This is a genomic window from Mycolicibacterium chubuense, assembly GCF_001044255.1.
Taxonomy (GTDB): domain Bacteria; phylum Actinomycetota; class Actinomycetes; order Mycobacteriales; family Mycobacteriaceae; genus Mycobacterium; species Mycobacterium chubuense.
This window is the reverse complement of the sequence record NZ_JYNX01000020.1, coordinates 1-56080: the sequence shown is the minus strand read 5'-3', so window position 1 is coordinate 56080 and position 56080 is coordinate 1. Positions and strand designations below refer to the sequence as shown.

General features: G+C 69.1%; 53 protein-coding genes and 1 tRNA gene. 29 read left to right on the top strand and 25 right to left on the bottom strand.

Features of this window, described 5'->3' with window-relative positions; translation table 11 throughout:
* Positions 1-106 precede the first annotated feature (106 nt).
* Positions 107-661 carry a TetR/AcrR family transcriptional regulator gene (locus MCHUDSM44219_RS05215; protein ID WP_048417169.1) on the bottom strand — a complete coding sequence of 185 codons (555 nt, stop codon included), beginning with the start codon at positions 659-661 and terminating at the stop codon, positions 107-109.
* Between the two features lie 113 nt (positions 662-774).
* On the opposite strand from MCHUDSM44219_RS05215, the gene MCHUDSM44219_RS05210 reads away from it, so the two are divergent.
* Positions 775-1191, top strand: a complete 417-nt coding sequence (locus tag MCHUDSM44219_RS05210; RefSeq protein ID WP_048417177.1) for a DUF3291 domain-containing protein — start codon at positions 775-777, stop codon at positions 1189-1191.
* Here the strand turns inward: MCHUDSM44219_RS05210 and MCHUDSM44219_RS05205 are convergent.
* The gene (locus MCHUDSM44219_RS05205; protein WP_048417168.1) at positions 1188-3302 is read right to left on the bottom strand and encodes a S9 family peptidase; all 2115 of its coding nucleotides are present in this window, start codon (positions 3300-3302) and stop codon (positions 1188-1190) included. The two genes, MCHUDSM44219_RS05210 and MCHUDSM44219_RS05205, sit on opposite strands and share 4 nt — an antisense overlap.
* Positions 3299-4192 carry a phosphoribosylaminoimidazolesuccinocarboxamide synthase gene (locus MCHUDSM44219_RS05200; RefSeq protein ID WP_048417167.1) on the bottom strand — a complete coding sequence of 298 codons (894 nt, stop codon included), beginning with the start codon at positions 4190-4192 and terminating at the stop codon, positions 3299-3301. Before MCHUDSM44219_RS05200 ends, MCHUDSM44219_RS05205 begins: the two co-directional genes overlap by 4 nt.
* Positions 4193-4244: 52 nt before the next feature.
* On the opposite strand from MCHUDSM44219_RS05200, the gene MCHUDSM44219_RS05195 reads away from it, so the two are divergent.
* Entirely contained in the window at positions 4245-4874 is a 630-nt protein-coding gene (locus MCHUDSM44219_RS05195; protein WP_048417166.1) for a hypothetical protein, read from the top strand.
* 15 nt (positions 4875-4889) lie between these two features.
* On the opposite strand, the gene MCHUDSM44219_RS05190 is transcribed toward MCHUDSM44219_RS05195, so the two are convergent.
* Genes MCHUDSM44219_RS05190 through purB form a run of 3 tightly spaced genes read right to left on the bottom strand, consistent with a single transcriptional unit; the run spans position 4890 to position 8144 of the window.
* Positions 4890-5471, bottom strand: a complete 582-nt coding sequence (locus tag MCHUDSM44219_RS05190) for a DUF1707 SHOCT-like domain-containing protein (RefSeq protein WP_048417165.1) — start codon at positions 5469-5471, stop codon at positions 4890-4892.
* A 19-nt stretch (positions 5472-5490) separates the two neighbouring features.
* A complete protein-coding gene (locus tag MCHUDSM44219_RS05185; RefSeq protein WP_048417176.1) occupies positions 5491-6702 on the bottom strand; it encodes a cytochrome P450 in 1212 nt (403 codons plus the stop codon).
* A 14-nt stretch (positions 6703-6716) separates the two neighbouring features.
* Complete coding sequence (purB, locus tag MCHUDSM44219_RS05180; RefSeq protein WP_048417164.1) at positions 6717-8144, bottom strand: adenylosuccinate lyase; 1428 nt, start codon at positions 8142-8144, stop codon at positions 6717-6719.
* A 32-nt stretch (positions 8145-8176) separates the two neighbouring features.
* Here purB and relZ point away from each other — a divergent pair, with 32 nt between their 5' ends.
* Positions 8177-9904 carry a bifunctional ribonuclease/(p)ppGpp synthase gene (gene relZ / locus MCHUDSM44219_RS05175; RefSeq protein ID WP_048417163.1) on the top strand — a complete coding sequence of 576 codons (1728 nt, stop codon included), beginning with the start codon at positions 8177-8179 and terminating at the stop codon, positions 9902-9904.
* A 63-nt stretch (positions 9905-9967) separates the two neighbouring features.
* Here relZ and MCHUDSM44219_RS05170 read toward each other — a convergent pair whose 3' ends face one another.
* Genes MCHUDSM44219_RS05170 through MCHUDSM44219_RS05160 form a run of 3 tightly spaced genes read right to left on the bottom strand, consistent with a single transcriptional unit; the run spans position 9968 to position 13085 of the window.
* On the bottom strand, positions 9968-11407 hold the full coding sequence (locus MCHUDSM44219_RS05170) for an APC family permease (protein WP_048417162.1): 1440 nt from the start codon (positions 11405-11407) through the stop codon (positions 9968-9970).
* A gap of 42 nt (positions 11408-11449) precedes the next feature.
* Positions 11450-12436, bottom strand: a complete 987-nt coding sequence (locus MCHUDSM44219_RS05165; protein WP_048417161.1) for an SDR family NAD(P)-dependent oxidoreductase — start codon at positions 12434-12436, stop codon at positions 11450-11452.
* A 40-nt stretch (positions 12437-12476) separates the two neighbouring features.
* Positions 12477-13085, bottom strand: coding sequence for a TetR/AcrR family transcriptional regulator (locus MCHUDSM44219_RS05160; protein ID WP_048417160.1), 609 nt, complete (start codon positions 13083-13085; stop codon positions 12477-12479).
* A 71-nt stretch (positions 13086-13156) separates the two neighbouring features.
* Between MCHUDSM44219_RS05160 and MCHUDSM44219_RS05155 the strand changes: the two genes are divergently transcribed.
* Positions 13157-14005 (top strand): alpha/beta hydrolase, encoded by an 849-nt coding sequence (locus MCHUDSM44219_RS05155; protein WP_172506296.1) that lies wholly within the window; start codon positions 13157-13159, stop codon positions 14003-14005.
* On the opposite strand, the gene purD is transcribed toward MCHUDSM44219_RS05155, so the two are convergent.
* A complete protein-coding gene (gene purD / locus MCHUDSM44219_RS05150) occupies positions 14002-15270 on the bottom strand; it encodes a phosphoribosylamine--glycine ligase (protein WP_048417159.1) in 1269 nt (422 codons plus the stop codon). The genes MCHUDSM44219_RS05155 and purD overlap by 4 nt on opposite strands.
* Positions 15271-15384: 114 nt before the next feature.
* Here purD and MCHUDSM44219_RS05145 point away from each other — a divergent pair, with 114 nt between their 5' ends.
* A complete protein-coding gene (locus tag MCHUDSM44219_RS05145; protein WP_082162058.1) occupies positions 15385-16710 on the top strand; it encodes a cytochrome P450 in 1326 nt (441 codons plus the stop codon).
* A gap of 19 nt (positions 16711-16729) precedes the next feature.
* Complete coding sequence (locus MCHUDSM44219_RS05140) at positions 16730-17320, top strand: TetR/AcrR family transcriptional regulator (RefSeq protein ID WP_048417158.1); 591 nt, start codon at positions 16730-16732, stop codon at positions 17318-17320.
* On the opposite strand, the gene MCHUDSM44219_RS05135 is transcribed toward MCHUDSM44219_RS05140, so the two are convergent.
* Genes MCHUDSM44219_RS05135 through MCHUDSM44219_RS05115 form a run of 5 tightly spaced genes read right to left on the bottom strand, consistent with a single transcriptional unit; the run spans position 17317 to position 22096 of the window.
* On the bottom strand, positions 17317-18543 hold the full coding sequence (locus MCHUDSM44219_RS05135; protein WP_048417157.1) for a hypothetical protein: 1227 nt from the start codon (positions 18541-18543) through the stop codon (positions 17317-17319). The genes MCHUDSM44219_RS05140 and MCHUDSM44219_RS05135 overlap by 4 nt on opposite strands.
* Positions 18533-18973, bottom strand: coding sequence for a carboxymuconolactone decarboxylase family protein (locus tag MCHUDSM44219_RS05130; RefSeq protein WP_048417156.1), 441 nt, complete (start codon positions 18971-18973; stop codon positions 18533-18535). The genes MCHUDSM44219_RS05135 and MCHUDSM44219_RS05130 overlap by 11 nt, the downstream gene beginning before the upstream one ends.
* Positions 18974-18978: 5 nt before the next feature.
* A complete protein-coding gene (locus MCHUDSM44219_RS05125; RefSeq protein WP_048417155.1) occupies positions 18979-19842 on the bottom strand; it encodes an NAD(P)-dependent oxidoreductase in 864 nt (287 codons plus the stop codon).
* On the bottom strand, positions 19839-20603 hold the full coding sequence (locus MCHUDSM44219_RS05120) for an SDR family oxidoreductase (RefSeq protein ID WP_048417154.1): 765 nt from the start codon (positions 20601-20603) through the stop codon (positions 19839-19841). The genes MCHUDSM44219_RS05125 and MCHUDSM44219_RS05120 overlap by 4 nt, the downstream gene beginning before the upstream one ends.
* Positions 20604-20629: 26 nt before the next feature.
* Positions 20630-22096 (bottom strand): aldehyde dehydrogenase, encoded by a 1467-nt coding sequence (locus MCHUDSM44219_RS05115; protein ID WP_048417153.1) that lies wholly within the window; start codon positions 22094-22096, stop codon positions 20630-20632.
* Between the two features lie 174 nt (positions 22097-22270).
* Here MCHUDSM44219_RS05115 and MCHUDSM44219_RS05110 point away from each other — a divergent pair, with 174 nt between their 5' ends.
* From MCHUDSM44219_RS05110 to MCHUDSM44219_RS05070, 9 genes are all read left to right on the top strand, one after another.
* On the top strand, positions 22271-22867 hold the full coding sequence (locus tag MCHUDSM44219_RS05110; protein WP_048417152.1) for a TetR family transcriptional regulator: 597 nt from the start codon (positions 22271-22273) through the stop codon (positions 22865-22867).
* Positions 22864-24072, top strand: a complete 1209-nt coding sequence (locus MCHUDSM44219_RS05105; RefSeq protein ID WP_048417151.1) for a cytochrome P450 — start codon at positions 22864-22866, stop codon at positions 24070-24072. Before MCHUDSM44219_RS05110 ends, MCHUDSM44219_RS05105 begins: the two co-directional genes overlap by 4 nt.
* A gap of 12 nt (positions 24073-24084) precedes the next feature.
* Positions 24085-24909: an SDR family oxidoreductase gene (locus tag MCHUDSM44219_RS05100; protein WP_048417150.1), complete on the top strand. Its 825-nt coding sequence runs from the start codon at positions 24085-24087 to the stop codon at positions 24907-24909.
* Positions 24906-26291, top strand: coding sequence for a lanosterol 14-alpha demethylase (locus tag MCHUDSM44219_RS05095; RefSeq protein ID WP_048417149.1), 1386 nt, complete (start codon positions 24906-24908; stop codon positions 26289-26291). Before MCHUDSM44219_RS05100 ends, MCHUDSM44219_RS05095 begins: the two co-directional genes overlap by 4 nt.
* A 4-nt stretch (positions 26292-26295) precedes the next feature.
* A complete protein-coding gene (locus tag MCHUDSM44219_RS05090) occupies positions 26296-26514 on the top strand; it encodes a ferredoxin Fdx (RefSeq protein ID WP_048417148.1) in 219 nt (72 codons plus the stop codon).
* Positions 26511-27059, top strand: coding sequence for a nuclear transport factor 2-like protein (locus MCHUDSM44219_RS05085; protein WP_048417147.1), 549 nt, complete (start codon positions 26511-26513; stop codon positions 27057-27059). Before MCHUDSM44219_RS05090 ends, MCHUDSM44219_RS05085 begins: the two co-directional genes overlap by 4 nt.
* Before the next feature lie 93 nt (positions 27060-27152).
* A complete protein-coding gene (locus tag MCHUDSM44219_RS05080) occupies positions 27153-28286 on the top strand; it encodes an NDMA-dependent alcohol dehydrogenase (RefSeq protein WP_048417146.1) in 1134 nt (377 codons plus the stop codon).
* A 101-nt stretch (positions 28287-28387) separates the two neighbouring features.
* Positions 28388-28816, top strand: a complete 429-nt coding sequence (locus MCHUDSM44219_RS05075; RefSeq protein WP_048417145.1) for a nuclear transport factor 2 family protein — start codon at positions 28388-28390, stop codon at positions 28814-28816.
* Between the two features lie 28 nt (positions 28817-28844).
* Entirely contained in the window at positions 28845-29681 is an 837-nt protein-coding gene (locus MCHUDSM44219_RS05070) for an SDR family NAD(P)-dependent oxidoreductase (protein ID WP_236695359.1), read from the top strand.
* Here MCHUDSM44219_RS05070 and MCHUDSM44219_RS05065 read toward each other — a convergent pair.
* Positions 29671-31323, bottom strand: coding sequence for a long-chain-fatty-acid--CoA ligase (locus MCHUDSM44219_RS05065; protein WP_048417143.1), 1653 nt, complete (start codon positions 31321-31323; stop codon positions 29671-29673). The two genes, MCHUDSM44219_RS05070 and MCHUDSM44219_RS05065, sit on opposite strands and share 11 nt — an antisense overlap.
* Before the next feature lie 131 nt (positions 31324-31454).
* Between MCHUDSM44219_RS05065 and MCHUDSM44219_RS05060 the strand changes: the two genes are divergently transcribed.
* Together MCHUDSM44219_RS05060 and MCHUDSM44219_RS05055 are read left to right on the top strand one after the other, a co-directional pair.
* Entirely contained in the window at positions 31455-32987 is a 1533-nt protein-coding gene (locus tag MCHUDSM44219_RS05060; protein ID WP_048417142.1) for an adenylate/guanylate cyclase domain-containing protein, read from the top strand.
* Positions 32988-33062: 75 nt separating this feature from the next.
* Positions 33063-33467: an HIT family protein gene (locus tag MCHUDSM44219_RS05055; protein ID WP_048417173.1), complete on the top strand. Its 405-nt coding sequence runs from the start codon at positions 33063-33065 to the stop codon at positions 33465-33467.
* Here the strand turns inward: MCHUDSM44219_RS05055 and MCHUDSM44219_RS05050 are convergent.
* Both MCHUDSM44219_RS05050 and MCHUDSM44219_RS05045 read right to left on the bottom strand, forming a co-directional pair.
* Positions 33460-34911, bottom strand: coding sequence for a sensor histidine kinase (locus MCHUDSM44219_RS05050; protein WP_048417141.1), 1452 nt, complete (start codon positions 34909-34911; stop codon positions 33460-33462). The two genes, MCHUDSM44219_RS05055 and MCHUDSM44219_RS05050, sit on opposite strands and share 8 nt — an antisense overlap.
* A gap of 42 nt (positions 34912-34953) precedes the next feature.
* Positions 34954-35670, bottom strand: coding sequence for a response regulator transcription factor (locus tag MCHUDSM44219_RS05045; protein ID WP_048417140.1), 717 nt, complete (start codon positions 35668-35670; stop codon positions 34954-34956).
* A gap of 95 nt (positions 35671-35765) precedes the next feature.
* On the opposite strand from MCHUDSM44219_RS05045, the gene MCHUDSM44219_RS05040 reads away from it, so the two are divergent.
* From MCHUDSM44219_RS05040 to MCHUDSM44219_RS05025, 4 genes are all read left to right on the top strand, one after another.
* Positions 35766-36500: a hypothetical protein gene (locus MCHUDSM44219_RS05040; protein WP_048417139.1), complete on the top strand. Its 735-nt coding sequence runs from the start codon at positions 35766-35768 to the stop codon at positions 36498-36500.
* Between the two features lie 29 nt (positions 36501-36529).
* Positions 36530-36604: transfer RNA gene (locus MCHUDSM44219_RS05035), tRNA-Thr, on the top strand.
* Positions 36605-36668: 64 nt separating this feature from the next.
* Positions 36669-37373 (top strand): ABC transporter ATP-binding protein, encoded by a 705-nt coding sequence (locus MCHUDSM44219_RS05030; RefSeq protein ID WP_048417172.1) that lies wholly within the window; start codon positions 36669-36671, stop codon positions 37371-37373.
* Entirely contained in the window at positions 37370-39931 is a 2562-nt protein-coding gene (locus tag MCHUDSM44219_RS05025; protein ID WP_048417138.1) for an ABC transporter permease, read from the top strand. Before MCHUDSM44219_RS05030 ends, MCHUDSM44219_RS05025 begins: the two co-directional genes overlap by 4 nt.
* On the opposite strand, the gene MCHUDSM44219_RS05020 is transcribed toward MCHUDSM44219_RS05025, so the two are convergent.
* Positions 39928-41235: an acyltransferase gene (locus tag MCHUDSM44219_RS05020; RefSeq protein WP_048417137.1), complete on the bottom strand. Its 1308-nt coding sequence runs from the start codon at positions 41233-41235 to the stop codon at positions 39928-39930. The two genes, MCHUDSM44219_RS05025 and MCHUDSM44219_RS05020, sit on opposite strands and share 4 nt — an antisense overlap.
* Positions 41220-42551 (bottom strand): cytochrome P450, encoded by a 1332-nt coding sequence (locus tag MCHUDSM44219_RS05015; protein ID WP_048417136.1) that lies wholly within the window; start codon positions 42549-42551, stop codon positions 41220-41222. The genes MCHUDSM44219_RS05020 and MCHUDSM44219_RS05015 overlap by 16 nt, the downstream gene beginning before the upstream one ends.
* Positions 42552-42746: 195 nt before the next feature.
* On the opposite strand from MCHUDSM44219_RS05015, the gene MCHUDSM44219_RS05010 reads away from it, so the two are divergent.
* Positions 42747-44792, top strand: a complete 2046-nt coding sequence (locus MCHUDSM44219_RS05010; protein ID WP_048417135.1) for a glycoside hydrolase family 183 protein — start codon at positions 42747-42749, stop codon at positions 44790-44792.
* Position 44793: 1 nt separating this feature from the next.
* Here MCHUDSM44219_RS05010 and MCHUDSM44219_RS05005 read toward each other — a convergent pair whose 3' ends face one another.
* Positions 44794-45663, bottom strand: a complete 870-nt coding sequence (locus MCHUDSM44219_RS05005; RefSeq protein ID WP_048417134.1) for a DKNYY domain-containing protein — start codon at positions 45661-45663, stop codon at positions 44794-44796.
* Positions 45664-45705: 42 nt separating this feature from the next.
* Here MCHUDSM44219_RS05005 and MCHUDSM44219_RS05000 point away from each other — a divergent pair, with 42 nt between their 5' ends.
* From MCHUDSM44219_RS05000 to MCHUDSM44219_RS04980, 5 genes are all read left to right on the top strand, one after another.
* Positions 45706-46827 carry an XdhC family protein gene (locus tag MCHUDSM44219_RS05000; protein WP_048417171.1) on the top strand — a complete coding sequence of 374 codons (1122 nt, stop codon included), beginning with the start codon at positions 45706-45708 and terminating at the stop codon, positions 46825-46827.
* 73 nt (positions 46828-46900) lie between these two features.
* Positions 46901-49252 (top strand): xanthine dehydrogenase family protein molybdopterin-binding subunit, encoded by a 2352-nt coding sequence (locus tag MCHUDSM44219_RS04995; protein ID WP_048417133.1) that lies wholly within the window; start codon positions 46901-46903, stop codon positions 49250-49252.
* The gene (locus tag MCHUDSM44219_RS04990) at positions 49243-49902 is read left to right on the top strand and encodes an SRPBCC family protein (protein WP_048417132.1); all 660 of its coding nucleotides are present in this window, start codon (positions 49243-49245) and stop codon (positions 49900-49902) included. Before MCHUDSM44219_RS04995 ends, MCHUDSM44219_RS04990 begins: the two co-directional genes overlap by 10 nt.
* The gene (locus MCHUDSM44219_RS04985) at positions 49899-50774 is read left to right on the top strand and encodes an FAD binding domain-containing protein (protein WP_048417131.1); all 876 of its coding nucleotides are present in this window, start codon (positions 49899-49901) and stop codon (positions 50772-50774) included. The genes MCHUDSM44219_RS04990 and MCHUDSM44219_RS04985 overlap by 4 nt, the downstream gene beginning before the upstream one ends.
* Positions 50767-51252 carry a (2Fe-2S)-binding protein gene (locus MCHUDSM44219_RS04980; RefSeq protein WP_048417130.1) on the top strand — a complete coding sequence of 162 codons (486 nt, stop codon included), beginning with the start codon at positions 50767-50769 and terminating at the stop codon, positions 51250-51252. Before MCHUDSM44219_RS04985 ends, MCHUDSM44219_RS04980 begins: the two co-directional genes overlap by 8 nt.
* Here the strand turns inward: MCHUDSM44219_RS04980 and MCHUDSM44219_RS04975 are convergent.
* On the bottom strand, positions 51249-52070 hold the full coding sequence (locus MCHUDSM44219_RS04975; protein ID WP_048417129.1) for an SDR family oxidoreductase: 822 nt from the start codon (positions 52068-52070) through the stop codon (positions 51249-51251). The genes MCHUDSM44219_RS04980 and MCHUDSM44219_RS04975 overlap by 4 nt on opposite strands.
* A gap of 46 nt (positions 52071-52116) precedes the next feature.
* Positions 52117-53013, bottom strand: a complete 897-nt coding sequence (locus MCHUDSM44219_RS04970) for an enoyl-CoA hydratase (protein WP_048417170.1) — start codon at positions 53011-53013, stop codon at positions 52117-52119.
* A 48-nt stretch (positions 53014-53061) separates the two neighbouring features.
* Between MCHUDSM44219_RS04970 and MCHUDSM44219_RS30235 the strand changes: the two genes are divergently transcribed.
* Together MCHUDSM44219_RS30235 and MCHUDSM44219_RS04965 are read left to right on the top strand one after the other, a co-directional pair.
* Positions 53062-53226 (top strand): hypothetical protein, encoded by a 165-nt coding sequence (locus tag MCHUDSM44219_RS30235; protein ID WP_162260429.1) that lies wholly within the window; start codon positions 53062-53064, stop codon positions 53224-53226.
* Positions 53226-54719 carry an alpha,alpha-trehalose-phosphate synthase (UDP-forming) gene (locus MCHUDSM44219_RS04965; protein ID WP_048417128.1) on the top strand — a complete coding sequence of 498 codons (1494 nt, stop codon included), beginning with the start codon at positions 53226-53228 and terminating at the stop codon, positions 54717-54719. Before MCHUDSM44219_RS30235 ends, MCHUDSM44219_RS04965 begins: the two co-directional genes overlap by 1 nt.
* Here MCHUDSM44219_RS04965 and MCHUDSM44219_RS04960 read toward each other — a convergent pair.
* Both MCHUDSM44219_RS04960 and MCHUDSM44219_RS04955 read right to left on the bottom strand, forming a co-directional pair.
* Positions 54716-55210 carry a mammalian cell entry protein gene (locus tag MCHUDSM44219_RS04960; RefSeq protein WP_048417127.1) on the bottom strand — a complete coding sequence of 165 codons (495 nt, stop codon included), beginning with the start codon at positions 55208-55210 and terminating at the stop codon, positions 54716-54718. The two genes, MCHUDSM44219_RS04965 and MCHUDSM44219_RS04960, sit on opposite strands and share 4 nt — an antisense overlap.
* Positions 55210-55872, bottom strand: a complete 663-nt coding sequence (locus tag MCHUDSM44219_RS04955; protein WP_236695358.1) for an Rv1363c family protein — start codon at positions 55870-55872, stop codon at positions 55210-55212. The genes MCHUDSM44219_RS04960 and MCHUDSM44219_RS04955 overlap by 1 nt, the downstream gene beginning before the upstream one ends.
* Positions 55873-56080 lie beyond the last annotated feature (208 nt).

Below are 56080 nucleotides of genomic sequence, written 5' to 3'. Positions count from 1 at the left end.
AACCCGAAGGCGGCACCGATGCTACGAGCCAGACACCAGATGATCAGGATCCCAACCACCGCGAGAAGCGGCGACCTCACCCTGACACTGAGTCAGACGCTACCGCTCACGGGGTGAACAGCATCCGGGCCACCCGCTGCGCGGTCTGGACCGGGTCGCCGTGGGTGTCGATCGCGTCGTTGAGCCACAGCATCGCGAAGCCGTGCACGAGCGACCATGCCGCCAGCCCGGCGGCCTGCGGATCCTGTTCTGCTCGTGGGTCGTCCAGTGTTCCCACGCCCGCGGCGAGTTCTGCCCCCGCAGCCGATCGGGCCGCGTCGAGGTCGGTGTCGTCGGGGTCGACGAGCGACCGGTCGAACATCACCGCGTAGTGGCCGGGGTGCTCGACTGCGAACCGCACATAGGCCAGTGCGGCCTCGCGGAATTCGGGCCGTGCCTCGGACAGCGCGGCGGCCAGCATCCGCCAGCCCTGCGCGGCCAGGGCGGTGAACAGACCGCGGCGGTCGGTGAAGTGGTGCGCGGGCGCGGCGTGCGACACCCCTGCGGTGCGGGCCAGTTCGCGCAGCGAGATGCCGTCGGCTCCGCGCTCGGCCACCAGCACCGCGGCCTGCGCCAGGATCGTCGCCTTGAGATCGCCGTGGTGGTACGTGGCTTTGGCCATGCGGGCATGATAGCCCGACTATCTTGACAGCGACTAGATATCCGCCTAGCGTGCGATCTAGACAATGACTAGATGTCGTCTACCGTCAGCAGACCGAGTTGGAGAGGTTCTTCATGCCGACCCTTCCGTGGACCACACCCACTGGCAACCATGCCCACCACGAACCTGCAGCCCTGGTGATGGCTTCCAGCTTCGAGCTGAGACGATGGCGAGACGTGCCCTGCTTCTTCGTTGCGGCGTTGCGAATACGCCGTCAAATGCTGCGGTCGCCCGGCGTCAGCGGTGTATCCCTGATCGCCCGACCGATGAGGAGAACCTTCTTCACGCTATCGGCCTGGCGCGATCGCTCCGCGCTGGATGCGGCGGTGGCCAGGCAACCGCACGCCGCAACGATGACCAGGTTCAGAAGGAGGATGGCCGACTCCGTTTTCACCTTCTGGGAGCCTGAAGGCCATTTCCCTCCGGACTGGCAGGACGCCTTTCGGCGACTCGACGAGGCCGATGGGGATCACGACGGCCGGACCGATTAGGCGCTGGAATCATTCCCGGCGCCGGCCACGTCCAGTAGCCACGCGTACTGGAACGCGGCTTCCTTCCAGCGCTCGTAGCGTCCGCTGATTCCGCCGTGACCGGCGTTCATCTCGGTCTTCAGCAGGACCCGCGCACCGTCGCTGCCGGGATCGACCTGCACATGGCGCAGTGCGGCAATCCATTTCGCGGGTTCGACGTAGTAGACACGGGTGTCGTTGAGCGACGTCATCGCCAGGATTGCCGGGTACCGCTTGGCCTCGACGTTCTCGTACGGCGAATACGACTTCATGTAGTGGTAGACGTCGGGATCCTCCAGCGGATTGCCCCACTCGTCCCACTCGGTGACCGTCAGCGGCAGCGACGGATCGAGGATCGTGGTGAGCGGGTCGACGAACGGCACCGCGGCCAGGATCCCGGCGAACAGCTCAGGTGCCATGTTGGCCACCGCGCCCATGAGCAGACCACCGGCGCTGCCGCCGTAGGCCACCATCTTCTCCGGCACCGTGACGCCGGTGTCGACGAGATGGCGTCCCGCGGCGATGAAGTCGGTGAAGGTGTTCCGCTTCTCCAGCAGCTTGCCGCGCTCGTACCAGAGCCGGCCGAGTTCCCCGCCGCCGCGCACATGCGCCACGGCGTAGATCATGCCGCGGTCGAGCAGCGAGAGCCGCGCGATCGAGAACCGGGGGTCCTCGCAGGATTCGTAGGCGCCGTAGCCGTAGAGCAGCAGCGGCGCCGGTGTGCCCAGCCCGACGCGGTGCACGATCGAGATGGGCACGCGCGCACCGTCTTCGGCGATCGCCCAGTCCCGCCGCTCGACATAGTCCTCGGGCCGGTAGTCGCCCAGCACCGGCTGCTCACGCAGCAGCGTGCGCACGCCGGTGGCGAGGTCGAGGTCGTAGATGCGCACCGGCGTCACGAACGACGTCGCCCCGATCCGCAGTTTCGGCGCGCTCCAGTTCGGATTGGCCGACAGACCCACCGACATCAGCTCGGAGTCGAACCGGATGTCCTGCGGCTCACCGTATCCGGTGCCGCGCAGCGGCCACAGCTGGATGCGGGGCAGCGCCTCGCTGCGGTAGCTGACCACCAACAGGTTCTCGAAGGCGTCGACCGCGTCCAGCCGCACATCGCTGCGGTGTTCGATCAGCGTGCGGTAGTTCGACGGGTCGGCGACCGGCGCCTCGACCAGGGAGAAGTTCTCCGCACCGTCGTTGTGCAGGATGAGGAACCGGTCCTCGCCGCCCACGACGGCGTGCTCGACGGAGTACTCGACCGACTCCCGACGCGGCCAGATCGTGGTGAACTCGGCCTCGCCGTCGGTCGCGTCGGCGTACCGCAGTTCCGAGGTGACGGCGCTGCCCGCCGCGATGATCACGTACCGGTTGCTGCGGGTCCGCCCCGCCGCGACCCAGAAGCGTTCGTCGGGTTCGTGATACACCTTCTCGGCCGGCAGTCCCCCGCCCAGCCGGTGCCGCCACACGGTGTCGGGCCGCCACGCGTCGTCCACGGTCACGTAGTAGACGGTTTTGTTGTCGGCGGCCCACGTCGCCCCGGCGCCGATGCCGACGATCTCGTCGTCGTAGCGCTCTCCGGTCCGCAAGTCCTTGAAGCGCAACGTGTATCGCTCGTCGCCCTTGACGTCCACGGAGTAGGCCAGGATGTTGCCGTCCACGCTGACGCTGGCGGCGCCGAGGGAGAAGAAGTCGTGTCCCTCGGCCTCGACGTTCTCGTCGAGCAGCACCTGCTCGCCGGGAATGTCGACGTCCTCGGTCAGCTGGGGCGGTGTCCAGTCGTCGGGATCGGTGACGGGGCAACGGCACTGCACTCCGTACTGCTTGCCGGCGAAGCTGCGGCCGTAATACCACCAGTCCCCGCGCCTGGTCGGAACCGAAAGGTCGGTCTCCTTGGTGCGCGCCTTGATCTCGTCGAAGATCTGCTGCCGCAACGGCGCCAGATCGGCCGTCACGTGCTCGGTGTAGGCGTTCTCGGCCTCGAGATGCTCGATCACCTCGGTGCTGGCCTTCTCCCGCAGCCATTCGTAGGGGTCGACGAACACGTCACCGTGGTGTTCCCGGTGATGGTCGACCCGCTTGGCCACCGGTGGCTTCACAGCCGCCCTCCGATCCAGTCGTCGAAACGCAACCCTGAAATGCGTTCGTAAGCTTCGATGTAGCGCGCTCGCGTGGCGTCGACGATGTCGGCGGGCAGCGGCGGTGGGGGCCGGTCGCCGTGGCGGTCCCACCCCGACTCGGGGCCGGTCAACCAGTTGCGCACGAATTGCTTGTCGAAGCTGTTCTGCACGACGCCTTCGGTGTAGTCATCGGCGGGCCAGTAGCGCGACGAGTCGGGGGTGAACACCTCGTCGGCGAGGACCAGTTCACCGGATCCGTCGACACCGAACTCGAACTTGGTGTCGGCGACGATGATGCCCTTGGTCAACGCGTGCTCGGCGCCCCGGCGGTAGGTCTGCAGCGTGCGCTCCTTCAGCTGTTCGGCTCGCTCCGCCCCGATCAAGCCGACGACGTCGTCGAACGTGATGTTGACGTCGTGCTCACCGAGTTCGGCTTTGGTCGCGGGGGTGAACAGCGGCTCGGCGAACCGACTGGCCTCCACCAGCCCCGGCGGCAGCGGGATCCCACAGACGCTGCCGGTCTTCTGGTAGTCGATCAGCCCCGATCCGGTGAGGTAGCCGCGGGCCACCGCCTCGACCGGCAGCATGTCCAGCTGCCGCACCACCAGCGCACGGCCGAGTACCTCCTCGGGGATCCGGGCGTCGTCGGGCGCACCGGCCAGGTGGTGGGGCACCTGCAGATGGTCGAAGAAGAACACGCTCATCGCGGTCAGGATGCGGCCCTTGTCGGGGATCTCGCTGTCGAGGATGTAGTCGTAGGCCGAGATGCGGTCAGTGGCGACGAACAACAGGTGCCGGTCGTCCACGCGGTAGATCTCGCGAACCTTTCCGCTGGCGACGTGCTTATAGTCGGACAGAGCGGGGCGCATCGGGTCAGCCTATCGGTCCACCGGAGACGCTCTGTGTGCTGTGATCGATCGCATGAAATCGCGGTGGGTCCCCTACGCCACAACGCCCGGCCGGCTGCTGTCCCAGCTGTTCAGCGACCTGGTGGTGATCGCCTGGACGGCGGTCTGGGTGTTCGTCGGCATGGCCGTGCACTCGGCGGTCGCGACGATCGCCGAGTTCGGCTATCGGGTGGAGAGCGGCGCCAACGGGGTGGCGGGCAACCTCGACTCCGCGGGCCGCAGCGCCGACAACGTGCCCCTGATCGGCGATTCGCTGGCCAGTCCGCTCAGCGCGGCCGGTGACGCCGCCCGCGAGATCGCCGGTGCCGGGCAGTCCCTGGGGGTGACGGCCGGGTGGCTGGCCTGGCTGCTGGCCCTGGCCGTGGCTGCACCACCGATTCTCGCGCTGATGATGCCGTGGCTGTTTCTGCGCGTGCGCTTCTTCCGGCGTCAGTGGACCGCCATCACACTGGCGTCGACCGCCGCCGGCGAGGAACTGCTGGCGCTGCGGGCGCTGGCGAACCGCCCGCTGGCCAAGCTCGCCGCCGTCAGCCCGGACCCGGTCGGCGCGTGGCGCAGTCAGGACCGCACCGCGATCCGCGGGCTGGCCGCCCTGGAACTGCGGGCGACGGGCATCCGCGCGGCCAATCTGCGCCACACGTGACCCCGGCGAACCGCGTCAGTGCGACATCCAGTGGCGCAGCGTCGTCCCGAACGGATGCCGCGCCGTCAGCGAGCCGAATCGCACCCGGCCCCTGACGACCACGTGCAGCCGGCTCGACGGCGGGCTGGCCGCCACCTTGACCGCGGTGGAGGCGGCGAAATTCGCCACACCGTTGAGGTCGGCGGTCGCCCCGTCGGGCAGGATCAGCTCGGTGGAACCGAGATAGTCGTCGATCTCGATCTCCACCAGCGCCCCGTGCACGACCGCGCCGGTGAAATCGAGAGTGGTGGAACACATCCGGGTCCTCAGCAGCAGCCGCGGCGGCACCGTCCACCGACCTTTGCGGGAGATGCTCGACATCCAGCTGCGCAGCTCATGCGGCTGCCCGTCGATGCCGGCCACCGGTCGGCGATTCACCGGCAGGTCGGCGATCACGGCATCGAGTTCACTTCGGGTGCGGGCGGCCAGCACGGCGTCGACGCGTTCGGTGTACTCGTCGAGTGAGAGCATTCCCTGCCCCACGGCGCTTTCGAGAGCCCGCGTCACCGCGGCCCGGTCGGCATCCGAGACCCTCAGATCGGGTTGTTCAGAGTCCATCGGCTCCAGGGTAGAGGGGTCACGCCCGCAGTTCGACCACCAGGTGGCGAATGCCGGTGTGCCGATTGCTACGGGTCCACTCCACGGGCGCGGCCAGCCGCACCGTCGAGAAACGCCCGAGCAGTTCCTCGAAGATCACCCGCAGCTCGAGCCGGGCGAGGTTGGCGCCCAGGCAGTAGTGCACACCCTGGCCGAAACCCAAGTGCGGATTGGGTTTGCGCGCGATGTCGAAGCGGTCGGGGTCGGTGAACACCGCCGCGTCGCGGTTCGCCGAGCCCTCCCAGACCAGGACCTTCTGCCCGGGCTCGATGCGGTGTCCGCCGAGCGTTGCCGGCCGGGTGGCGGTGCGCCGCTTGGACGGTGACGGCGAGGTCCAGCGCACCATCTCCTCGATCGCTGTCGGCAGGAGGCCGGGGTCCGCGCGCAGCGCCGCGTAGGCCTGCGGGTTCTCGACCAGGGCCAGCAGTCCGCCGGCGATGGCGTTGCGGGTGGTCTCGGCGCCGGCGCTGAACAGCAGGTTGAAGAACAGGTAGCTCTCGATGTCGGTCAGCTCCGGGTCGCCGGAGTTCACCACCACCGAGAGCATGTCGTCGCTCGGCGCGGCCTTCTTCGCGGCGATCAGTTCCTGGCCGTAGGCGAACATCCGCGAGCCGGCCTCCTCGACCGAGAGCCGGGTGATCGCGGCCCGCCGGGATCCGCCGAAGTCGAAGCTGGGTTCGATCGCCTCGAAGAGCCAATGCCGTTCGGATTCCGGCACTCCGAGCAGGATGCAGATCATCTGCATCGGCACTTCGGCGGCGATGTCGGTGACGAAATCGAACGGCTCGGCGGGGTTCACCTGATCGAGCAGACGGCGCGCCCGGGTGCGCAGGTCGTCCTCGACGCGCCGGATCATGCGCGGGGTCAGGCCGGAGCTGACCAGCCGGCGCACCGCGCCGTGGCGCGGGTCGTCCATCATGTTCAGCAGCTGACCGGCGATGGACAGGTCCTGCAGCAGCGTCCCGCCGAACGGCCGGTCGCCTCCGGTCACCGACGAGTACGTCTCCGGATCCCGCAGCACGGCAAGGGTTTCGGCGTGCGTGGCCACCGACCAGAAGCCTTCGCCGTCGGGGGTGTTCTCGGTCGGTTCGTGCCAGTGGACCGGCGCCTGCTCGCGGTGCAGCGCGAACAGCTCGTGCGGGAATCCCGCGGCGAAGTTGTCGAGATCGGTGAAGTCGATCCCGGCCAGCATGCCCGCGGTCACCGTCACAGGATCGCGCCGGAGGTGTACGCGGCGGCGTCGGGATAGCGCGCGACGAGGTCGTCGACGGCGGCGACCACCCGGTCGACCTGATCGCCCGCGGCGCCGGTGAAGACCTGCTTGTCGGCCAGCGCGGCGTCGAGCGCGGCCCGGTCCAGCGGCAGCCGCGGATCGGCGGCCAACCGGTCGAGCAGGTCGGGTTCGGCCCCGCGCTCGCGCATCGCCAGCGCCACCGCGACCGCGTGTTCCTTGATCACCTCGTGCGCGGTCTCCCGCCCGACACCCGCGCGCACCGCCGCGATGAGCATGCGCGTCGTCGCCAGGAACGGGAGGTAGCGGTCCAGTTCGCGTTGGATCACCGCCGGGTAGGCGCCGAACTCGTCGAGGACGGTCAGGAAGGTCTCGGTCTGTCCGTCGAGGGCGAAGAACGCGTCGGGCAGCGCGACCCGGCGCACCACTGAGCAGAACACGTCACCCTCGTTCCACTGCGCACCCGCCAATTCGGCTGCCATGGAGGCATATCCGCGCAGTACGACCTGCAGTCCGTTGACCCGTTCGCAGCTGCGGGTGTTCATCTTGTGCGGCATGGCCGACGATCCGACCTGACCGGGGGCGAACCCTTCGGTCACCAGTTCGTGGCCGGCCATCAGCCGGATGGTGTGGGCCAGCGAGGACGGTCCGGCGCCGAGCTGCACGAGCGCCGACACGACGTCGTGGTCCAGGGAGCGCGGATACACCTGGCCGACGCTGGTCAGGATCTCGGTGAACCCGAGGAACTGCGCCACCCGCGTCTCGAGGTCGGCCAGCCGGCGGGTGTCCCCGTCGAACAGGTCGAGCATGTCCTGGCCGGTGCCCATCGGGCCCTTGATGCCGCGCAGCGGATACCGGTCGATGAGCTCGCTGACCCGCTGCAGCGCCACCAGCGTCTCCTCGGCCGCCGACGCGAACCGCTTGCCCAGGGTGGTGGCCTGCGCGGCGACGTTGTGGCTGCGGCCGGCCATCACCAGGTCGCGGTAGAGCGAAGCCCGCTCGGCCAGCCGGGCGACGACGGCGACGCCGCGGGCGTGCACGAGCTGCAGCGAGCGCCGGATCTGCATCTGCTCGACGTTCTCGGTCAGGTCGCGGCTGGTCATGCCCTTGTGCACGTGCTCGTGGCCGGCGAGTGCGTTGAACTCCTCGATGCGCGCCTTGACGTCGTGGCGCAGCACCCGCTCGCGCGCGGCGATCGAGTCGAGGTCGACGTCGTCGATCACCCGCTCGTAGTCGTCGACCACACCCGCGGGGACGTCTGCGCCCTTTATGCCGAGCTCTATCTGGGCCCGCAGGACGGCGAGCCACAGCCGGCGTTCGGCGACGATCTTGGCCTGCGGCGACCAGATGGCGACCATCTCCTCGCTGGCGTAGCGACTGGCCAGGACGTTAGGGATGCTCACGGCCCAACAGCCTATCGGGCACAGTAGGGGCCATGTATTTCGTCGGTCTGGACCTGGCCTGGGGCCAGCGCAAACCCACCGGGGTCGCCGTCGTCGACGACGGCGGACGGCTGGTGGCGGCCTCTGCGGTCACCGACGACGCCAGCATCCGGTCCGCGGTGGCCCCCTTCGTGGAGGGCGACTGCGTCGTCGGCATCGACGCGCCGATCATCGTCACCAACGCGACCGGCCAGCGGCCCGCCGAGCGCGCGCTCAACGCCGACTTCGCGCGGTTTCAGGCCGGCACGCACCCGTCGAACACCGGGAAACCGGAGTTCGCCGACGGCACCCGCGCGGGCCGCCTCGCCGAGGCACTCGACCTCGACATCGATCCACTCTCGGGGTCGCCCCGGCGCGCGCTGGAGGTGTATCCGCACGCGGCGACGGTGGCGCTGTTCCGGTTGGGCCGCACGCTGAAGTACAAGGCGAAGCCCGGCCGCGGCGTCGCGCAACTGCGCGCGGAACTGCTGCGGCTCATGGAGCTCGTCGAGGGGCTGGCCACCGCGGACCCGTCGTTGCGGGTGGTTGACTGCGAGGACTGGATCGGGCTGCGCGCGATGGCCGAGAAGGCCGAGCGCAAAAGCGAATTGCGCCGGGTCGAGGATCCGGTCGACGCGGTGGTGTGCGCGTACGTGGCGATGTACGCGGCGCGCCGGCCGGACGGCGTGACGTGCTACGGGGACGCCGAGACCGGCTACATCGTCACGCCCACCCTGCCGTCGGATCTGGAGCCCGCGCCGCCCGAGCCGACGCCGGGGGCGGTGCACGACGCCATCGCCACCTATGCCGAGCGGCGTCCACACCTGGTGGCCTCCACCGAGCGGTATCTAGCCGCGGTGACCGCACTGCTGGACGACGCCGGTATCAACTACCTCAGCGTGACGGCGCGGACCAAGTCGGTGGCCTCCTTCGCGGCCAAGGCCGATCGCCATGTCGACGGGCGCCGGTTGTACGCCGATCCGCTCTCGGAGATCACCGACCAGATCGGGTTGCGCGTCATCACCTACCTGCGCGACGACGTGGCCGCGGTGGCCCGGCTGCTCGGTGAGGAGATGCGGCTGCTCGACGACCGCGACATGGGGGTGGAAACGGCCAGCGAGGGCCGCTGGGGCTACGCGAGCAGGCATCTGCTGCTGGGCATCGAGGGCGAGCAGCAGCCGGCGTCGGTGCAGGTGCGCACGATCCTGCAGCACGCGTGGGCCGAGTTCGAGCACGACGTGCGTTACAAGGGGTCGATCCCGGAGGAGGACGCCCCCGACCTGGATCGCCGGTTCACCCTCGCCGCCGGGCTGCTCGAGCTGGCGGACCTGGAGTTCTCGGCGATCCGCGAACGGCTGCGGTCCACGACACCGGCCGATCGGGCGCCGCAGTCCGCTGAGGGAGCCGGCATCCCGACGCCGGTGCTGGCGACCTATCTGGCCAACCGCTTCCCCGAAGCCGGCTGGTCCCGCACCGACCACTACGGCTGGATGGCGGGGCTGCTGCTGGACCTGGGCGTCGACTCGATCGACGAGGTCGACGCGCTGCTGGCGGGCGTCGACACCGACGCCGTCAACGCGGCGATGGATTACCGCTTCCCCGCCGGCGCGGTCCGTCGCCTCGACGACGCGCTGCTGGCGGTCTACGGTGCGCGCTACATCGACCTGCCCGGCAACGCTCATCGAATCAAGTTGCTGGAGAACAGGTCTGCTCGCCTCAGCCAGGGACGTCCGCCGGCCTAGTGTGCGGCCAGATCGCGTACGCGGCCCCGTGAGCGATCTGGACGCACACCAGAGCTGGCCGGGTCAGTCGTTGGGGCCTGTGCCCAGGTGTGTCGGGTCCGTGATGCGGGCATCGCGGATCCCGAGCTGACGGTTGATCAGCTGGGTGAGGAAGAACAGCACCACCCCGAGGGCGACCAGCCCGCCCGCGACGATGTACTGCTGCGCGGGCCGCCCGGACAGCGGGGTGACCAGATACAGCGAGACCACGAACCCGATCACCGGCATGATCGTCGGCGTCTTGAAGTGCCCGCCGGCCTGCCGCACATCGCGCCGCAGCACCAGCACCGCGACGTTGACCACCGCGAACACGGCGAGCAGCAGCAAGCTGGTGGTGCCACCGAGGATGGAGATCGCGTTGCTGCTGGCGAAGGTGCTGACGTAGAGGATCAGCCCGAACGCGATCAGCGTGGTGAACACGATGGCCACCCACGGCGAGCGGCGGGTCGGGTGCACCGTCCCGAGCACCGGCGGCAGCACCCGCTGGCGGGCCATGCCGTAGATGAGGCGACTCGCCATCAGCATGTTGATCAGCGCGGTGTTCGACACCGCGAACATGGTGATGAAGGGCAGGATCGTGTCGATGGGCAGGCCCGGCGCACCGGCTTTGACCACCTCGACCAGCGGGGTGTCGCTCTCCTCCAGCGTGCCGATCGGCACCAGCGCCACGGCGACGATCGACACCAGGACGTAGACCACCCCGGCGATCGACAGGCCGGTCAGCAGGATCTTGGGGAACGTGTTGACCGGGTCCTTGGTCTCCTCGGCCATGTTCACCGAGTCCTCGAAGCCGACCATGGCGAAGAACGCCAGGGAGGTGGCCGCGGTCACGGCGAGAAAGGTGTTCTTGTCGCTGGCCGTCTCGAACGCGACGATGCGGGAGAAGTCGACGTCGCCCGAGCCGGTGAACGCCCACAGCCCGACGAGGATCACCACCACCAGGCCGGTGATCTCGACGATGGTGAGGACGACGTTGAGCTTGACGCTCTCCCCGACGCCGCGGAAGTTGATCGCTGCGAGCGCCGCCATGAACGCCAGTGCGAGTATCGCCACACCGAGCTTGGGCGCGTCGACGTCGATGCCTTCGAAGAAGTTCGCCGCGAATGCCCTGGAAGCCGTTGAGGCCGAGGTGATCCCGGAGCACATCACCACAAACGCCACCAGGAACGTGATGAAGTGGATGCCGAAAGCCTTGTGCGCGTACAGCGCGGCGCCCGCGGCCTGGGGGTACTTCGTCACCAGCTCCAGGTAGCTGAAGGCCGTGACGGCTGCGATGCCGAACGCGACGAGGAACGGAAGCCAGGCCGCACCACCGACTTCAGCGGCCACGTCGCCGACGAGCGCGTAGACGCCGGTGCCGAGGATGTCGCCGACGATGAACAACAGCAGCAGACCCGGACCCATCACCCGCTTCAGTTCGGGTTGTCTGTCCGCGCTCTCCTGGCTGGTCAACGATTCCGCCATCACGCCTCCCCCTTATTCGTCGCTCGGCTCACCCATCATCGATCACTCTTCAGTGCTCCGCAGGGCCAACGCGGAAACCTCGTCGAGGAACGCTGCGGCCCGTTGCGGGTCGGCGCCTCGCTCCCACCCGAACGTCGTCGGGCGCTGGGCGCGGTCGTGCCAGAAGTGGCCGGGACCGGACTCGGGACGGGTGGCCACCAGCCAGACGGCGGTGTCGGCGCCGTCGGCGGTGTCGCGCAGCAGCGGCCGGGTCACGCGGCGGAAGACCGGCAGCGCCTCGGCGACGCCCGGCGTCTCGACCCAGCCCGGGTGCGTGCTGTACACCCGAATACCGCTGTCGCTCAAGCGGTTCGCCCACGCGTCGGCGAGGAGAACCTGCATGCGTTTGGTCCGCGCATAGACGCGCACCCCGTTGTACGGCCCGTCGCGGGATTCGAGTTCGTCGAGGGTCCAGTGCTTCACCGGCGCGCTGTACATACCTCCGGACGACATGAAGACGACGGCCGACTCGCCGGCCGCGCGCAGCAGCCCCGACAGGGTGTCGGTCATCAGATGCGGGCCCAGCACGTGGCAGGCCAACTGCACCTCGTGGCCCTGTGCGGTCTCGGCGCGCTGCTTGGGCATCACCCCCGCGTTGTGCACCAGCCCGTGCAGCGCCTCGACGCGTGCGATCAGGTCGGCGGTCCACGACCGGACGGCCGCCAGATCGGCGACGTCGCAGACCTCCTCCACCACGTCGGCGCCGGCGACGGCGGCGCGCACGGTCGCCGCCGATCGGGCCACTCTGCCCGGGTCGCGCCCGAGCAGATGGACGGTGGCGCCGAGGCGCGCGAAAGATGCGGCCATCGCCGATCCGATGCCGGCCGTGGCACCGGTGACCACCACCCGCTTACCGGCCATCGCGTCGGGGGCGGGATCGGCTGGCCACCACAGCCCGCGCAACCGGGAACCGATCTTCGTGTAGCCCAGCACCACCGAACGGTCCAGGACCGTGTCCACCACGGCACCCAGGGAGTCGGTGAGGATCACCGGAAAGTGGTTAACCATCGGCCGTCGAAGACAAACGTCGCTAGTCGAAGGGGGCGAGCACGTCGATCACGTCGATCAACGTGGCCCGGGCCGTGGCACGCGGTCCGTCGCCGTCGCCGACGAGCGCCGCGACCACCGCGCCGTCCACCGCACACACGAGCGCGGTGAGCAGTTCCGCGCGCACGGATCGCCCGCACCGCTCGACGACCTCGATGACGGCATCGGTGCGGTGCTTGAGGATTCTGCTCTGGATGTCACGCAGTCCGGGCTGGCGCGCGCAGGCGATGAGACGTTCGTAGCGCGAGATCAATTGTTCGGTCACGCGTTCGCGACTGTCCCCGACGAGCAAATCGACGAGGATGTCGGCGGTCGACTCCGCGCCGCGCCGGCGCCGCGACAACGTGGCCACCCGGTCCTGCAACGCCTGGGTTTCCAGCGTTCCGACGTACTCCACGGCCTTGGCGATCAGGTCATCCAGCGAAGAAAAATAATAGGTCGTCGACGCCAGCGGCAGTCCGGCCCGGCGGGCCACGGCGCGGTGCCGAACCGCGTCGAAGCCGCCTTCGCACAGCAGGTCGGCAGCGGCGCTGACCAGCGCATACCGCCGACGTTCTCCCTTGGGAGTGACTGCTGCCGTCACGCTTGACATCGTGCCAGTCACAGGGTTGCGGCATCGCGCTTTCGGCAATTCGCCCGGATGTTGGAACAGGTGGGACTGGCATGATGGCGCGCATGCCGACGATCAGCCGGCGGGAGATGCTCGGGCTCGGTTTCCGGGCGGGCCTCGCGACCGCAGCAGGTGTAGCCGGAGTGTCCGCGATGAGCCGGGCGGTGGCCGCGGGGGCGCCCCCGGCGGTCGCGCCGACGTACGCCGCGGGATCGTTCCCGTCGGCGGCGCGCGGCGGCGCCCCGACCAACTGGATCATCGCCCGCCCGCCCGGGCAGACGGCGCCGCTGCGGCCGGTGATCCTGCTGCACGGGAAGGACAGCAGTGCGCAGACGGTGATGTCCATGGGGGCCGAGCAGTTCCTCGCCGACGCCGTGCGGGCCGGTCTGCCGCCGTTCGCGCTGGCCGCGGTCGACGGCGGCAACGGCTATTGGCATCGGCGCGCTTCGGGTGACGACTCCGGGGCGATGGTGCTCGACGAGTTCCTGCCGCTGCTCGCCGCGCAGGGGCTCGACACGTCCCGCGTCGGGTTCCTGGGGTGGTCGATGGGCGGTTACGGCGCGCTGCTGCTCGGCGCCCGGCTGGGCGCCGCGCGCACCGCGGCGATCTGTGCCGTGAGTCCGGCGTTGTGGACGTCGGCGGGCGCCGCCGCGCCAGGCGCCTTCGACAGCGCCGCCGATTACGAGGCCAACAGCGTCTGGGGTCTGGCCGGGCTCAACGGCATTCCCGTGCGTGTCGACTGCGGCGACGACGATCCGTTCGCGTCGGCCACCCGGCAGTTCATCGGCCAGCTGCCGACTCCGCCGGCCGGCGGGTTCTCCCCCGGTGGGCACAACGCGGCGTTCTGGTCATCGCAGCTCAGTTCCGAACTGAGCTGGATGGCGCCGCTGCTGACGGCTTAGAGGCTGATCCGCCCTTCGGCCGCCGCCTGCCCGATGTCGGTGCGGAAGTGACTGCCGGGCAACCGGATTCCGTCCAGGATGGCGTAGGCCGAGGCGCGCGCGGCCGTCAGGTCGGCACCGGTGCCGACCACCGAGAGCACTCGCCCGCCTGACGAGACCAGCGCCCCGTCGTCGCGGCGGGCGGTTCCGGCGTGCAGGACTCCGTCGGCGTCGGCGCCGTGGATGACGTCGCCGACCCGCGGGCGGCCGGGATAGTTCTCCGCGGCGACGACGACCGTGACGGCCGCGCCGTCACGCCAGCGCAGCGCGGGCGCGGAGGCCAGCTCCCCGGTGGCCGTCGCGCGCAGCAGCTGGCCCAGCGGGGAGTCGAGAAGCGCCAGCACCGCCTGAGTCTCCGGATCGCCGAAACGGCAGTTGAATTCGACGACAGCAGGTCCGTTGGAGGTGATCGCCAGACCCGCATAGAGCAGACCCGAGAAGGCGCTGCCCCGCCGAACCAGTTCGGCGGCAACGGGTGTGACGATCTCGTCGACGATGCGGTCGGTCATGTCGGACGGCAGCCACGGCAGCGGCGTGTAGGCGCCCATGCCTCCGGTGTTGGGTCCGGTGTCGCCGTCGCCGACCCGCTTGAAGTCCTGCGCCGGCAGCAGGGGCACCACGGTCTCGCCGTCGACGAGGCAGAACAGCGACACCTCGGGTCCGTCGAGGAAGGATTCGAGCAGCACCGGATGGCCGGCCTCCAGCAGGCTGGCGGCGTGCGCGCGGGCCGCGTTGCGGTCGTCGGTGACCACCACGCCCTTGCCCGCCGCCAGTCCGTCGTCTTTGACGACCCACGCCCGGTCGCCGCCGGGCGGACCGAAGCGGTCAAGCGCAGCGTCGAGATGGGCCGGGTTGTCGACGATCTCGCTGGTCGCGGTGCGTACCCCGGCGGCGGTCATGACGTCCTTGGCGAACGACTTGGCGCCCTCGATGCGGGCGGCGTCACGCGTCGGACCGAAGCAGGCGATGCCGGCGGCCCGCACCGCGTCCGCGCCCCCGAGCACCAGCGGCACCTCGGGGCCGATGACGACGAGATCGGCCCCCACCCGGCGCGCCAATGCCACGACGTCCTCGCCCGACGTCACGTCGACGTCGTACTGGTTGGCCAGGGCCGTGGTGCCCGCGTTGCCCGGCGCCACCGAGAGGGCGTCGACCTCCGGGTCTCGGCGCAGCGCGAGCAGCAGCGCGTGTTCACGGGCTCCGGAGCCGATCACCAGGACGTGCACAGGTGCCCACCCTAATCGTCCGACGACGGCGCCGCGCGGACCATCTGGGCATACAGTTGACTCAGTGAGTGTATGGTCGAGGAAAGTGCTTCACATCACACAGGAGTGATCGCCATGACCACGACGCCCGCAGCTGCCTGCCCCTTCCTGCCCCCGGGCTCCACCTCCCCCCGAGTCGCTTCGCTCCTGCCCCCGGGCTCCACCTCCCCCCGAGTCGCTTCGCTCCTGCCCCCGGGGTACGACTTCACCGACCCGGACGTGCTGCTCGCCGGCATCCCGGTCACCGAGTTCGCCGAGTTGCGCCGGACAGCGCCGGTGTGGTGGAACGAGCAGCAGGAGTCGGTCTTCGGCGACGGCGGCTACTGGGTGATCTCCCGCCACGCCGACATCAAGGCGATCTCGCGTGACGGCGCACTGTGGTCGACCAACCGCAAGGGTGCGGTGATGCGGCTGCCCGACGGCGTGACCTCCGATCAGCTGGAACTGACCAAGGCGCTGCTGATCAACCACGACGCCCCCGAGCACACCCGGCTGCGCAAGATCGTGTCGCGGCTGTTCACCCCGCGGGCGATCGCGACGCTGGAGCGAAAGCTCGCCGTGGCCGCGCGGGACATCGTCGCGGCCGCCGCCGCGAAGGACAGCGGCGATTTCGTCGATGACGTCGCGATGGGTCTGCCCCTGCTGGCCATCGCCGATCTGATCGGCGTCCCGGAGGCCGACCGCGAGAAGTTGTTCGCCTGGACCAACACGATCATGAACACCGACGACCCCGACTTCGACACCGATCACGTCGCCGCCAACGCCGAGTTGATGGGCTACGCGTACGCGATGGCCGAAGAGCGGCGACGCTGCCCTGCCGACGACATCGTCACCCGGCTCGTGCAGGCCGACATGAACGCAGAGGAGGGCGAGGCCATCACCGACGTCGAGTTCGCGTTCTTCGTCATCCTGCTCGCCGTCGCCGGCAACGAGACCACGCGCAACGCGATGACCCACGGCATGAACGCGTTCCTGGAGAACCCCGACCAGTGGGAGCTGTTCAAGCGCGAGCGGCCGCAGACCGCCGTCGACGAGATCATCCGCTGGGCGACACCGGTGCACTGCTTCCAGCGCACCGCCACCCGCGACGTCGAGCTCGGCGGCGTGACGATCGCCGAGGGCCAGCGGGTGGGGTTGTTCTACAGTTCCGCGAACTTCGACGACGACGTGTTCGACCGCCCCTTCGAGTTCGACATCCTGCGCAACCCCAATCCGCACCTGGCGTTCGGCGGCAACGGCGCGCACTACTGCATCGGCGCGAACCTCGCGCGGATGGAGATCAAGCTGATGTTCGACGAGATCGCCGAGCAGATCCCCGACATCGCGAAGCTGGCGGAACCGCAGCGGCTGCGGTCGGGGTGGATCAACGGGGTGAAGGAGCTGCGGGTCTCGTATCACTGATCGGGACTAGGGTGCCATCGTGCGCACCCACGGCTGGTCCGGAGCCAAGCCCGCCTCGGACGAGGAGGCGGCCGGCCGGATCCTCGCTGCCGCGGGCAAGGCCATCGAGGACCACGGCGCCGACTTCTCGATCTCCGATGTGGCCCGCACCGTCGGGGTCACCCGGCAGACGGTGTACCGGTACTTCCCCAGCACCGAGGCGCTGCTGGTGGCGGCGGCGGTGCATGCCGTCGACGGCTTCCTGGAACGGCTGGCCGCGCACGTCGCCGGCATCACCGACCCGGCCGACGCGGTCACCGAAGCCGTTGCCACTGCGCTGGAGTGGCTGCCGCGCGAGAAGTACATCGGGCTGCTGATGGTGCCGGGCGGGGCGGCGCACGTGGAATCGGTCACCTCCGATGTCGCGCTGAGGTTCGCGCGGGACATGGTCGGACGTCTCGACGTCGACTGGGCGGGCACCGGATACGGCGACGACGACCTCGACGACCTGGCCGAGCATCTACTGCGGGTGATCCAGTCCTTCGTCATCGATCCCGGGCGACCACCGCGCCGCGGGGCGGCGCTGCGCGCCTATCTGCGGCGGTGGGTGGGCGGCGCACTCCGGGGCTAGACGACCGTCAGCGGCAGAGAGCGGCGCGGCTGGAACTCGAACGACGCGCCGCCGCTGAACTTCACCACCGACACCTCGCCCATCTCGCGCGCGGGGGTGTCGCGCCGCACCACCTGCGCGGTCCAATCGGCGCGGGTGCCGGTGAGCTCCACGTCGAGGTGCGGGTCGATCGCGGCGACCGCAGCCTGCAGCGGGCGGGCCTCGTCCGGATGCACCAGCGCCACCCAGGCGCCGTCCTCGTGCGCCGGCGACCGTTCCACCCGCACCGTGTCGGCACCGAACTCCGCCTCGACATAGGCGGCCGGATTCAGCAGCGGATGCAGCCGCAGCATCGCGATCGCGCCGTCGATGCCGACGGGCAGTCCGAGCGCGTGGTGGATGCGCTCGGCGGCGAGGCCGGCCACGCCGATGAGCTGCTTGGTGCAGATGTCGTTCGCCAGTTCGAGATTCGCCCCCGCGCGGGCACCCACCGCGATCACGAACGACAGGTTCAGCAGGTGCATCTGCAGGCACACCTCGTCGGCCATCCGGACCAGCGCCGAATGCGAGAACGCGCCGAAGTCGAAGTCCGACAGCAGTTCTCCGGAGTAGTCGCTCTGTCCCTCGTCGGCGGTCTCGATCGGGTCGAGCTCGGTGTGGGCGGCGCGGGTGCGCGCGATCACCTCGAGAACCGGATGGTCGGCGACCTCGGGGTGCGATTCGTCGATGACGACCGTCCACGCACAGTGGGGTTGGCGGTCGGCCGGAGTCCGCGGCGGCCGGTGGATGGGCCTGATCTGCGCCCTGCGGTTGGTGGCCACCGCGGTGGCGTCGAACGTCGGGTCCTCGATGTCGTGGCACATGCCGCGCACGTAGTCCTCGCCCATGGGCTCCACGTCGAGCAGTGCGCCGCAGTGGTCGAGGTGGAACTCACCGTGCCAGCGATCGTGCACCGTGTAACGGAAATCCATGAATTGCGGAGGGGCGCCGATGTCGAGCTGCAGGCCCTTGAAGATCGTGACGACGTCGGTGCCCTCGTAGCGCAACGCCTTCTGCATCCGCCGGGTGTAGATCGGGCTCGCGCCCATCCACTCCTCGATGGCGATCTGCAGCATTTCCTCGCGGCCGAAATTACTGATGCACCAGGCCATTCCGGAGCGATCGATCATCTGCCCGATGAGCAGCAGCTCGGGTACCAGCACGGCGAGCTGCTCGCGGGTCAGCGCCGCGTACCTACTGGTCATCGAGGGTGCTCCCGGAGTGCATGTTCAGCGCCGCGTTGACGTTCGCCACCTTGTCTTCCCCGCCGCCCCGTTCGGCGGCCTTCTTGCGTTGTTTGGCGACCTTGGTCACGACGCCGTCGAGTTTGGAGCCGAGCGGGAAGCCGAGGTAGTGGGTCAGGAAGATGGCCATCTCCTTGAGCTCGTCCTCGGTGAGCTCCTCGTTGGCCAGGGCGGCGTTGGCCTGGATCTCGGCCAGGTCGGTGATACCCAGCGCGGTCACCACGGTCAGCGTCATGATGCGCTTGTCGCGCATGGACAGGCCGGGCCGCGTCCAGATCGTGCCGAAGAGGTGGTCCGCGGTGAGCGCGAAGTACTCCCCCGGCATGTCCGGCATCTCCCAGCCGTACACCTCGTTCATCTTGTCCAGGCCCTTGCGGCGCAGTTCGTCCATCGGTGTCACTCCTTGGGCGTCGAGGTCGGATGCGGCACACCGAGACCGGCCGCCAGGTTCTGTAGCGCGATCTCAGCCAGGGGCAGTTCCACGCCGGTGTCCTCACCGAGGGCGAGGGCCAGCCGCAGGTCCTTCTCGGCGAGACCGCGGGTGTGGACGAACATGTCGTACAGGAAGTCGTCGGCCGGTAGCGGACCGGTGTGATCGCGCACCATGATCGCGCCGGGGCCGCCGCTCTGTGCGTCACTGTGCCGGACCACCCGGCCGAGCTTCTGCAGGTCGATGCCGGCCGCCTCGGCCAGTCGCTGGGCCTCGCACGCCGCGGCGAAGCCGATGAACGTCAACATGTTCCGGGCCAGCTTCATCCGGGTGCCGGCCCCCGGTTCGCCTGCTCGCACCACCATCGACGCCCACTGCTTGAACACCGGCTTCACCGTCTCGTAGGCATCGTCGTCGGCGCCGACCATGACGGCGAGCTCGCCCTTGTCGGCGGCACCGGCGCCGCCGCTGACCGGGGCGTCGACGACGTGAATACCGTTGTGACGCAGCCGCTCCGCCAGTTCGGCGGCGGTGCCGGGTTCGATCGTGGAGTGGATCGCGATGACCGTGCCGGGCTTCGCGTGGTCGGCGAGTTCGCCGACCACGTCGCGCACCTGCGCGTCGGTGAGCACGGTCACGCTGATCACGTCGGCTGCCTTGGCGACATCGGCGACGGTGTCGGCCGCCGTGGCTCCGAGCTCGGCCAGCGCTGTCATCGCCTCTGCCCGTACGTCGAACACCACCAGACCCCCCGGCCAGCCGACGAGCCGTTTCGCCATCGGTGCGCCCTGGTTGCCCAGGCCGATGTAGCCGAGTGTGGGGGCGATCATGACCGGATGATCTGTCCGCCGTCGACGTTGAAGATCTGCCCGGTGATCCACTTCGCCTGGTCCGACAGCAGGAACAGGCACATGCCCACGAGGTCGTCGGGCTGTCCCATCCGTGACAGCGGGATGTTCTTGACGATGTCGGCCACCATCTCCTGCGGCGTGGTCGTGCGGTTGGCCTCGGTGTCGATGGGGCCCGGTGCGATCGCGTTGATCCGGATGTTGTGCCCACCGAGCTCGCGCGAGAGCTGCTGGGTCAGTCCGTTGATGCCGACCTTGGCCAGACCGTAGAAGTTCGCATAAAGCCACGCGGCAGTGGACGACTGGTTGACGATCGCGCCGCCGCCGCGCTTGGCCATCTTGCGGTACACGGCGCGGGTGCACCACAGCGCGCCGTCGAGGTTGACGCTCATGAACTTGCGGTAGTACTCGGGGTCGACGGTGACCAGGAAGTCGAGCTTCATCCCGCCGAAGATCGCCGCGTTGTTGACCAGGTAGTCGATGCCGCCGAACTCCGACAGTGTCTGTGCCGCCATCTCCTTGGCCGATTCGGGGTCCGAGACGTCGACCCGCACCGCGAGTGCGCTCCCTCCCTCACCGGTGATGCCGTCGGCGACCTTCTGGGCGCCCTCGGTGTTGATGTCGGCGACGACGACGGCCGCACCCTCCCGGGCGAGCGCCTCGGCGTAGGCCTGCCCGATGCCTCCTCCGGCGCCGGTGACGATGGCCACCTTGTCCTTGAACTGGTCTCCGTACAGTCCCACTGGCATCTCCTCAGTTCGCTCGCATGTCACATCGCCGTGGCAATCGCCTTGATCTCGAGGTATTCCTCGAAACCGGCGAGCCCCATCTCCCGGCCGATGCCGGACTGCTTGTAGCCGCCGAACGGCATGTCGGCCGAATACCAGACGCCGCCGTTGACGTTCACCGTGCCGACCCGCAGCCGCGCCGCGACCCCCGCGGCGCGCTCCTCGTCACCGGAGAACACCGTGCCGGACAGACCGTACGGGGAGTCGTTGGCGATCCGCACGGCGTCGTCGTCGCCATCGTGCGCGATCACCGTCAGTACGGGACCGAAGATCTCCTCGCGCGCCACCTTGGCGGTGTTGTCGAGCCCGGCGATCACCGTCGGCTCGATGAAATAGCCGGTGTCCCGGTCGGCGGGACGGCCACCGCCACAGGCGAATCGGCCCCCCTCGGCCGTGGCCGAATCGAGGTACGACTGCACCCGCTCGCGCTGCCGCTCCGAGATCAGCGGGCCGCAGATCGTGCCCGGCTTGTCCGGATCCCCGGGCTTGAGACCGCCCATGGTGGCCGCCGCGGCCTCCACCGCCGCATCGTAGTGGTTGCGCGGCACCACGAGTCGCGTCGTGATCGCGCACCCCTGCCCGGCGTGCATCGAGGCGGTGAACGCCGCCATTGCACACGCGCCGGCGAGGTCGGCGTCGTCGAGCACGAGGAACGCCGACTTGCCACCGAGTTCGAGGAACACCTTCTTCAGGGTGGCGGCGCTGTCGGCCATCACCGCGCGGCCGGTGTTGGTGGAACCGGTGAACGACACCATGTCCACCCGGGCATCCTGTGAGAGCAGCGCACCCACCCCGTGATCACTGGAGGTGACGATGTTGACGACGCCGGCCGGGAAGTCGGTGTGCTCGGTGATCAACTCGCCGAGAATCGCTGCGGCCCAGGGGGTGTCGGGAGCGGGCTTGAGCACCAGCGTGTTTCCCGCCGCCAGCGCCGGCCCGATCTTCGCGAGGTTGATCTGGTGCGGGAAGTTCCAGGGCGTGATGGCGCCGACGACACCGATGGCCTCCCGGGCGACAGTGCGCCGTGTCTTGATGCCCATCGGCGCCGCGATGCCGAGGTCGGTGGACCACGAGTACGACTCGGCGGTGTCCGCGCAGAAGCTCAGGTCCTCGACCGGTCCTTCGAGCTGAGCTGCGGCGGTCAGCATCCGGGGCGCGCCCACCTCGGCGATCGTCAGCTCGCGCAGTTCGTCGACGTGGTCGCGCATGGCCTGCTGCAGCTGGCGGATGCACCGGACCCGCAGCGCGGTGTCGGTCGACCAGCCGGTCTCGTCGAACGCCCGGCGCGCCGCGGCGATGGCCGCAGACATGTCCTCGGCGCTCGCGTCCGCGGCCACCCCGAGCGTCTCCTCGGTCGCCGGGTTCACCGTGGGGAAGGTTCCCGCGCTTCCCGCGACGAGCGTGCCGTCGATGAGCAGTCTGCTCTCGCGATCGGCCAGGATTCCCATCCGACCTCCCTGTCTGCGTCCCTGGACAGTTGTCCGGAATATGTCTGTCGCACCATAGCCCGCGCCCAGCTCGACAGGCAAGAGTGGCTGCGTCGCTCCATCCATTCACCGCTCGCAGCAGGCTCTTTGCCCAACCGCTTGCCTGGCGAGCACGGCGTCGGATACGTTGGACATGTGTCCAGTGATGCCGCTGCCGCGATCACCGAGGCCGACCGGTCGGCGCGCCGCAACCGGCGGCAGGAAGAGACGTTCCGCAAGGTGCTCGACGCCGGCCTGCAGATGCTGCGCGAATCGTCCTACGCGGAACTGACCGTGCGCGCGGTGGCGGCCCGGGCGAAGGTCGCACCGGCGACCGCCTACACCTACTTCTCGTCGAAGAACCACCTGATCGCCGAGATCTACCTGGATCTCGTACAGCAGGTGGAGTACTTCACCGATGTCAACGACAGCACCACCAACCGGGTCGAGAAGACGCTGCGCAGCATGGCTCTGACGGTGGCCGACGAACCCGAGGTGGCGGCCGCCTGCACCACGGCCCTGCTGTCCGGCAACGATCCGGCGGTGCGCGCCGTGCGCGAACGCATCGGCGGCGAGATCCACCGGCGCATCCGCTCGGCCGTAGGCCCCGACGCCGATCCCCGCACCCTGGCCGCGCTGGAGATGACGTTCTTCGGCGCGCTGGTCAACGCGGGCAGCGGCGCGTTCACCTACCACCAGATCGCCGACCGCCTCAGCTACGTGGTGGGCCTCATCGTCGGAGACGAGAAATGACCACGAGCGAGATCCTGCTCGACCCGTACGACTACGACTTCCACGAAGATCCGTACCCGTACTACCAGCGGTTGCGCGACGAGGCCCCGCTGTATCACAACCCGGATCTGGGCTTCTGGGCGTTGTCGCGGCACCGGGACGTGTTGACCGGATTCCGCAACAGCACAACGCTGTCCAACAAGTTCGGGGTGTCGCTCGACCCGGCGTCCCGCGGCCCGCACGCGTCGAAGACGATGTCGTTCCTGGCGATGGACGATCCTGCCCACCTGCGCCTGCGCACCCTGGTCTCCAAGGGCTTCACTCCACGCCGGATCCGCGAGCTGGAACCCCGGGTCACCGAGATCGCCGTCGCGCACCTCGACACCCTGCTCGAGATGGCCGCGGACGGCGAAACCGTGGACTACGTCGACGAATTCGCCGGCAAGCTGCCGATGGACGTCATCTCCGAACTGATGGGGGTTCCCCAGGCCGATCGCGCGCAGGTCCGCGCCTGGGCCGACGGCGTGATGCACCGCGACGAAGGGGTCACCGATGTCCCGCCCGCGGCGGTCGAGGCCTCGCTCAACCTGATCGTTTACTACCAGAACATGGTGGCCGAGCGCCGTGCCGCGCTCACCGACGACCTGACCTCGGCGCTGCTCGAAGCCGAGATCGACGGGGACCGCCTCACCGACGACGAGATCCTGGGCTTCATGTTCCTGATGGTGATCGCCGGCAACGAGACGACCACCAAACTCCTTGCCAATGCCGCCTTCTGGGGCCACCGCAATCCGGATCAGCTCACCCCGGTGTACGACGATCCGAGCCGGGTGCCGCTGTGGGTCGAGGAGACGCTGCGCTACGACACGTCCAGCCAAATCCTCGCCCGCACCGTCGTCGGTGAGCTCACCCTCTATGACACCGTGATCCCCGACGGGGAGGTGCTGTTGCTGCTGCCCGGTTCGGCACACCGCGACGAACGCGTCTTCGACGACCCCGACGACTACGTCATCGGACGCGAGATCGGCTCGAAGCTGATGAGCTTCGGCAGCGGCGCGCACTTCTGTCTCGGCGCGCACCTCGCCCGGATGGAAGCCCGGGTGGCGCTGGCCGAACTGTTCACCCGAATCCGTGGCTACGAGGTGGACGAGGCCAACGCCGTCCGCGTGCACTCGAGCAACGTCCGCGGGTTCGCCCATCTGCCCATCCACGTGAAAGTGCGCTGAAAGGCCTGTCGCATGCCGCGATTCGATCCCCTTCCCGACCGCAGGCCCGCCCTGATCGCCGGAGCGTCCTCCGGCATCGGCGCGGCCACCGCCGTCGACCTCGCCGCGCACGGGTTTCCGGTCGCCCTCGGTGCCCGACGGGTGGAGAAGTGCCAGGAGATCGTCGAACAGATCCGCGCCGACGGGGGCGAGGCCATCGCGGTGCACCTCGACGTCACCGACCCCGACTCGGTGAAGGCCTGCGTCGAGCAGACCACCGCCGAACTCGGCGACATCGAGGTGCTCGTCGCCGGCGCCGGCGACACCTACTTCGGCAAGCTCGACGCGATCAGCACCGAGCAGTTCGAGTCCCAGGTCCAGATCCACCTCATCGGCGCCAACCGTGTCGCCACCGCGGTGCTGCCCGGCATGATCGAACGCCAACGCGGAGACCTGATCTTCGTGGGATCCGATGTGGCACTGCGCCAGAGGCCGCACATGGGCGCCTACGGCGCGGCGAAGGCCGCGCTGGTCGCCATGGTCACCAACTACCAGATGGAACTCGAAGGCACCGGGGTACGCGCGTCGATCGTGCATCCCGGGCCCACGAAGACCTCGATGGGCTGGAGCCTTCCCGCCGAGCTGATCGGGCCCGCGCTCGAGGACTGGGCCAAGTGGGGTCAGGCCCGTCACGACTACTTCCTGCGCGCCGCTGACCTCGCCCGGGCGATCACCTTCGTCGCCGAGACGCCGCGCGGCGGCTTCATCGCGAACATGGAACTGCAACCCGAGGCTCCCCTGGCGCACACGAAAGAACGCCAGCAACTCAAAGTCGACGAGGAAGCGCTGAATTCATGACCATCGGAGGGCAGGAGCGAAGCGACCCGGGAACGTCATCAGCAGTCGTCCCCCGCGTCTCCGGCGGCGAGGAGGAACACGGCCACCTCGAGGAGTTCCGTACCGACCCGATCGGTCTGATGACGCGCATCCGCGAGGAATGCGGCGACGTCGGCTGGTTCCAGCTCGCCGACAAGCAGGTGGTGATGCTCTCGGGCGCCGAGGCCAACGAGTTCTTCTTCCGATCCAGCGACGACGAACTCAACCAGGCCGAGGCCTACCCGTTCATGACGCCGATCTTCGGCGAGGGCGTGGTGTTCGACGCCGACCCCGAGCGCCGCAAGGAGATGCTGCACAACTCCGCGCTGCGCGGTGAGCAGATGAAGGGCCACGCCACGACCATCGAGAACGAGGTCCGGCGGATGATCGAGAACTGGGGCGACGCCGGCGAGATCGACCTCCTCGAGTTCTTCGCCGAACTGACCATCTACACCTCGACGGCGTGCCTGATCGGCCTCAAGTTCCGCAACCAGCTCGACTCGCGGTTCGCCAACTACTACCACCTGCTCGAACGCGGCACCGATCCGCTGTGCTACGTCGACCCCTACCTGCCGATCGAGAGCTTCAGGATCCGCGACGAGGCCCGCGCCGGTTTGGTGGAGTTGGTGCAGGAAGTCATGAACGGCCGAATCGCCAACCCGCCCAAGGACAAAGCCGATCGCGACATGCTCGACGTCCTGGTGTCCATCAAGGACGAGGAGGGCAATCCCCGGTTCTCCGCCAACGAGGTGACCGGCATGTTCATCTCGCTGATGTTCGCCGGCCACCACACCAGCTCGGGCACGTCGTCGTGGACGCTGATCGAACTGTTGCGCCACCCGGAGTTCTACGCGCAGGTCCAGCAGGAGCTCGACGAGCTCTACGCCGACGGCCAGGAAGTGAGTTTCCATGCGCTGCGCCAGATCCCGAAGCTCGACAACGCGCTGAAGGAGACGCTGCGCCTGCATCCGCCGCTGATCATCCTGATGCGGGTCGCCCAGGACGAATTCGAGGTCGCCGGCCTGCCGATCCACAAGGGGCAGATGGTGGCGGCCTCGCCAGCGATCTCCAACCGGATCCCCGAGGACTTCCCCGACCCGGACGCGTTCGACCCCGACCGCTACGAGAAGCCGCGTCAGGAAGACCTGATCAACCGGTGGACGTGGATCCCGTTCGGCGCCGGCAAGCACCGGTGCGTGGGCGCGGCGTTCGCCCAGATGCAGATCAAGGCGATCTTCTCGGTTCTGTTGCGCGAGTACGAGTTCGAGATGGCGCAGCCGCCGGAGAGCTACCGCAACGATCATTCCAAGATGGTGGTGCAGCTGGCCAGGCCGGCGAAGGTGCGCTACCGCAGGAGGGCCTGAGGCGATGGGCGGCTACCGCGTGGAGGTCGACGCAGACCTGTGCCAGGGCCATGCCATGTGCGAACTGGAAGCGCCCGACGTGTTCTCGGTGCCCCGGCGGGGCATCGTCGAGATCCTCGATGCCGAACCTCCCGACGAGATCCGTGAGGACGTCGAGCGGGCCGTCGAGATGTGTCCCACCCGAGCACTGTCCATCACAGAGACAAGAAGGACGGAACCATGACCACATCATCCAACCGCGAGCAACTCGAAGACTGGGTCGACCGCTGGCTGAAAGCCAACCAGGACGCCGAGAAGGCGGGCGACTGGAAACCGTTGGCGGAGTTCTACACTGACGACGCGACCTACGGCTGGAACATCGGCCCCAAGGAAGACGTCATGTGCGTCAACAAAGACGAGATCCGGGACGTCGCCCTGGGCCTGGAGATGGAAGGCCTGGAGAACTGGGTCTACGAGTACCAGAAGGTGCTCATCGACGAGAAGCAGAACGAGATCGTCGGGTTCTGGAAGCAGATCGCGAACAAATCCGACGGGTCCCGCGACGAGATCTACGGCATCGGGGGCAGCTGGTTCCGGCTCAACGACCAGTTGCTCATCGAGTGGCAGCGTGACTTCTTCGACTTCGGGCACGTGCAGAAGGCGTTCCTGAAGCTGATCGAGTCGGGCGACCTCACCCCCACCATGCAGAAGCGCATCGAGCGCTCGCTGGCCGGGGAGAAACTGCCCGGCTATTACCCCCTCGGCGAGGCCCCCGTCCCGATCTGGTGATCACACCACCAAGCGGTTGCTTGGGGGCGGTGTGATGTGGCTAACTAGAGCCTCTAGTGTGGTGACAGAGGCACCCGTCGGAAAGCAGGAGATATGAAGACCAAAGGCGCTCTGATCTGGGAGTTCAATCAGCCCTGGTCGATCGAGGAGATCGAGATCGGCGACCCCGTCAAGGACGAGGTCAAGATCCAGATGGAAGCGTCCGGAATGTGCCATTCCGACCACCACCTGGTCACCGGCGACATCCCGATGGCCGGTTTCCCTGTTCTGGGCGGCCACGAGGGCGCCGGCATCGTCACCGAGGTCGGCCCCGGCGTCGAGGGTCTCGAGCCGGGTGACCACGTCGTGCTCTCCTTCATCCCGTCCTGTGGTTCCTGCCCGTCCTGTCAGGCCGGTCTGCGCAACCTCTGCGATCTGGGCGCCATGCTGCTGCAGGGCACCGCGGTGTCCGACAACACCCACCGCATCCACGCGGTCAAGGACGGCACCCCCGTCATCCCGATGACCCTGCTCGGCACGTTCAGCCCGTACATGGTCGTCCACAAGAGCTCGGTTGTGAAGATCGACCCGTCCATCCCGTTCGAGGTGGCCTGCCTGGTCGGCTGCGGTGTGACCACCGGCTACGGCTCGGCGGTGCGCAGCGCGAACGTCCGCCCAGGCGACGACGTCGTGATCGCCGGCATCGGCGGCGTCGGCATGGGTGCGCTGCAGGGTGCGCTCAATGCGGGCGCCCGCAACATCTTCGCCATCGACCCGGTCGAGTGGAAGCGCGATCAGGCGCTCAAGTTCGGTGCCACGCACGCCTACCCCGACATCGGCAGCGCCATGATGGGCGTCGCCGAGGTCACCCAGGGCCGGATGGCCTCGAAGACCATCATCACCACCGGTGAGCTCAAGGGCGAAGAGATCGACAACTACCTCAACATCACCGCCAAGGGCGGCACCTGCGTCGTGACCGCGGTCGCGAACATGGCCAGCTCCGACGTGACGCTGAACCTGTCGATGCTCACCCTGCTGCAGAAGAACCTGCAGGGCACCATCTTCGGCGGCGGCAACCCGCACTTCGACATCCCCCAGCTGCTGTCGATGTACAAGGCCGGCCGGCTCAACCTCGATGACATGGTGACCCGGCAGTACAAGCTCGAGCAGATCAACGACGGCTACAAGGACATGCTGGAGGGCCGCAACATCCGCGGCGTGATCCGCTACACCGACGCCGACCGCTGACCCCGACCCTTCGCGCGACATTGCATTCCGGCAGCGGAAGTTCGAGTAGAGCCCTGCTGGAATGCAATTTCGGCGCCTAGGTCGTCGCTGAAGGAGTGCGCATGACAGATCTCGAGCTCGCACCCGTCGTCGCCGCGTCCCGCGCGTCGTGGAAGTGCGTCCAGAGCGGCGACCGGGAGGGCTGGCTCGCCCTGATGGCCGACGACATCGTCGTCGAGGACCCGATCGGTGAGGCCGTCACCAATCCCGACGGCACCGGGGTGCGCGGCAAGGAGGCGCTCGCCGCGTTCTACGACGCCAACATCGGGCCGAACCGGCTGCGCGTCACGTGCGAGGAGACGTTTCCGTCCAGCAGTCCGACGGAGATCGCTTACATCCTGGTGCTGGAGACCACGTTCCCCAACGGCTTCGTCGCGACGGTTCGCGGGGTGTTCACCTACCGCGTCGACGCGGCCGGCCTGATCACCAACCTGCGCGGCTACTGGAACATGGACGCGATGACGTTCTCCGAAGCAGGGACCACGGATTAGCGCACCGCTGTCCGGTCGCGGCGCGGTCGTGGTGGGCGGCACGCGGGGCGTCGGACTCGCGGTGGCCACGTTGCTGGCCGACCTGGGCGCCCGTGTCGTGGTCAACGGACGCGACCCGGACGCCGTCGCGCAAGCGGCGCAGGGGATTTCCGGCGCGGTCGGGCATGCGGGTTCGCCGTCGGACCCGGCGGTCGCCGACGCACTGATCGACGTGTGCGTGCGCGAGTTCGGCCACATCGACATCCTGGTCAACTGCGCCGGCACCGCCGAGCCCACCGGCTCCTCGATCCTGACCATCACCCCCGCACAGTTCCAGGACCTGATCGACGCGCACCTGGGCACGGTGTTCCAGACCTGCCGCGCCGCAGCGCCGTTGATGGCGAAACAGGGAACGGGCGCAATAGTCAACACCAGCTCGTTCGCGTTCCTCGGGGACTACGGCGGCACCGGGTATCCGGCGGGCAAGGGCGCGGTCAACGGTCTGACGCTGGCCATCGCCGCCGAACTCGCCGAACACGGGGTGCGCGCCAATGTGGTGTGCCCCGGCGCGAAGACCCGGCTGTCCACCGGGCCCGAGTACGAAGCGCACATCGCCGCCTTGAACCGCCGCGGCCTACTCGACGACGTCAGCATGCAGGGCGCCCTGGACGCCGCGCCGCCGGAGTACGCGGCGCCCACCTACGCCCATCTGGTCAGTGATCTGGCTGCCGACGTCACCGGCCAGATCTTCATCGCCGCAGGCGGATTCGTCGGCCGCTTCGATCGTCCTATCCCGTCGATCGTCGCCTACCGGGATCACCACGACGCGCCGCCGTGGACCGTCGAGGAGATCTCCCAGAAAGTCTCGGCACAGGTCAGGAGCTGACGCCGGGCAGCTGGTGGTCGCGGTACTGGCGGCGCAGCTCGAGCTTGAGGATCTTGCCCGTCGCCGTGTGCGGCAACTCGTCGACGAACACGACGTCGTCGGGCAGCCACCACTTGGCGACCTCGCCGGCCAGGTAGTCGAGGATCTCCTCGCGAGTCGCGCTCTGCCCCTTGCGCAGGACCACCAACAGCAGCGGACGTTCCTGCCACTTCGGGTGCGGCACCCCGATCACCGCGGCCTCGGCGACCGCCGGGTGCCCGGTGGCCGCGTTCTCCAGGTCGATGGAACTCACCCATTCGCCGCCGGACTTGATGACGTCCTTGGCGCGGTCGACCAGCTGCAGATAGCCGTCGGGGTCGATGGTCGCGACGTCGCCGGTCGGGAAGAACCCCTCGGCGTCGAGCTTGTCCCCGCCCTCGCCTTTGAAGTAACCGCTGGCGATCCACGGTCCGCGCACCCACACCTCACCGAATGCCTTGCCGTCCCAGGGCAACCGGTTGCCGTCGTCGTCGACGATCTTGAGCTCCACGCCGCAGATCCCCCGGCCCTGCTTGAGCATGATCTGGTGCTTCTCGCTGTCGCTGAGCCGCTCGTGCTTGGGCAGCAGCCGGCCGATCACACACAGCGGGGACGTCTCGGTCATCCCCCAGCCCTGCATGGCCTGGGCGCCGAAGTCCCGCTCGAAGCGTTCGATCATCGACAACGGGAGCGCGGCGCCGCCGGTCCCGGCGATGCGCAGCCCCAACTCGTGCGGATCGATCTCGGGGTGCTCGTCGAGGTAGGAGAACAGCATCATCCACACCGTCGGCACGCCCTGCGACTGGTTCACGCCTTCGGATTTCATCAGCTCGTAGACGGATTCGCCGTCGAGGTGGGGGCCGGGCAACACCAGTGTGGCGCCCACCATCGCCGCGGTGTAGGGCGTACCCCACGCGTTGGCGTGGAACATCGGCACGACGAGCAGGATCACCGAACCGCTGTGCACGTCGTTGGCATCCCGGGCCGCCGCCATCAGCGTGTGCAGCATCGTCGAACGATGAGAGTAGAGAACGCCTTTCGGATTGCCGGTGGTGCCGGACGTGTAGCACAGCGACGAGGCGCTGCGCTCGTCGAACTCGGGCCAGTCGAAGTGCGTGGACTGCCTGCCGATGAACTCGTCCCAGCACAGCAGCTTGTCCGCCGCGACGCCGGGCACGTCCGGCATGTGCTCGCGGTCGGTCATCACGACGAAGGCCTCCACCGAGTCCAGTTCGGGCGCGAGCCTGCTGACAAGCGGTGCAAAGGTGATGTCGAAGAACAGGATTCGATCCTCGGCGTGGTTGATGATGTAGGCGATCTGCTCTGGGAACAGGCGCGGATTCACGGTGTGCATCACCGCACCGGAGCCGGAGACGCCGAAGTACAGCGCGAGGTGGCGGTCGCTGTTCCAGGCCAGTGTCGCGATCCGGTCGCCCTGGTGGACACCGAATTCGGTCAACGCGTTGGCGACCTGCTTGGACACCTCACCGACCTGACGCCAGCTCGAGCGCCGCACGTGACCCTCCGGAAGGCGTGACACGATCTCGGTGTCGCCGTGGAAGGCCGACGCGTAGTCGATCAGCGACGAGATCAGCAGCGGCCGGTCCTGCATCAAACCCAGCATGCGGCCAGGCTAGCCAACCGCGGCTCGGGCGTCGGCGGCACGGGGATATTCGCCAGGATGCCGTCGACCACCGTCTCACCGAGGCCCCCGAAACGCCGATGACGGTGGGGGCAGCACTCTAACCTCCCGGCATGGACCGCATCTGGCAGTGGGCTTGGAAGTACTGCGCGACGAGATACTCCTGGGTGGTCTACGCAGTCGCGTGCGGCATCGGCGTCGCGGTCTTTCTCCTGTCGGCGTTCGCGATCGTCGCTTTCGAAGAATCCGATCGCTATGTCGCGGCCGCCGTGATCGTGGCGATCGCCGTGCCGGTGATGACGTTCGTCAACATCCTGCCCGGCCTGGGCGCAATACGTGTCGTGGAACGGTGGGCCGCAGGCCAGGAGGTCGATCGCCGAAGTGCACTGACAGCCACCTACAGCTGGGCTCGGCAGACCGTGACCCGGACCGTGGTCGCCACCGGTCTCGCGATGGCCGCTACCGCGATCGCCGTCGGGACAAGTGCCGGGGCCGGCGCGTCACGACTGGCGCAGTGGGCGATCCTGGGTGTCGCCGTCGGCGCCGGCGCCCAACTGGTCGGTGCACGCAGCTTCCTGGAGGGCGCGATGCGACCGGTCAGGATCGACATCGTTGGCGACAGCGAAATCGGTGACTCGCTGCCCCGCTCACGGCCGAGTTTCGCCGCCTGGTCGAACATGGCCCTGCTCGCGGCCGTGTTCGGGAACGCGATATCCGGTGCGATATTGGGGGCGGTGATTCTTCGGGCCGCTCCGGAACCCGCACTCGCCGTCCTGGTCGGCGCTGGGATGACGGTCGGCTTCGCGGTTCCGATCACCGTCGGCGCGGCATCCTCCCAGTCGTTCTTACCGATACGCGACCTCGCGAGGGGCACCGAGCGCGTTGCGGCGGGGGATTACAGCCAACGGCTGCCGGTGGTCCAGGACGACGATCTGGGTGCGCTTGCGGCGTCGTTCAATCGCATGCAGGCAGGTTTGGCTGAGCGACAACGACTCCACGCGGCTTTCGGAAACTACGTGGATCCGGCTTTGTCGGCGCGGCTTCTCGAACAGGGCGACGATGCATTCACCGGCGAACGCCGCGAGGTCAGCGTCATGTTCCTCGATATCCGCGACTTCACCGCGTTCGCCGAAGTCAACACCGCCGAGGACACCGTCGCTCGGCTCAACGCGCTGTTCGAGATCGTCGTCCCCGCCGTCGTCGACGCCGGCGGGCACATCAACAAGTTCCTCGGCGACGGCACGATGGCGGTGTTCGGCGCACCCAACGAGATCGCCGATCACGCCGACGCCGCCGTGTCCGCCGCTCTCGTGATCCAGCGTCTCGTCGCCGACCGCTTCGGCAGCGGGATGCGGATCGGCATCGGGATCAACTCAGGGGTGGTGATTGCCGGGACCATCGGCGCAGGCGGCCATCTCGAGTTCGCGGTCATCGGCGACACGACGAACGTCGCATCCCGCGTGGAGCAACTGACCAAGACCACCGGGGACGGCATCCTGCTCACCCAGCAGTGCGTCGACGCGATGGCCACCCGGCCGTCCGGGCTGACCGACCGCGGCTTTCATGTACTGAAAGGAAAGTCGGCACCCCTCCAGGTGTTCGCTCTCGAGAGCGATCAGGTCGGCGTGCGCCGGCGGTCGACGTAGGACGCGCGGGCCACGTCCGACGGTCCATGTGATGTGTTCGGAGCCACAGCCGCCGCGGATGGCATGCTCGTGATCATGGCGACCGTGTTCACGAAGATCATCAACGGCGAACTGCCGGGCCGATTCGTCTACGAAGACGACGACATCGTGGCGTTCCTGACCATTCAGCCGATGACGCCCGGTCACACCCTCGTGGTGCCGCGCGCTGAGATCGACAACTGGCAGGACATCGACGCCCCGGTGTTCGCCCGCGTCATGGAGGTCGCCCAGTTGATCGGCAAGGCCGTGTGCCGGGCCTTCGACACCGAACGCTCGGGCGTCATCATCGCCGGTCTCGAGGTGCCGCATCTGCACGTGCACGTCTTCCCGGCGCGCGACCTGTCGGACTTCGGATTCGCCAATGTCGACAACAATCCGTCGCCGGAATCGCTCGACGACGCGCAGCGCAGGATCAAGGCCGCGATCGCCGAACTCAGCTGACCGGTACCGACGGCTCCTCCGGCACCGCCGCCTCGGCGATGCGGGGCAGGCTGACCCGGAACCGGCAGCCGCGGCCCGGCGCGGTGGTCACCGTGACCTTGCCGCCGTGCGCGTAGACCAGCGAGTCGACGATCGACAGGCCCAGTCCGGTGCCGCCGCTGGCCCGGGCCCGTGACGAGTCGGCCCGATAGAACCGCTCGAACACCCGCTGCGCGTCCTCGTCGCTCATGCCCGGCCCCTCGTCGCACACCTCGAGCACCGCGGTGTCGCCATCAGTGCCGACGCGGACGGTGACCCCGGCGGTTTCCGGCGTGTGCTGCAGCGCGTTGGCCACCAGATTGGACAGCACCTGCCGCAGCCGCGCCTCGTCACCGAGCACCTCGGGAGTGCCGGGTCCGTCGAAGACCTCCATGCGGATGGGCCGCCGCGGCGCGATCGACTGCGCGTCGTGCACGGCGTCGCTGGCCAGCGCGAGCAGGTCCACCCGGTGCTGCTCGAGGGGACGTTGCGCGTCGAGGCGGGCCAGCAGCAGCAGATCCTCGACGAGCAGCCCCATCCGGCGGGACTCGCTTTCGATCCGACCCATCAGCATCTCGACGTCGCGGGCGGCGCCCTGCCGGTACAGCTCGGCGAAGCCTCGGATCGTCGTCAACGGCGTCCGCAACTCGTGGCTGGCGTCGGTGATGAACCGGCGCATCCGGTCCTCGGACTCGCGCGCCTGCTCGGCCGACGACTCCGACGACGCCAGCGCCCGCTGGATCTGGGCGAGCATGCCATTGAGCGCCAGCGACAGCCGGCCGACCTCGGTGCGTGGATCGCGTTCGGGCACGCGGCGGTCCAGCTGGCCCGACGCAATGGCGGCTGCCGTCTGTTCCACCTCGGCCAGCGGTTTGAGGCTGCGGTGCACCACCGCGTAGCCGACGATGCCGAGCACGATCAGCACCGCGACACCGATGCCGACCTGGGCGTAGACCAGCGCGCGGGTCGTGGACTTCACGTCCGAGAGATCGATCGCGACCGTCGTCAGCTCACCGCGGGGACCGCGGACCGTCATGGCGCGCCACTCGACGTCGGCGTTGTCGACGCTGCCGACGGTGACCGGCCCCGGTCCGACGTCGTTGTTCGCCGGCAGCGCGGGCTCGGCGTCGCGGTCGTTGTCCGCGACCCACGCGTGGCCGTCTGGGTCGATCCCGCGTACGTAGTAGTCCGACGGCGGACGGGCCGGGTTCGGGCCCTGGTCGGCCGGGATGGCCGGGGTCTGCCGCGGAACCTGTGCCCAGCCCCGCGACGCATCGAGCAAGGTGTCGTCGACGCGGTTGATCAGGCTGTGATGCATGATCGTGGTGACCGCGATCCCGGACGCCAGCAATCCACAGGCCACCAGGAGGAGCGTGGCGGCGACGAGTCCTACGCGGAGCGGGATCCCGCGTCTGATCTGATCCACGCCTCCATTGTCAACGGTGACCACCGGTGTGGGCGCGAACGTCTAGCGCGGTTCGCGCAGGACGTAGCCCACACCCCGCAGGGTGTGCAGCAGACGCTTGTCGCCGGTGTCGATCTTGCGGCGCAGGTACGACACGTAGGACTCGACGACGTTGACGTCACCGCCGAAGTCGTACCGCCACACGTGGTCGAGGATCTTCGGCTTCGACAGCACCGTGCCCGCGTTGATGATGAAGTAGCGCAGCAGCGTGAACTCCGTCGGCGACAGCGAGACGGGCTCGCCGGCCTTCCACACCTCGTGGGTGTCCTCGTCGAGTTCGATGTCGGCGAACGTCAGCCGCGAGGTGCGGGGCTCCTGCACGCCGCCGCCGGTGCGGCGCAGAATCACCCGCAGCCTCGCCACCACCTCTTCGAGGCTGAACGGCTTGGTCACGTAGTCGTCGCCGCCGAGGGTCAGCCCCGCGATCTTGTCCTGCAGGGAGTCGCGGGCGGTGAGGAACAGCGCGGGCGCGTCGATACCGTCGGCGCGCAGCCGGCGGAGCAGCCCGAAGCCGTCCATGCCGGGCATCATCACGTCGAGGATGATCGCGTCCGGCCTCGTCTCGCGGGCGATGTCGAGGGCGGCGGGACCGTTCGATGCGGTGTACACCTCGAAGCCCTGGAACTTCAGGCTCACCGAGAGGAGCTCGACGATGTTGGTCTCGTCGTCGACCACCAGGATGCGTGCTTCGGGGACGTGTTCGTGCGCAGGCATGGCCATAGCCCTCAATGTTCAACTCTGCGATTGGCAGGGTGCTGCACGCTCGCTGTGCACTTCCTGTGAGTTTCATCTTGCGCTGTTCCTAGACTGGGCGCATGAATCTCGGCAGATCACTCAGCGATGTCGCGTTGGCCCCCATGCGGGTGGGCCTCGCGGTCGCCGACGTGGGCCTCGGGGTGGCCGGCGGCGGTCTCGGCATCGCCCGCAGGGCGCTGGGTGAGACCCGGGACGGAGTCCGTCAGACGCCGACATCGTTCGCGTCGATGCTGGGTGTCCAGGACGCGGTCGAACGGGCCAACCGGCTGGCCCGGCTGATGGACGAGGACCAACCGCTGGGCCGTGCCCTCGCGCCGGACGGTGCGCTGGACCGGCTGCTCAAACCCGGCGGCGTGGTGGATCGGCTGACCGCTCCCGGCGGCGCGCTGGACCGGCTCACCCAGGATGACGGCGGCTTGATGCGCGCCATCGAGCCTGGCGGGCTGGTCGACCAGCTGCTGGCCGAGGACGGCCTGGTGGACCGGTTGCTCGCCGAGGACGGAGTGGCCGACCGGCTGTTCGCCGAGGGCGGCGTCGTCGACACGCTCACCGCCCGCAACGGCCCGCTCGAACAACTCGCGACGGTCGCCGACACGTTGAACCGCCTGACGCCCGGTCTGGAGGCTCTGGAGCCGACGATCGAGGCGCTGCGCGAGGCGGTGATCGTGCTCAGCCAGGTGGTGAACCCGCTGAGCAACATCGCCGATCGGATCCCGCTGCCGGGGCGGCGCCCCCGCGGCCGCTTCTCTTCCCGCCCGGCGACCACGCAGAGGGTTATCGACGTCGAGGAGTGAGCCCGGACCCGATAAGCTGACCCCCGCACGCCTCCTTAGCTCAGCGGTAGAGCAACGCTCTTGTAAAGCGTAGGTCGTCAGTTCAATCCTGACAGGGGGCTCCACCGCGCGAAGTGCAGTAGCGCGCTACTGCACGCGCAGCCGCACACCGGCGTGACCATTACCCGGGTGAGCGGGGATCCGGTACTGCGACTCGAGAACGTCGACAAGACGTACCGCAGAGGCGACGAACAGGTTCGCGTGCTGGTCGGCGTCGACTTCACCTTGTTCGCAGGCGAATTCGTCGTCGTGACCGGACCGTCGGGGGCCGGCAAGTCCACCCTGCTGCACGTCGCGGGCGGACTGGACGAACCGGACCGTGGCACCGTGGCGGTCGCCGGGCGGGACGTCTGGTCGATGAGCGTCGCGGCCCGTGCCGCCTTCCGTCGCCGCAACCTGGGCTTCGTGTTCCAGTTCTTCAACCTGGTGCCGATGCTGACCGCCGTCGAGAACGTGTCCCTGCCGCTGGTGCTCGACGGCGTGCCCGCACGCCGGGCCGACGCCCGCGCCGCCGAGCTGCTGGCCCGGGTCGGGCTCGCCGACCGGGCCCGGCACCGGCCGGCCGAACTCTCCGGCGGTCAGCTGCAGCGCGTGGCGGTGGCGCGCGCACTGGTGGCCCGACCGTCGATGGTGCTCGCCGACGAGCCCACCGGAAATCTCGACAGCCACTCATCGGCCGAGGTGCTGGACCTTCTGCGCGCGTTGACCGACGAGGACGGCACCGCGGTCGTGATGGTGACCCACGACCGGACAGCAGCGAGCTACGGGTCCCGCGAACTGCACCTGGTCGACGGGCACGCCGGCGCGGTCACCGCCGTCGCGGGGCAGGCGTGACGCGCAGGCTCCGCGCGCAGTGGTTGTCGTTCCGACGCATCCACCTCGCCGCGCTGGCCGCAGACTGGCACCGGACCCTGCTCAGCATCATCGGAGTCGCGCTCGGCGTGACGGTGGTTCTGGGGGTCCTCATCCTCAAAGCCGAACTCGTCCGCCCGTTCGACTCGTTCGGTCCGTCCCTCGTGCGAGCGGCCGGTGCCGAGGTCATCGCGGTGACCCCGAACGTCGAAGGCCGGCTGCCGTTCGACGTCGTCGAGCGGCTGCGCACGGAGGTGACCGGAGCCGAGGCGGTCATCCCGGTCGTGGGGAACCTGACACCGGTGGGCGACGCGACCGGCAGCCACGGCTTCTTCCTGCTCGGCGGGTCGTGTCAGATCGAATTGCTGGTCGGCCCGTTCGACTGCGAGCGCCGCGCCCGCAGCGACCCGCCGGCGGCCGGTCCCGGCGTGCCGCTGCAGATTCCGGTTGTGATCGCCGAACGGCTGGGCCTGCACACGGGTGACGAGATCCGCATCCCGGGGCTGCCCCGCGGCGCGGCGCACCTCGGCTGGACGTTTCCGGAATTCGAGCGCGTGAAAGGCATCAACGACGGCTACGTGCTGCTGGCACCCAGCGCCGAACTCGCGGCACGTCTGCTCGGCGCGCCGGGCTACGCCACCGCCGCCTTCGTCGTGCCGGGCGCAGATGCGCCGCGCGTCGCGGCCGATGTCGACCGGGTCGTCGCCGGGGTGGCGACCACCGGGCCACCCCGCCCGCAGCTGCCGGCGGTGTTCGAGAACAGCAAGCAGAGTCTCGACCTGGTCGCGCTGGCCGGCATCATCGTCGGGATTCTCATCGCGGTGAACACGATCCTGCTGGCGGTCGAGGACCGGCGCACGGTGATGGGAACCGTCGGCGCGATCGGCGCCGGGCCGGTCGGGCTGTTCGGCGGAATGCTGGGCGAGGGCGCCGTGGTCGGCGTGCTCGGCGGTCTGCTGGGGGTGCCGAGCGGTTTCCTGCTGGGGACGTACCTGGTGGATCGGTTCGGGCAGTCGATGCTGGCCGGATCCGGCGCGACGATCACCGCACACTTCACCCCGACCCTGGTCGTCACCGGGGCGATCTCCGGTGCCGTCTGTGGCACCTTCGCGATGACCGGACCGGCGGCCCGGCTGATGCGCACCGGCCCGCTGGCCTCGATGGCAAGTGTCGGTGGTATGCAGAGGGAACGACGAATCCCGTTGTGGCCGTTGCTCGCCGGCGTCAGCCTGCTGGTGGGAGCCGTCGCGGTGTCGACGGTGTTCGCGCGCGGGCCGTGGCCGGTGCGCGTCGGGGTCGACGCGATGACGGTCGGGTTGTGCGGCGTGGTGCTCACGACGGTGTGGATCGCGCCGCGTGCCGCCGGCCCGTTGATCGCCCTGATCACGACTGCCCATCCGGCGCTCGGACGTCTGCTGGGCGCCGACTTCCGCCGCTACGCCCTGTTGTTCGCACTGTCGGCCGCCCTGCTCGCCGAAGCCACCAGCCTGGCCATCGGGTCGCAGAGCATGCAGGTGCTCGGCACCGAGCAGATCGCCGCGCAGAAGGCCTCCAGACTGCCGGCCGCCCTGCTGATCTCCCCCCAGTCAGTCCTGGATCAGCGGGACGGCCGGCTCGCCGAGGACACCTACCCGGCGATCGCCGAGGCCGCAGGGGGCCGCAGCGTGTCGTCGCGGTGGCGCTCGACGATCTCGTCGGGCGCGGACGCGCGGCTGGTCGTCGGCGTCACGCCGGGCGATTGGTACAGCACCGCGCTGTACGGGCCGGACGCCCCGGAGCGCTTCTGGACGGGGCTGGCCCACGGGGCCGTCGGGCTGAGCACGATCGCCGCGAGCCGGCTGGGTGTCGGTCCGGGCGACACGGTCACGCTGCCCACCGTGGCAGGTCCGAAGACGTTCGACGTCGCAGGGATCTTCCGTCCGCGGATGGTCAACGACGCCGCAGTGGGCGACATCGTGCTGGTATCGGCCCCGTTGGCCCGCACCGACTGGGCCGCGCTGCGCGATCAGGTCGCGGTGGCCTACTCCTCCCCCGCCGAGGCCACCGCACACCGTACCGACTTCACCGGGCTCGACGCCGGTCTGCGCGTGTACGACGACGAGCAGTGGCGCTCGGAAGCCACCCGCGGCATCACCCGCTTCCTGCAACCGTTCACGATCGCCGGCTATGTGGTGATGGCGGCCGCCGGTGTGAGCGTGCTGAACGTTTTCGTGCTGGGGCTGGTGCAGCGCACCCGCGAGCGGGCGGTGCTGCGGGCGGTCGGGGCGACCTCCGTGCAGGAGCAGCTGACGATCGTGGCCAACGCGGTCCTGCTCGCCTCGCTGGTCGCCGTCGTGGCGGTGCTCGGCGGTATCGGTCTGACCTATCTGTGGTCGCTGGGCTCACCGGTCTACTACGGCATCGCCATCGACTGGGGGGTGCCGGCGCTGCCCGTGCGGACCGGGATCGTCGCCGTGTTCGGGCTCGTCCTGACCGCCGCGGCGTATCCGGTGATCCGGTCACGCCGGCTGGAGACGGCCGAGGTATTGCGCGACAGCTAGACGTGGACCGCGGGGATCTGGTCGCCGGTCCGGCGGAAGCGATGCAGATCCCCGTCGGCCGCGACGCGCTGAAACGCCGCGAAGTCGTTGGGCGGCAGGGACATCTGGACCATCAGGCCGCGGCCACCCGCCCCCTCCAGCACGGCGCCCAGCCCCGCGACCGGTGGCCTCAGCACGGCCGTGCAGAAGCAGGGATGGGCGTCGCCGAGCCGGATGCCGTAGAGGCCGAACCCGCTCCAGTTCGACAGGAGGGGATTCCAGTGCGCGGGTTCGAAAGCAGTGGACACGCAGCGCGCCGCCTGTGAGCCGCGGCTGCTGTCCAGGATTCGCTGATTGCCGCGCAGGTCGCAGTGCTCCTGGCCGAACCGGTCGACGTGGTGGCGGATGCGCTCGGCGATCTCGCTCGCGGCCTCACCACTGTGCAGCTCGACCGACAGTGTGGTGAGGATGTTGCCGGCGAGCAGGGGATCCAGCCCGCACCTGCGGCGGACATTCACCGCGATCGCGAGCCGGCGTCGGAGCACGGTCGGGTCCGATCTCATCAGGGCTTCAGCGACATGAGCGCACACGATGTCGTTGTCGGACAGCCGGATCCGCGATCCATACGCGTCGCGCATGCGGCCCATCTCCTCGTCGCCGAAATAGAGGCTGAGCGTCCGTTGCCTGCGCGCGTCCTTGGCCAGATACACGGCGCTGCGGACGAATTCACCAAGACCGAGGTGGCGCACGCCCGGCTCACGCGCCGTGTCGGCGGGCAGGTACTCGGCGAGATGAGCGGCGCGGTCCTCGACGATCAGCGGCGCGGTGATCGGTTCGCCGGCCTCGGCTGCCGCCCACGCGTTCATCAGGAACATCATCGTCTGCAGGTCACCGACCGAGTGATGCCAGGACATCCCGATCGCGGTGGCACCTCCGGCCAGATGGGTGGCCCGGACCGTGCACAGCGGGCCCCATCCCCATCGGGCCGCCACCGCGTTCACCGGGTCGACCAACCAGAGTCCTCTGTCCGCCGCCACCGAACGCACGGCCTCACCGATCGTCACGCCGGCCGACGCCTCGGAGAACGGAACACCCTGCCCGGTGCACCGGATCTGCAATCCGCCCTCGGCCCAGCGCAACCGTCCGGCGAAGATCGGCACACCGGCCAGAGCGCGGGCCAGGGACTTCATCAGTGCGTTTGTCTCCAAACGCTTTTCGAAGAAGAAGACGACGTGCACAGCCAGGTTCGCCACGATGACGTCTCCGACACTGCACCGGATGTCGAGCGGTCGCACCGACTGCGGCCGGATCAGGTGGGTGGCCATGACGGCTCCGTTCGATGGTCGACGACGATGCGGCCGCCGCGCTTCGGCGCGTTCGTTACGCCGTGGAAACGGGACTTCTCGTCGGCGGCGTCATCGGTGTGGATGCGCACGTGCCGCAGGACGGTGCGCAGCACGACATCCATCTCGGTGATGGCGAAGTCCGCGCCGAGACACCGTCGCGTGCCGCCGCCGAACGCCAGCCATGTCGGAGCCGCCGGCTTGACCCCGAGGAATCGGTGCGGATCGAAGGCGCCTGGGTCGGTGAAGTTCTCGGGATCCTCGTGCAGATCGGCGATGCGGATGAGCACGGTGCGGTGACGTGAAACCTGCCAGCCACCGAGGTCGATGGTCGGCCCCTCGACGCGACGGCCGGCCACGTCGAGCACCGTCCGGGAACGCAGCACCTCGAAGACAGCGGCCCGTCGGAGCGCCGCGCCGCCGTCGTCGACCTCCCGTACCAGATCGGCAAGGACATCCGGGTGCCGCCGCAATCGCTCGAACGTCCACGCGAGCGCCGCTGCAGTCGTCTCGTACCCCGCACCGATGAGGGTCAGCAGTTCGTCGCTCAGCGCCGCGAGACCCTCGCACCGGCCGCACCGCAGCAGCAGAGACAGGATGTCCGTGCGCTCCGCGCACCGCGGATCGGCGCGGGCCTTGTCGACGAGGGTGGTCACGATCCGGTCGAAGTCGGCGCGGAAGGCGTCGAGCCTGCGCCACGGCGTGCAGCCCCGGATCCACGGCGGGGGCGCGGGCGCGAACGCCAGCACCTGCCCGAGCCGCATGAAGGGCGGGACCAGACGGCGCAACGCGGCGATCTCGTCCGGTGCGTCGCCGAAGACGATCCGCAGGATCACGTTGAGCGTGATCCGGCTCATCGGCCTCAGCGTCGCGAACTCGACACCGTCGGGCCAGGTGGCGCACTCGCGGAGCGTCTCCCGCTCGATGATCTGCTCGCAGGCGGCGAGCCGGTGCCCGCGCAGGGCGGGGGCGAGCACCCGGCGTCGCTCGTGATGGGCGGCGCCGTCCAGGGCGAAGATCGAACCCGAGCCGAACAGATTGCTCATGTTGGGCCGCACGTTGACCAGTCGTTGCGGATCCGCAGCGCAGATCGACCTGACCACCGCGGGATCGGAGACGACGACGGAGCGGCCGAAGAACGGGACGTCGATGGCGAAGACGCGCCCGCGCCGGCTCGTCCAGGTGTGCATCGCGCGGCGCCGGAGCACGGCGAACTCGACACCCTGCACCAGCCTGGGCGACCTCACAGTCGGCGGAGTCCGGCCCATTGTGCGTCCTCTCGCAGTGCACCTCGACATGAACCATGACGCGTCACTTCCCGGACGGAATCAGTAGTGGGCTACTGCACGCCGACGCCCGCACGCCCCGTCTGCGCGGTCACGGTCGGGAAACGAAACCGATGCCGAACTTCCCTTTTGCCGGCCGCCCCTGTTGTGTTGCGATTGAATGACGTGTACGTCGGGGGACGCTTACCGCTTCTGGAGGGTTTTCTTTTGAGTTCCGCAGCGTACGTCGGCCGTGTCGGCGCCCTGGCCGTCGCGTTGGGTATCGGTTCAGTGGTGTTCGCAGGACATGCGATGGCCGACGACACGTCCTCGGCGTCGAAGCCGGCGGCCTCGGCGAGCGCAGATAAGTCCGATCGCACCGATAAGTCCGAGCGCACCGACACCTCGGCCGCGGCCGGCAGCGCACCGGATACCACCGACAAGACCGACAAGCCGGACAGGACCGACAAGCCGGGCAAGGCCGACAAGCCGGACAGGGTCGGCGCATCGGACGCCGACGCCGAGGATCCGGCGCCGACCACCAAGCGCAAACAGGGCCTGTCGTGGAAGAAGCCGGCGCGGGCGACCGCCGGTGCGTCGTCGGAGAAGACGACGACGAAGAGTGACTCGGAGACCGAAGACGCGCCCTCCGCGGCCACGGACGAGACCCGCCCCACGCGCCTGTCGCGGATCACCGCAACCCCGACGGACCCCGCCGAGCCGCCCCGGCAGTCGGCCACGCTGACGCTGCGCACCGACACCAAAAACGACACCGAAACCGGCACCGCCGCGCCGAGCACCGCATCACGCACCGTCACCTCGTCGGCGGTGAGCACCGACCAGCAGGCCGACCCCGTCGACCGGCCCCTGGTGAAGGCCGTCGTCAATGTCGTACGCAGCATGGTCGACTGGGCCCACCAGCGCGCCGACTCCGGCGGCCAAGGCCAGTCCCCCGCGCCGCCGTTCCTGTGGGCGCTGATGTCGGTCGCCCGCCGTGAACTCGAGACCTTGTCGGCGGCCCGCACTCCGCGTGTGGAGACCGCCGCTCTGACGGCCACCGACCAGCAGGCCGCCGCCGCAGCGCTGACCCCGTACTCGCCGTGGCTCAATCCCCAGGTCAGTCCATCGACGAACTTCGTCAGCTGGGTGACGGGCAACTACGTCTACGGGGACAAGACGCTGGCCAACACCCTCAACCGGTTCAGCGTCTACGGCACCGACGTCGGGACCATGTGGGACAACGGCATGGTCGACGACCCCACGACGCCGTACAACGAACACCAGGTCCTCATCGCGGTCGGCGACACCTTCGCCGGACCCAACATGACCCCGCGGCACATCTACAACACGCTGTTCCGCAGCTCGGACACCGATCTGTCCGACGGCATCACGATCCCCAACGGAGAGTGGTTCACCGGCAACATGTTCGGCGGCGCGCCGCTGGACGGGCCGGTCAACGCGCGGCCGATCATCAACCGGCCGGGCTGGCTGCCGAACTCGGTGACGCTGATCCCGACCGCGGGTGTCTCGCTGCCCACCGAAGTCACCGAGAAGACGCCCTTCGGCACAGTGCAGTACGTCAGCTTCATGTCGGTGTCGAAGTGGGGTTCCTCGGGCAAGTGGACCACGAACTACTCGGCGATCGCGTACTCCTACGACAACGGCGAGAACTTCACCGTCGACCCGAAGAGCGTGCGCTACAACTCGTTCCTGAGCAGCAACAAGAACTTCCAGCAGTCGGCGTTCGTCAAGGGCGATGACGGCTACGTCTACATGTACGGCACTCCGAACGGGCGCCAGGGAGCGGCGTATCTCGCCCGCGTCGCACCGGAGAACATCCTCGACGCGTCGAAGTACGAGTACTACAAGGGGGCCAAGTCCAGCTTCTTCGGCACCACGCCGGCCGCGTGGGTGAAGGGCAATCCGTCGGCGGCGACGGCGATCATCGGAAAGTCCGGCGGGTTCCTGGGCTCCTTCAAGCCCGGCTACACCGTCAGCGAGATGTCGGTGCAGTACAACGACTATCTCGGCAAGTACGTGGTGCTCTACGGGGATCAGAACAACAGCATCGTCATGCGGACCTCCGACACCCCCGAGGGCGTGTGGTCCGATGCGGCGGTGCTGATGACCCAGCAGCCGGGCGGCATCTACGCCCCGATGCTGCATCCCTGGTCTCCGTCGACGCTGGGCACGGGGTCGGATCTGTATTGGAACCTGTCGCTGTGGTCGAGCTATGACGTCATGCTGATGCACACCGACCTGACCAAGGTGTAGCTCAGCGGCCGAACGAGATCGTCGAATCCGAGCAGCCTGTGACCGGTCGCTCCGGTGGGAACCCGGCGGGGTCGGCGTCGGCGATCACGGTCTGCCGGTAGTACGCGCGGTGCCGGTCGGCCGAGCACTCGAAGTTGGCGTTGAGCACGGTGAAGGTGGTCGGGTCGGCCCCATCGATGACCCGGCCCATCCAGTAAACCTGCTGCGCGTCAACCGCATACGGCCCGCCCACGGTCCGGAAGCTGCGCGGGTCGGCGCCGGGGATCTGCCGGTCGAAGGAGAAGACGGCGACGCCGTCGGTCGAGTAGGCGCCGTCGAGAATCCGGAAGCCCTGCGGTGACGCACCGTCGATGGCGGCGCCGTTGACGTACACCGCCCGGCCGTCCTTGGCGTAGAGGTAGCCGGCCCGGTCGGAGACGATCGTGAAGTGCCGGGGATCGTCGGACAACACCGATCCGTCCGACCAGTACACGCGGGTCCGGTCGCGCGCGAGGCCGCCGTCGAGCAACTCGAAGCCGTCCGGATCGGTGCTGATGATCCGGTCGCGAAGGTAGACCCGTGCACTGTCGCGGGCCAGCCCCGGCCGGTCGAGGAGTTCGAACGTGCCGGCCCGGGCACCCGGGAGAGGATGACCGTCGATGTACACGCGCTCGTGGTCGCGCGCATAGGTGCGGTCGATCGGCTCGAACGTGGCCGGATCGGCGCTGACGATCCGAAAAGCCTTACCGGGAAACGGGTTCAGGAAGTACACGGCGCCGCCGCGAACGTGGTAGCCGGCATCGTCGAACATCGAACTCGGCGCGTCGTCGTGCGCGCAGCCCACCACCAGCGCGGCCAGCATCGCCACAGCGGCGGCGACGATCGGGCGCATGTGACCATCGAAGCACGTCGGCTGCGGGCATACACTGCGCTCGTGCGTGACGTCCTCGACGAGTTGCTGGCGGTCTGGCAGACCGGCGGCACCGCAGGGCTGGCCACGGTGGTGCGCACGATGCGCTCGGCGCCGCGCCCGCCCGGAGCCGCGATGCTGGTCTCTCCCGACGGCAGCGTGACCGGGTCGGTGTCGGGCGGCTGCGTCGAGTCCGCGGTGTACGAGGCCGCCGTAGGCGTCGCGGCGAGCGGGCGCCCCGACCTGCAGCGCTACGGGGTCAGCGACGACGACGCGTTCGCTGTCGGCCTGACGTGCGGCGGCACCATCGACATCTTCACCGAAGCCGTTTCGCAGCAGACGTTTCCGCACCTGCAGGACGTCGCCGACGACATCGCCGCGCACCGCGCGGTGGCCGTCGCCACGGTCATCGCCCATCCGGACCGCGCGTGGGTGGGGCGGCGCCTGGTCATCGGCGCGGACACGACCCAGGGGTCGGTCGGCTCCGCGCGCGCCGACGACGCGATCGCCGACGACGCCAGGGGGTTCCTCGCGGCCGGGCGCACCGGCGTGCTGACCTACGGCCCCGACGGACAACGACAGGACGCCGGCATGGAGGTCTTCGTCGCCAGCCACGCTCCCCGACCGCGAATGCTGGTGTTCGGCGCCATCGACTTCGCCTCGGCGCTGGCCGCGCAGGCGGCACTGCTCGGGTACCGGGTGACCGTGTGCGACGCCCGCCCGGTGTTCGCGACCGCGCCACGCTTTCCGGCCGCCGAGGACGTGGTGGTGGACTGGCCGCACCGGTACCTCGCCGGCGAGGCCGAGCGGGGGGCGATCGACGCCCGCACAGCGATCTGCGTGCTCACCCACGACGCGAAGTTCGACGTGCCGGTGCTCGAGGTCGCGCTGCGGTTACCCGAGGTGGGCTACGTCGGGGTGATGGGGTCGCGGCGCACGCACGACGACCGGCTGCGCCGCTTGCGGGAGGCCGGTCTGACCGACGCCGAACTGAGCCGCCTGTCCAGCCCGATCGGACTCGACCTCGGCGCCCGCACGCCCGAGGAGACCGCGGTGTCGATCGCCGCGGAGATCATCGCCCGTCGCTGGGGCGGCGGCGGCCGACCGCTGGCCGAGACCGACGGGCGGATCCACCACCCGTCGTGAGACACCAATGCTGGAAATGTCGCTCTCGATTGCGATAACGTCACTCTCAGAGCCTTCAGGAGGGTGATTCCCCGTGACCGACACCGCCGTCGACACCGTCAGCACGCGCTATGCCGGCAGACGCGTCCCGCGGGTCGAGGACGGCCGTCTTCTGACCGGTCACGGCGCTTTCGTCGACGACGTCACCCGCCCGGGAATGCTGCACGCCTGCTTCGTGCGCAGCCCGTTCGCCCACGCCACGATCGACGACATCGACACCGCGGCTGCGCTGGCCCTGCCCGGCGTGCACGCCGTGTTCACCGCCGCCGACCTCAACCCCGACGTCGTGGAGGCGTGGCACGCGGTCGCCGGCAAGGACATCCCGGACACCCCGCGCCCGCCGCTGGCCGAGGGCGAGGTGAAGTTCGTCGGCGATCCCGTCGCGCTGGTCGTCGCCGACAGCCGCTACGTCGCCGAGGACGCCGTCGACCTCGTCGAGGTCGGCTACACCCCGCTGCCGGCCGTCGCCGATTTCCGCAACGCCGTCGGCAGCGACGTGATCGTGCACGCCGCCTACCCCGACAACGTCGCGGGCGGCCTCGCCGGCGCGCCGCCCGACGAGGATCTGTTCGCCTCCGCACCGCACGTCGTCGAGGAACACATCTACCAGCAGATGTACGTGCCGGTGCCGATGGAGACGCGCGGCATGGTCGTGGAGTGGTCGTCGAGCACCGGCGAGCTCACCGTCTGGGCCTCGACGCAGACGCCGCACGAGTTGCGCGCGTTCGCCGCCCGACTGCTCGGCATCCCCGCCCAGGGGGTGCGCGTCATCATGCGGGACACCGGCGGCGCGTTCGGCCAGAAGGTGGTGCCGATGCGCGAGGACATGTGCATCCTGCTGGCTGCCCGCAAGGTACCGGCCGCGCTGAAGTGGATCGAGGACCGGCGCGAAAACCTGATGTCGGCCGGGCAGTCACGCCACGTCGACGGCACCGTGCGGATGGCGTTCGACGACGACGGCAAGATCCTGGCCGCCGACATCGACTTCGTCCAGGACGTCGGCGCCTACCCCACGCCCTACCCGGTGCTCACCACCGCCGCGATCGGCATGTTCTTCCCCGGCCCCTACCGGGTGCCCAAGGCCAGTTTCGCCTACAAGACGGTGTTCTCGAACACCCCCGGCCTGCACGCCTACCGCGGCCCGTGGCAGTACGAAACCCTGACGCGCGAAATGCTTCTCGACAGCGCGGCCCGCAAGATCGGGATCGACCCGGTCGAGCTGCGCCGCATCAACATCCTGCGCGGCGACGAGATGCCGTACGTCAACCCCAACGGCATGCCGTACGACAACTGCGCGCCCGCCGACACGTTCGAGCAGGCGGTGAAGATCCTCGACCACGAGGGGTTCCGCAAGGAGCAGGCCGACGCGCTCGCGCAAGGCCGCTATGTGGGGCTCGGTTTCTCGGCCTACATCGAACCCACCGGTGCCGCGACCGGTCACCTCGCGACCGAGGGCGCGACGGTGCGCATGGAGCCGACCGGCAAGGTCAACGTCTACGTCAACGGCGGCTCGGCCGGCAACAGCATCGAGACGACCGTGGTGCAGCTGACCGCGGATGCGTTGGGCGCCGACATCGACGACGTGTCCACCATTCAGGGCGACACCGCGGTCACCCCGTACGGCGCAGGCACCCAGGGCAGCCGCAGCGGACCCATGACGGCAGGCGCCGTCCACGAGGCCGGCGCGATCCTGCGCGGCCAGATCCTCGCGATCGCCGCGCAGATGCTCGGGGCGGCCGAGACCGACATCGAACTGGCCGACTCGCGGGCCACCCTGCGCACCGATCCGGCCCGCAGCGTGACGTTCGCCGAGATCGCCTACCGCTCCTACTACGAGCCGGCGCAGCTCGGCGGTGTCCCGGCCACCCTGGAGGCCACCGCCCGATTCACCTCCCAGGCGATGATCCACTGGGCCAACGCGACTCACGTGTGCACCTGCGAGGTCGACGTCGACACCGGGAAGGTCACGCTGACCCGCTACATCGTCAGCGAGGACGTCGGCCCGATGATCAACCCCAACGTGGTCGAGGGACAGGTGGCCGGAGGGACCGTGCAGGGCATCGGCGGTGCACTGCTGGAGAACCTGGCCTACGACGACGCGGGCAACCCCGTCGCGTCCACCTTCGTGGACTATCTGCTGCCGACCGCCACCGAGGTCCCGCCGATCGAGTTCGGTCACGTCGAGATCCCCGGCCCGGGTGTCGGCGGCTACAAGGGCGCCGGCGAGGGCGGGGCCATCGGCTCCCCGCCGGCGGTCATCAACGCGATCAACGATGCGCTGGCCCCGCTCGGCGTCACGGTGACCGACCTGCCCGCCACCCCGGCCACGATCGTCGACCTCATCGAACGCGCCGGCAGAGGAAAGGACCACGAACAGTGGAGCTGAACAACGACTTCCGGGTCGCCGTCCCCGCCGCTCAGGTGTGGGAGGTGTTCACCGACGTCGAGCGCGTCGCGCCGTGCCTGCCCGGCGCCACCCTGCTGTCGGTCGACGGCGACAGCTTCGACGGCGCGGTCAAGGTCAAGGTCGGCCCGATCACGGTGTCCTACAAAGGGGTTGCGTCCTATCAGGAGAAGGATGCGACGGCCGGACGCATCGTGCTGCGCGCCGAGGGCCGGGAGACCCGGGGCAACGGCACCGCCGCGGCCACCGTCACCGCCCACCTCAAGGACGAGGGCGAGTCGACCTACGTCGCCATCGCGACCGACCTGGCCATCTCCGGCAAGGCCGCCCAGTTCGGCCGCGGCGTGCTCGCCGACGTCTCGGGGAATCTGATCGCCCAGTTCGCCCGCGCCCTGGAGGCCGAACTGGGCGGAACAACACCGGCCGCGACCACATCCGCGGCGCCCGCCGACGACTCCGTCGACCTGCTGCGGGTGGTCGCCGCGCCGATCGCCAAACGCTACGCCCCGGTGCTCGTCGCGGCCGCCCTCTCGGGTGCGGCCGGCTTCCTGCTCGGCCGCCGCAGGCGCAGAGGCCCGGCTGCGATGCTGGCCGAGGATCTGCAGGCCGCCCTGGCCCGGCTGCTGTCGTGAAAGCGGCCCCGTTCGCCTACCACCGGCCCGACACCGTCGCCGGTGCGCTGTCGCTGCTCGCCGACCTCGGCGAGGACGCGAAGATCCTCGCCGGAGGGCAGAGCCTGGTGCCGATGCTCGCGATGCGACTCACCCACTTCGACAACCTGATCGACATCTCGCGCATCGGGGAACTGTGTGACATCGAGCGGCGCGTCGACACCGTGCGCATCGCCGCGGGCACACCGCACGCCCTGGTCGGACTGGACGACGAAGTGGCCGAAGCGGTTCCGCTGCTGACGCTGTCCACACCGCACATCGGTCACTTCCAGATCCGCACGCGGGGCACCCTCGGCGGCGCGATCGCGCACGCCGACCCGGCCGCCGAGTACGCCGCCGTCGCGCTGACCCTCGACGCCGAGATCGAGGCGACCTCGGTGCGGGGCACCCGCCGGGTCCCGGCCGCCGATTTCTTCACCGGCCTGTGGGAGACCGCGCTGGCCGCCGACGAGATCCTCACCGCGGTCACCTTCCCGGTGTGGTCCGGCCGGGTCGGCTTCTCGGTGCACGAATTCGCGCGTCGCCACGGCGATTTCGCGATCGCCGGCGCCACCGTGGCGGTCGAACTCGACGATGCCGACACCGTCGCCCGCTGCGGCATCGGGTTGCTCGGCATGGGCTCGAAGCCGCAGCGCGGCACCCCGGCCGAGCGTGCGCTGGTCGGCCGACCCGTCACCGACGTCACCGCCGAGGAGGTGGGTCGGCTCGCGGTGTCGGCCCTCGAGGACATCCCCGCCGACCTGCAGGGCAGCGCGGACTATCGCAGGAAGGTCGGCGCCACGATGGCGGCGCGGGCCTGGCTCGAGGCGACCACGGAGGCCCGTCGTGCATGAGATCCCCGTCGAGGTGTCGGTTAATGGCCGGCGCCACCGCGCGTCCGTCGAGCCGCGGGTGACGCTGGCCGACTATCTGCGGGAGCGGTGCGGGCTCACCGGCACCCACCTGGGCTGCGAGCACGGCGCGTGCGGCGCCTGCACGGTGCTGCTCGACGGGCAGGCGGTGCGCTCCTGCCTGATCTTCGCCGTCCAGGTCGACGGGCAGGAGGTCACCACCGTCGAGGGCGTCGCCGACGCCGACGGCACGCTCTCGCCCGTGCAGGCCGCGCTTCGCGAGTGCCACGGACTCCAATGTGGTTTTTGCACGCCGGGTTTCGTCACGAGCATCACCGCACTACTGCGCGACAACCCGCACCCCAGCGACGACGAGATCCGCGAGGGTCTGTCGGGCAACTTCTGCCGGTGCACCGGCTACCAGGGCATCGTGAACGCGGTCCGGCGCGCCGCGGAGGTGCTCGACGCGGCGGGCAGCTAGTCCGTCACCACCCCGCGCAGACCCTCGGCGCCGAACACGGGTTCGAGCATCGCCGAGAAGTCGGGCCCGCGGCGCAGCATCATGCCGCCGTCGACGTTGATCAGCTGGCCGGTGATGTAGCTCGCGGCATCGCTGAGCAGGAACAGTGCCGCGTTGGCGACGTCCTCGGCCTCTCCCGGCCTGGGCAACGGGGTGGCCGCCGCGTAGTCCCCGCTGACCTCCGGTGACATGAAGATCGCCGCCACCAGGTCGGTGCGGATCAGGCCCGGCCGCAGCGAGTTCACCCGTACCAGCGACGGCCCGAGCTCGTCGGCCGCCAGCTGCATCATGTGGTCGAGGCCGGCCTTGGAGACGCCGTAGGCGCCGAACCACCGGTGGGTGTTGCTCGCCGCGATCGAGGAGATGCCGACGAACGATCCGCCGCCGCCGCGGACCATCTCGCGGGACGCGTGCTTGAGGACATAGAAGGTGCCGTTGATGTTCAGGTCGATCAGCCGACGCCACGCCGTGGAGTCCAGATGAGTGATCGGGCCGATCGTGTCGCTGCCGCCGGCGCAGTGCACGACGCCGTCGAGCCGGCCCGTCCACGCGGCGGCCGCCGCCACGGTGCGCGCCACCTCGTCCTCGTTGGTGACGTCGCCGGGCTCGTAGCGCGCCGAGCCGCCGATCTCCTCGACGGCGGCGGCGAGTTTGTCGGCGTTGCGTCCCATCAGCATCGCGTTGCCGCCGGCCTCCACCACGGCCGTGGCCACCGCCTTGCCGATCCCACTGCCCCCACCGGTGACGAGCACCGTCCGTCCCGACAACGAGATCTCCACGCTCGACTCCTTCGACGACCTAACTAGAACAGGTTCCAGTTATACGTCACGGCTGGTCGCGGCGAGCAGGCTTTGGCGGTCCCGACGTGCGCCAGTCCGGAACCTCGGGCGGCAGGCCGATCGGATACCGGTTCTCGTTGTGCGCCGCCCAGTGGGCGTGACCGAGTTCGTGGATGTGAAAGGCGTGACGCAGCGCCTCGGCGAAGCCCATCGCATCGCTGGCGGCATTCACCGAGTCCTTGACCAGCAGCGCGGCCATGGTCGGGCGCTCGGCGATGCGCCGCGCGAACTCCACGGTCTTGTCCTCGAGCTCGGCGCGGGCGAACACCTTCGACACCATGCCCAGCCGGTGTGCCTCGTCGGCGTCGATCGAATCGCCGGTGAGCAGCAGCTCCTTGGCCTTGCGGGCGCCGAACTCCCACGGATGGGCGTAGTACTCGACGCCGGGCATGCCCATCCGGACCGCGACGACGTCGCTGAATCTGGCGTCGTCGGCGGCCACGATCAGGTCGCAGGCCCAGATCAGCATCAGCGCGGCGGAGATCGCATTGCCCTGCACCGAGGCGATGGTGATCTTGCGGAGGTCACGCCACCGGCAGGTGTTCTCGTAGAAGTAGTGCCACTCCTGCAGATAGGTCCGTTCGGCGATCGCGGGCCGGGTCGCGCCGTTGATCCGGAACGTCGGGTGCTGGTCGGGGCCGGGGGCCCTCTCGGCCAGCGCAGCCTCGGAGCCGAGGTCGTGGCCGGCCGAGAAGTTCCTCCCACGGGCGGCCAGGATGACCACCCGCACCTCGTCGTCGGCCTCGGCGCGGCCGAACGCCTCGTCGAGTGCCACCAGCAGTGTGCGGGACTGCGCGTTGTGCGCGTCGGGGCGATTCAGCCAGATCCGGGCGATCCGCCCGTCGTCGAGGGTTTCGTACGTCACCTGCTCGGCGTCGGCCACATCGAGCACAGTAACGGCCCTGCGCCGGGCGTTGGCTAGAGTTGTGGCATGCCTGCCAAATCTGATCCCGCCGAGCTCGGCGACGTCGAGCCGATCGCCGACAGCACCGAACGCCAGGCGCGCCGCGTCGTCGCCGCCTACGCCACCGACGCCGACGAGTGCCGCGTCTTCCTGTCGATGCTCGGCATCGGACCGGCGAAGCTCGACGCCTGATGACCGACCCGAGCGGCCCCGAGGACCGCTCGGGCGCGGCGCAGTCCGCTCCACCGTCGGCGAAGGCCGACTTCGTGGTCGTCGCCAACCGGCTGCCGATCGACATGGTGTTCCTGCCCGACGGCACCACCGAGTTCAAGCGCAGTCCGGGCGGGCTGGTGACCGCACTCGAGCCGCTGCTGCGAAAGCGCAGCGGCGCCTGGGTCGGCTGGCCGGGCGTGCCGCAGGACGCCGACGACCCGGACAGCTTCGACGATCCGATCGAGCAGGACGGCATGACGCTCGTGCCGGTGCGGCTGTCCGCCGACGACGTCGCCGAGTACTACGAGGGTTTCTCCAACGCCACGCTGTGGCCTCTCTACCACGACGTCATCGTCAAGCCGATCTATCACCGGGAGTGGTGGGACCGCTACGTCGAGGTCAACCGCCGCTTCGCCGAGGCGACCGCGCGGACCGCCGCCGAAGGCGCCACCGTGTGGGTGCAGGATTACCAGCTGCAGCTGGTGCCCAAGATGCTGCGCATGCTGCGGCCCGATCTGACCATCGGCTTCTTCCTGCACATCCCGTTCCCGCCGGTCGAGCTGTTCATGCAGATGCCGTGGCGCACCGAGATCACCGAGGGTCTGCTGGGCGCCGACCTGGTCGGGTTCCACCTGCCCGGCGGCGCGCAGAACTTCCTGATCCTGGCCCGCCGCCTGGTCGGCGCGAACACCTCACGCGGCAGCGTGGGCGTGCGGTCCCGCTTCGGTGAGGTCAACGTCGGGTTCCGCACCGTCAAGGTGGGCGCGTTCCCGATCTCGATCGACGCCGGCGATCTCGACCAGCAGGCCCGCACCCGCAAGATCCGCCAGCGGGCCCGCGAGATCCGCGCCGAGCTGGGCAACCCGCGCAAGGTCCTGCTCGGTGTCGACCGGCTGGACTACACCAAGGGCATCGACGTGCGGCTGCGGGCGTTCTCCGAGCTGCTCGACGAGCACCGGGTCGACCCGAACGACACTGTGCTGGTCCAGCTGGCCACCCCCAGCCGCGAGCGGGTGGAGAGCTACATCGCGATGCGTGAGGACATCGAGCGCCAGGTCGGGCACATCAACGGCGAGTACGGGGAGGTGGGCCACCCCGTCCTGCACTACCTGCACCGCCCCGTGCCCCGCGAGGATCTGATCGCGTTCTACGTCGCCGCCGACGTCATGCTGGTGACCCCGCTGCGGGACGGGATGAACCTGGTGGCCAAGGAGTACGTCGCGTGCCGCAGCGATCTCGGCGGCGCCCTGGTGCTGAGCGAATTCACCGGAGCCGCAGCCGAATTGCGCCAGGCCTACCTGACCAACCCGCATCACCTGGAGGGCGTCAAGGACGCGATCGAGGCGGCGCTGACGCAGGCGCCCGAAGAGGGCAGGCGGCGGATGCGGGCATTGCGCCGGCAGGTGCTCGCCCACGACGTGGACCGCTGGGCGCGGTCATTCCTGGAGGCGCTGGCCGGGACGTCGGACTAGATCGGCGTGATGTAGTTGATCAGCCATTTGCCGTCGACCTTCTGGTAGTCGACGCGCAGCCGGCTCCCGTCGTAGACGGGCTGACGCGACTTGTCGGTGACGGTGCGGTTCATGTAGACCATCACCGACGCCGAATTACGTTGCGCCTCCAGCACTCCCACGCCCACGACGTTCGCCTGGCTGACGAGCTGACGGTCGCGCGCCTGCGGGATGATGTCCTTGGTCGCGCGGTCCTCGAATTCCCTGCGGTAGGTCGGTGTCAGCAGCGGATAGATCTCGTTGAGGCTGCGCTCGACGGTCTGGTAGTCGTACCCGAAGACCTTCGGAATCTGTTGCTGGGCAAGGGGGGCCAGCTCAGCGCGGGCGGTCTGCTCGCCCCGCAGCTCGACGCCGCTCCAATACAGCCGCCCGCCGACGGCGCCCAGGACGACCAGCCCGAGAGCCAGCAGCACGCCCAGCGCCGCGACGAACTTGGCGACCCGATCACCCATCAGTTGCCGCCGTCGGGGTACTTGAGGTCATAGCCGGTCATGTGTCCGTTGTCGTCTTCGTGCACGATCACCCGCATCCGGTAGGGCTGCGAGGGTTTGTTGGTGCCGTCGATGTCGGTCACGGTCACCCGCGCCGACACCAGCACCGCCGCGTTGCCGCTGACGTTGTCGACCTTCTCCAGCGCGGCGCCGTTGATGACGGCCTCCGAGCTGGCGTTGGTGTCCCGGAAGATGGCCTTGAGGTTGTCGACGTTGTTGTCCTGGCTGAGCATGTCGCGCAGCGGCCCGCTGGTGCTGTTGACGAAGCGGTTCACGCTGTCGTCGATGTCGTCCTGGTTGTAGCTGAACATGTTGATCACCAGTTGTGACGCGGTGTCGACGAAGCGCTGGTCGCGGGCCAGCTGAGCCTTCTCGGTGCGCTGGGTGGCGAGCATCCAGGCCACTCCCCCGGCCACCGCGCCGGCGAGCACGACCAGCGTGAGCAGCGACACCAGGGCCACCAGTCCGCGGTGGGCGGGACGTCGCGGCGGCGGCGCGGCCGATATCGACGGACGCACCTTCGCGGTGGGGGCGTCGACGACGACGGCCGTGACGCTCTCGGGTTCGGTGACACTGGCCGGCCCGGCGGCACGCGAGGCGCGGCGCCGGGCAGGCCTGGACACGGCTTCTCCCACTACTTCTTCAACCACAAACGGACTGCCTATACCTGCTTCGGGGACAACATCAGGTCGACCCAGTTCTCTGCGGGCGCCAGTTTGTCAGCTCCGGGGGCGAAGATGCCAGTCCCGCCCGCGGGGTCGACGAACTTCCCGTTGCGGTCGTAGCTGGTCCCGCTCCCGGTGCTCGTCGAGCACGCCGACCTCGGTGGGC

Coding starts and splice junctions, on each gene's coding strand:
- MCHUDSM44219_RS05045 (WP_048417140.1), bottom strand. CDS start 35,670: ATGGCCATGCCTGCGCACGAACACGTCCCCGAAGCACGCATCCTGGTG.
- MCHUDSM44219_RS05160 (WP_048417160.1), bottom strand. CDS start 13,085: ATGTCAAGCGTGACGGCAGCAGTCACTCCCAAGGGAGAACGTCGGCGG.
- MCHUDSM44219_RS05060 (WP_048417142.1), top strand. CDS start 31,455: ATGGACCGCATCTGGCAGTGGGCTTGGAAGTACTGCGCGACGAGATAC.
- MCHUDSM44219_RS05190 (WP_048417165.1), bottom strand. CDS start 5,471: ATGGACTCTGAACAACCCGATCTGAGGGTCTCGGATGCCGACCGGGCC.
- MCHUDSM44219_RS04960 (WP_048417127.1), bottom strand. CDS start 55,210: ATGGGTGATCGGGTCGCCAAGTTCGTCGCGGCGCTGGGCGTGCTGCTG.
- MCHUDSM44219_RS05130 (WP_048417156.1), bottom strand. CDS start 18,973: ATGGACGAACTGCGCCGCAAGGGCCTGGACAAGATGAACGAGGTGTAC.
- MCHUDSM44219_RS05080 (WP_048417146.1), top strand. CDS start 27,153: ATGAAGACCAAAGGCGCTCTGATCTGGGAGTTCAATCAGCCCTGGTCG.
- MCHUDSM44219_RS05125 (WP_048417155.1), bottom strand. CDS start 19,842: ATGATCGCCCCCACACTCGGCTACATCGGCCTGGGCAACCAGGGCGCA.
- MCHUDSM44219_RS05145 (WP_082162058.1), top strand. CDS start 15,385: ATGACCACGACGCCCGCAGCTGCCTGCCCCTTCCTGCCCCCGGGCTCC.
- MCHUDSM44219_RS05155 (WP_172506296.1), top strand. CDS start 13,157: ATGATGGCGCGCATGCCGACGATCAGCCGGCGGGAGATGCTCGGGCTC.
- MCHUDSM44219_RS05005 (WP_048417134.1), bottom strand. CDS start 45,663: ATGCGCCCGATCGTCGCCGCCGCTGTGGCGATGCTGGCCGCGCTGGTG.
- MCHUDSM44219_RS05195 (WP_048417166.1), top strand. CDS start 4,245: ATGAAATCGCGGTGGGTCCCCTACGCCACAACGCCCGGCCGGCTGCTG.
- MCHUDSM44219_RS05065 (WP_048417143.1), bottom strand. CDS start 31,323: ATGCTGGGTTTGATGCAGGACCGGCCGCTGCTGATCTCGTCGCTGATC.
- MCHUDSM44219_RS30235 (WP_162260429.1), top strand. CDS start 53,062: ATGCCTGCCAAATCTGATCCCGCCGAGCTCGGCGACGTCGAGCCGATC.
- relZ (WP_048417163.1), top strand. CDS start 8,177: ATGTATTTCGTCGGTCTGGACCTGGCCTGGGGCCAGCGCAAACCCACC.
- MCHUDSM44219_RS05020 (WP_048417137.1), bottom strand. CDS start 41,235: ATGGCCACCCACCTGATCCGGCCGCAGTCGGTGCGACCGCTCGACATC.
- MCHUDSM44219_RS05115 (WP_048417153.1), bottom strand. CDS start 22,096: ATGGGAATCCTGGCCGATCGCGAGAGCAGACTGCTCATCGACGGCACG.
- MCHUDSM44219_RS05055 (WP_048417173.1), top strand. CDS start 33,063: ATGGCGACCGTGTTCACGAAGATCATCAACGGCGAACTGCCGGGCCGA.
- MCHUDSM44219_RS05100 (WP_048417150.1), top strand. CDS start 24,085: ATGCCGCGATTCGATCCCCTTCCCGACCGCAGGCCCGCCCTGATCGCC.
- MCHUDSM44219_RS05040 (WP_048417139.1), top strand. CDS start 35,766: ATGAATCTCGGCAGATCACTCAGCGATGTCGCGTTGGCCCCCATGCGG.
- MCHUDSM44219_RS05095 (WP_048417149.1), top strand. CDS start 24,906: ATGACCATCGGAGGGCAGGAGCGAAGCGACCCGGGAACGTCATCAGCA.
- MCHUDSM44219_RS05170 (WP_048417162.1), bottom strand. CDS start 11,407: ATGGCGGAATCGTTGACCAGCCAGGAGAGCGCGGACAGACAACCCGAA.
- MCHUDSM44219_RS05085 (WP_048417147.1), top strand. CDS start 26,511: ATGACCACATCATCCAACCGCGAGCAACTCGAAGACTGGGTCGACCGC.
- MCHUDSM44219_RS05135 (WP_048417157.1), bottom strand. CDS start 18,543: ATGACCAGTAGGTACGCGGCGCTGACCCGCGAGCAGCTCGCCGTGCTG.
- MCHUDSM44219_RS05090 (WP_048417148.1), top strand. CDS start 26,296: ATGGGCGGCTACCGCGTGGAGGTCGACGCAGACCTGTGCCAGGGCCAT.
- MCHUDSM44219_RS05215 (WP_048417169.1), bottom strand. CDS start 661: ATGGCCAAAGCCACGTACCACCACGGCGATCTCAAGGCGACGATCCTG.
- MCHUDSM44219_RS05105 (WP_048417151.1), top strand. CDS start 22,864: ATGACCACGAGCGAGATCCTGCTCGACCCGTACGACTACGACTTCCAC.
- MCHUDSM44219_RS05075 (WP_048417145.1), top strand. CDS start 28,388: ATGACAGATCTCGAGCTCGCACCCGTCGTCGCCGCGTCCCGCGCGTCG.
- MCHUDSM44219_RS05210 (WP_048417177.1), top strand. CDS start 775: ATGCCGACCCTTCCGTGGACCACACCCACTGGCAACCATGCCCACCAC.
- MCHUDSM44219_RS04965 (WP_048417128.1), top strand. CDS start 53,226: ATGACCGACCCGAGCGGCCCCGAGGACCGCTCGGGCGCGGCGCAGTCC.
- MCHUDSM44219_RS05200 (WP_048417167.1), bottom strand. CDS start 4,192: ATGCGCCCCGCTCTGTCCGACTATAAGCACGTCGCCAGCGGAAAGGTT.
- MCHUDSM44219_RS05185 (WP_048417176.1), bottom strand. CDS start 6,702: ATGCTGGCCGGGATCGACTTCACCGATCTCGACAACTTCGCCGCGGGA.
- MCHUDSM44219_RS05015 (WP_048417136.1), bottom strand. CDS start 42,551: ATGTCGAGGTGCACTGCGAGAGGACGCACAATGGGCCGGACTCCGCCG.